The organism is Variovorax sp. WDL1 (assembly GCF_001541225.1).
Lineage (GTDB): Bacteria > Pseudomonadota > Gammaproteobacteria > Burkholderiales > Burkholderiaceae_C > Variovorax.
The window spans coordinates 28,316-84,482 of record NZ_LMTS01000173.1 but is presented as its reverse complement, the minus strand read 5'-3'; the positions used below and the strand labels follow the sequence as shown (position 1 = coordinate 84,482).

The window sequence follows — 56,167 nt, the reverse complement described above, 5'->3', positions numbered from 1 at the left end:
GCCAGCGTGGCGAGGAATTCGGTCTTGCGCTGGTCGGCATCGCGCAGCCCTTCGAGCAGGCTGCGCAGCTCGTACTGCCGGCGGCGCGCACGCAGCGCGGTCCGCACGGCGCTCACCAGCGAGGCCACGCGCATCGGCCGCTCGATCACCGTGACGTTGGCGAACTCGTCCATCGCGTTGGCAATGGCACGTGAATCCGCCCCCTGGCGTGCCAGCACCAGCACCGGCACGTCGGACCAGGGCGGCTGTGCGCCCAGCGCGCCCGTGAGCTCGACCAGGGCCGGCCCGGCGAGCACCTCCTCGGCCAGCATGATGGTGCCGGCGCCGAGCTCCAGCTCCCGCACCAGCGAACCCATGTCCTCGCACACGTGGGAGACGAAATGCGCGCGGTCCAGCACCGCGCTTGCCATTGCGGCGTCCTTCGAGGTAGCCGTCCGCAGCAGGATGCGCTCGTCGAGATCGGAAGGAACAACGCTCACGATGGCGTCCGGACTCCATCGATGGGGATCGGGATGCCCGTGAGGATGCCCCTGAAGTTGCGCAGCGGCTGCCCGACATGGATGCCCTGTGCATCCAGCGAGAACGAGCGGATGCTGCGCTCGTGCGCGCCGCCGCGCTTCTTGAGCACCGAGATCGCCTGCCTCACCTCGCCCTCGTCCTCGAAATAGCGCAGCAGCACCACCGAATCAGCCAGGTAGCTTGCGTCCACCGGTGTCTGCATCTGCATGCCGATCAGGCCATGCTGCGCGCCGATCAGCATGGTGGCCACGCCGTGCTGCCCGAGGTAGGTCAGCAACTCGTGCAGCTGGACGATCAGGAAACGCTCGTCGGGCATGGCGTTGAGATAGCCGTTCAGGCTGTCGATCACCACCACCGTCGCCTTGTGCTGCTCGACGGCATCTCGGATCTCATGGACGAACTCGCCCGGCGACAGTTCCGCGGGGTCGACCTGCCGCACGCGGATGTGTCCTGACTCGAGGAAGGGCCCGAGGTCCATGCCCAGGCCCTCGCAGCGCGAGCGCAGGGTGTTGATGCTCTCGTCGAAGATGAAGAGCGCCGCGCATTCCCCGCGCTTGGCCGCAGTGACCGCGAACTGGACCGCCACGCTCGACTTGCCCGTGCCCGGCGCACCCACGAAGAGGGTGCTGGTCCCCCTCTCGACGCCGCCGCCGAGCAGGTCGTCCAGCGCGGGGATCCCGCTGGCCATGCGCGTCTGCTGCACCGGCAGCGAGTGCTCCGAGGCCACCAGCCGCGGAAACACCTGCAGCCCGCCGCGGGCGATCTTGTAGTCGTGGTAGCCGCCGCGGTACTCCTTGCCCCGGTACTTGGTGACCACCAGCCGCCGGCGCGATGCGCCGTAGTCGGGGTTGAACTGCTCCAGCCGGATCACCGCATGCGCGATGCTTTGCACCTGCAGGTCCTGGTCGGTGGCCGTCAGGTCGTCGAGCAGCAGCACCGCGCATTGCCGGCCGGTGAAGAACTGCTTGAGCGCCAGGATCTGCCGGCGGTAACGCAGCGACCCACCCGCCAGCAGGCGCAGCTCGGAGAGCGAGTCGAACACCACCCGGCTGGGCTTGATCTTCTCGACGTCCGCCAGGATCCTGAGCGTGGTCTCGCCGAGCTCCACCTCCGAGGGGTGGAACATCGTGTACTGGTCGTCAGGCTCCAGTGCGTCCTGCGCCGGCAGCATCTCCCGGACCTCGATGCCCGCCAGGTCCCAGCCGTGCGAGCTTGCCACGCCCTGCAGTTCCTGTGCCGTTTCAGAGAGGGTGACGTACAGCACCGCCTCGCCGTTGGCCACGCCCTCGCGCAGGAACTGGATCGCCACCGTCGTCTTGCCCGCGCCCGGCGCACCCTCCAGCAGGTACAGCCGGTGGGCGGTGAGCCCGCCGCCCAGCACGTCGTCGAGGCCGGGGGCGCCCATCTTCAGCAGTCCGGGATCGTGCTCTTGGTGATTGCCGCCCGGGGACGGTTGGGTGCGCGCGCTCATTTCCAACTCCGAGAGGGTGTTGCAAGAATGGATCGAAGAGGCGTCGAATTTAAGGCCTGGCGTTCGGCCGCCTTGTAGGGGCTCATCCCAAACCTTCTGTCCGCCTGCGCCCTGCGCTGGCTCGCTTTCTCGTCTTTCCGGAGGATGACGGCCGGGCTCCCTGCGCGCCCAATCGGCTCACGCGGCCGAGGGTTCGGCCGTCAGGGAGTACTCACATGAAATCACCTCTTTCCGGGCCTGCGTTCGCCCTGGGCTGCGTACTGATCGCCGCCTGCAACGCACAACCGGGCATCCTCTACACGACCAAGGGCGCCGAGTTCGACGTGATGAGCCTCACGGACGCCCAGGGCGACTGCGAGGGCCTCGCCCGCGTCGCCTACCTCACCTGGTGGGGCACCGAGACCCTGAAGGGCTGCTGGGTACGGGAGCGCGGCGAGATCGTCGGGCGATTCCCCGGGGTGGAGGACAAGCGGCTGCCGGTGGGCGAATTCCAGCGCACGGAGCTGGCGGAGTACCGAGGAGCCACGCTGAACTGAGGCAGCGCCCCAGGGGCCGCGCCCCCCCATTGCATGCGGTGGCGCTTGGGCTGACACTCGCCCGCATCGGATTGCGTCACGATGCGCAAATGCCTGCAGAAAACCGCCATGCCGAGCAACACCCCTCCCGGAAAGAGTCCGCGGGGGTCCGCGTAGCCCGACCGATGCTTCTTCACCGGGCGTTTGCAGCGCGCCTGGGCGCGCGCCGCTTCGATGTCCTGCGCACGCTGGTCGTGCCGCTCGTAGCTGGCTTGGGCGTCGTGCTGTCGCTGTTGCTGTTCTCGCTGCTGGCCAGCGAAGTCCTCGAGGGCGACACGCACAGCCTCGACATGCAGCTCCTCGAGGCCGCCGAGCGCTTCAGGACGGCGCACCCGCGTTTCGGCGTGGTCATGCGCGACCTGAGCGGCCTGGGCAGCGCCGTGGTGTTGAGCTTCCTGGTTGTCGCCACCGTGATCTACCTGGCGCTGCTGTCGGCGCGCACCTCCGCCGTCCTGGTGGCCGCTTCCACCGCGGCCGGTGCGGTGCTGATCCACCTGCTGCTCAAGCCCGCCTTCGGGCGCCTGCGGCCCGACCTTGCCTTCGCCGACCACGCGGCCTGGGGCATGAGCTTTCCGAGCGGGCATGCGAGCATGTCGGCGATCGTGTTCCTCACGCTCGGCGCGCTGCTGGCGAACACGCGCAGCCGCTGGGTGGAGCGCGTGTTCATCCTGGCGATGGCGGCGGTGGCGACCTTTCTGGTGGGCGTGAGCCGCGTGGCGCTGGGGGTGCATTGGGGGACCGATGTGCTGGCCGGATGGGCGCTGGGGGCAGCATGGGCCGCCGGGTGGCTGCTGGTGGCGCATCGGGTGCTCCGGGCGGAGAGGACCGATAGGGCGGCTAGCGGCGGTAGGCGGCGGTAGACGGCGAAACCTCGGGCAGGGGTGCTGCATCGACAATGGGCCAAGGAGGAAAAGCAATGCAAAGAGTCGCAATCATCGGTTCCGGGCCGGGCGGGTTGGTCGCCGCGCGCTACCTTCGATCGGAAGGCTTCGCGCCCGTGCTGTTCGAGCAGGCGAAGGTGGCGGGTGGCCAATGGAGCGGCGACGCCAGTTGCAGCGGCGTATGGCCGTCCATGCGCACGAACACCAGCCGCGTGCTCACCCAGTTCAGCGACCTGCCGCACGCGCCGGGGCTGCCCATCTACCCGTCCAACCGCGAGATCGGCGACTACCTTCAGCGCTATGCGGCCAGGTTCGACCTGCCGGCGCGCACTCGTCTGGGCACGCCCGTGCGCGAGATCCGGGCCGCACCGGGCGGATGGGCGGTGCGGCACGGCGCCGAGGAGGAAGTCTTCGAGAAAGTCGTGGTCGCCAGCGGCCGGTTCCAGCACGCGTGCGTCCCCCAGGTAGCGGGGCTGGAGTCGTTCTCGGGCGACGCCGGCGTGGCGCATACCAGCGCATACAAGGACCCGGAGCGCTACCGGGGAAAGCGCGTTCTCGTGGCCGGCTGTGCGATCAGCGCCCTCGAGATCGCCAGCGACCTCTGCATGCTCGGTGCGTCCCGCGTCGTCGTGTGCAACCGGCGCCAGCGCTATGTGCTTCCGAAACTGATGGCCGGAGTCCCGTCGGACCATCGCGTGTTCTCGCGCTACCAGGCGCTGGCAGAGGAGTCGCTGCCGTCCGCGGAGTTCGGTGCGATGCTGAAGCAACTGGTGCTGGACGCGGTGGGCAGCCCGGACCAGTACGGCGCACCGAGACCCGCAGAGAGCATCTTCGACGCTGGCCTGACGCTCAGCCAGCACTACCTTCCCCTGATCGCCGAGGGCCGTATCGAAGTGCGCCCATGGTTCGATCGTGTCGACGGCACGCAAGTCACGTTCGGCGACGGGCGAACGGAGGCGTTCGACGGCATCCTCTTCGGCACCGGCTTCGAACTGAACCTGCCCTTCCTGAGCGAGCCGATCCGCCGCACGCTCAACCTGGCTGCGCAGCGCATCGATCTCTACAAGCACACCTTCCACCCGGAGCTGCCGGGGCTTGCGTTCGTGGGGATGTGGGATCAGTCCGGGCCGCTGTTCCCGCCGCTCGAATTGCAGGCGCGGTGGCTGGCTTACGTATGGAGCGGTGCCGTCGCATCTCCGACGCCCGAAGAGATGCAACCGGACCTCGCCGCATGCCGGGCCCATGGCGACAAGCCGCGGAAGACGAAGATGAACCTGATGGCGTTGCTGTTCGCGCGCGCCGCCGGCGTGGAGCCCGACCTGGAACGCTGGCCTGGGCTGCAGCGCGCCCTGCTGTTCGGCCCGCTCGCGCCGATTTCGTTTCGGCTGCAAGGCCGGGATGCGCTGCCGGACGCGGCGAGCCGGTTCGCCAGCGAGGCGATGGCGTTCGGGGGCATGCAGTCCCCTGAGTTCTGCGCTGCGGAGTTGCGGAAGCTGGAACGACTGGGGCCGGTGACCCTTCCACGGAACGAAAGCTCGATGACGGCATCGAGCCCATGACGCTCGATCAGCCGGACGGTTCGCAGGCGGTAATGATGATGATCACCGCGGGGTTCTCCCAGCGAAGACCATTTGGCTACAGGACAGGCCAACTTCAAGGCAAGCTCACCGAGATCGAAGACGATGCCTTTCCGTCCCCGCTAACCAGCGAGGGTCATTGCTTGGGCCTTGTCATGCAAGGACGCGCCGCCTTTTGCGTAGGCGGCTTTGCGCGGGAAATTGGCATCCGCCAAGTTCGCGTGGACGTACTCTGGTATGCCAGAGACCATAGTACGTGTTTGAGTTTGCAGCTGACAAGCTCAACCGCAGGAAAGACATGGGCAACGGACTTGCGCCGCACGCATGGTTGTGACTCAGAGAAGTAGTGCTGCTCTCTTTGCGGCACGCGCGTCAGTTGGGCTACGGACTGCCCAAGCCATCCACTTGACGCGCACGCCTCCTGCCTCTTATCTGGAAGGAGAGTCCGGGCCCAACGGATGCCACTCGGCTTGCTCGCCGACAGGCGAAGCAGTCTGGCGCCAGCGATAGCCGCAATGCGTGCACCGGCAAATGCGGGCGTGGCGGTCAACATCTGGCGACGGGGTTGCCGGGAAGTGTCCGAGTGCTGGTGTGCCGCAACAACTCCAGACCAGCGACATGTCCTGTTCCAATGCCATGCCAAGCCAGCGAAGCACGCGCGGGATCGTCCGGCGTCGAGCAATGCTGACCACCATGCCCCTTCGCAGCGCCGCCGTCATGCCCGGTCCAGGCCCACCTGGCAGCCGGCCATCAGCTCGATGGCGCGAACCAGCGCCGAATGGTCCCAGCGAGCCCCGCCCTGTGCGACGCAGCTTCCAAACATCTGCTGTGCCGTGGCCGTGTTCGGCAAGGCCATTCCAAGGAGGCGCGCGCTCTCCAGCGCGAGGTTCAGGTCCTTCTGATGAAGTGAGATGCGGAAGCCAGGTTCGAAATGCCGGCCGGTCATGCGTTCACCATGCACCTCCAGCACCTTGGAGGTTGCGAAGCCGCCCATCAACGCCCGACGCACGCGTTCCGGGTCCGCGCCGGCGCGGGCCGCAAAGACCAAGGCCTCCGCAACGGCCTGGATGTTCAACGCGACGATGATCTGGTTCGCGACCTTGGCAGTCTGCCCGTCGCCGTGATCGCCCACGTGCGAGATGTTCTTGCCCATCAGCGCGAACAACGGATGCGCTGCTTCGAAGACCTCTGCGGGACCGCCCACCATGATGGACAGTGTTCCTTGCTGGGCGCCGACCTCGCCGCCCGAGACCGGAGCGTCGAGGTAGTGGCAGCCCAGCTTGCCGATGCGGCGCGCAATCGTCTTGGTAACGATGGGCGAGATGGAGCTCATGTCGATCACGGTCTTGCCAGCCGAAAGGCCGGCCGCCGCGCCTTGCTCCCCGAACAGCACGGCTTCGACGTCAGGGGTGTCGGGCACCATCACGATGATCGTGTCAGCGCGCTGGGCGACTTCGCGTGCGTGGGCACAGACAAACGCAGAAGCTGCAATGTCCGCAGGCACGTCCCCATGCGTGAAGACCGAAAGAGACAGGCCTCCCTTGAGCAGGTTGCGGACCATCGGCCGCCCCATGACACCGAGCCCGATGAAGCCGATGGATGGCATTTTGACTGGCATGCGATCTCCGATCAGTCGAGTTGAATGCTGGCGCTTTTCACCACGGCGGCCCACTTGTCGATGTCCGCACGGATGTAGCTGGCAAATTCCGTTGGGCTGTTCGCGGTGGTCCTGGCGCCCTGTCGATCGAACAAGGCCCGGGTTTCCGGCTCATTCAGCGCGGCCCTGATGGCGGAGTTGAGTCGCTCGACGACCGCCGGTGGCGTTCCCGCGGGCGCAAGCACGCCGAACCATCCGATCACCTCGAAGTCGGCCAGCCCCGCCTCGGCTGCTGTCGGGACCTTCGGCAGGATGGGTAGACGATCCTTGCCGGTTTGTGCCAGCGCCTTGAGTTTGCCTCCCTGGATGGGCCCGATAACCGCAGGTACGCTGTCAATTTGCACATTCAGTCGTTGTGCCATCAGGTCGACGAGCGCGGGGCCGCTTCCCTTGTAGGGAATGTGCCTCATCTCCACCGCGGCGCGGGTTGCGAACAGTTGCCCCGCCAAGTGAGTTGGCGTTCCCACGCCGCCGCTTCCGTACGCAAGGGGCTGCTTTGCGGCCTTGGCCTGCCGGATCAGATCCGCGACGGAATCGACGGGGGAAGCGGCCGATACGACGATGACGTGAGGCGCTTCAACGACGAGGCTCACAGGGGCGAAGCTCTTGACCGGGTCGAAGGGGAGCGACTTGTAGAGCGTTGGATTGATGGCGAGATTGGCCGAGGAGCCGAGCAGCAATGTGTAGCCGTCCGGCGCTGCGCGGGCTGCGGCATCCGCACCGATGTTTCCTCCGGCCCCTCCCCGATTTTCGATCACGATGGGCTGGCCCAGTTGCTCGCCCAACGGCTTCGACAGGATGCGTGCGACTGCGTCGGCGGCCCCGCCCGGGGCAAACGGGACCAGCAGCCGGATCGGCTTGCTGGGGTACGCGTCCTGTGCGGAGGCGTGGGCAACGAGGCAGCTGAGGCCTAGAAGCAGGGTGATCCAGTACCGTCTTGTCATGGTCGTCTCCATTTATGTTGCCTGGGTGAGGCGAGGTCGCCGAAGGGTCAGTCCGGCGCCGCGAAGTCGTAGAGCCGCGCGGGATTGGCGGCAAGAATGGCTTGGCGTGCATTCGCATCAGGGACCCAACTGTTGAACAGGTCGAGCAGGTCGCCGTCGTCGGGCATATGCGCTTGCAGGTGGGGATGAGGCCAGTTGGTGCCCCAGACCAGACGATCGGTGCGTGTCGCCAGCAGCGCATCGAAGACAGGGCGCGCACAGGGGTACTCGATCGGATTGGGGTATATCCGGTCGGCTCCCGAAAGCTTGACCCATGCCTGTCCAGAGGCAACCAGCGCCAGCATCTGCTGAAAACCGGGCGAATCGACGTCCTCGGCAGACTTGGGACAACCCATGTGGTCGAACACCAACGGCACCGGTGGCCAGTCGCAAAGTTGCGCCATCACGTTGGGCAGGTCGGAGGCGACGTCGATCCAAAGTTCTACGTGCCAGCCGATCTCCAGCAAGGCTGGCAACAACGGCCGCACACTCTCCAGGGTCGTCCCACCCGCATAGCGAAGCCGGCCCTGGTGAAGGTAGTGATTCACGCGCACGCCACGCGCTCCCGCGCGATTCAACGCATGCAGTTGCTCGACGGATGTCTGCGGCGCAAGTGCGACCACGGCTCGCAAGCGGTCGGGCGCGCGCGCCACGGCCTCCAGCAGAACGCGATTGTCGGTGCCGTAGGGACTGGGCTGGACCAGCACGCCACGCTCGAGGCCGAGCGTCCCTGCGCAGGCCAACCAGTCGTCCAGAGCAGCGATGGCGGGGGTGAAGCCACGATCCGGTGCCAGGTTGTCGCGGCCTTCTGCCGGGAAGACATGGAAATGGCAGTCACACGCACCTCGCGGCGAGGCAACCCTCGGCGTCTTGACAGTGCGGGATGCGGGCAGAAAGCTTTCCATTGCGATTCTCCGGATCCGGCCTATCGGGCCATGTGTTCGAACTTGTCGAAGTACCAGTAGCCGAAGCGCGAAAGGCCGCGCCGCGACAGCTCCACGTACAGCAGTTCATGCGGATAGATGTTGCCGACGTTGACTTCCGGACCGAAGGTCTTGAAAGTCCAATCGTGGTAGTCGGGCCAGCCAAAGGGGCCCGGTTCGATCAGCACCTTCTCCAGGCCGACACGCCGGACGAGGTCCACCACCGGGGAGGGATCCTTGCCCGCCCCTTTGTAGTGGTCGAGTTCGGAGCGTTCGAGGACCACGTGGGCGACTCCCATGCCCAGGTCCCGCATCATCGTGTCGTAGGCCTCGGCGAGGTCGAGGGGAGCCTCGGGATTCTTCTTGCCGAGTTCGGTATCCACGAACAATCCGAGGTCGAGCGCCATCTTGATGTGGTCGTCGCGTTCCTGGTCCGTCGATGCGCGGTAGCTCATCGCGTCCTCGGCTATTTCGACGCCGTCGAATCCCGAGTCGCGGACCCACTTCATGAACTGCGGCACCTTGCCCTGCACCAGCGCTACCTGGTAAGGCACGCCGCCGGGGAAGGTCTTGATGCCCTTGGCGCGGTACATGCCGAGCTTTTCCTGCAGCCAGCCGCTCGGAAGGGCGCCACCGAAGGCGAGCCCGATGTGAATGAGCTTGGCATAGTCGATGCACTCCGATGCGGTTTCCAGCAGCGCGGCCTGCTCCGCCAGGGGCATGAACATGTCGTAAAGGCCGGTTTCGCCGCCGCGACGCGGCTTGGGGCGAGAGGGTAGTTCGAGGAAGCTCATCTGGTTTTCCATGGCGTCGTCCTTTGGCGGTTGTAGGATGTGGCAAATTCGCACTCACAGTGAATTCAAATTGAATGCAATATGAATGCACCAACGAAATCTAGCAGCTTGCCCCCTACCGCGCAAGACAGGGCTTACTCCTCGATCAAGGAGGCGGTGATCAATCTCGACTACAGGGCCGGCGAGTCTTTGAGGGCGCAGGAGATCGCTGCACGCCTGGGCCTGAGCCGCACGCCGGTGCGCGAGGCCCTCGGGCGCTTGCAGCAAGAAGGCTTAGTGCGGCACGACTCCGGCTGGGGCTACGTCGTCCGAGCCATGACCCAGAAAGAGATCAACGATCTTTTCAATCTGCGCGAGATCCTGGAGGTTTCAGCAGCGGTCGAGGCCATGACCTTCCTGGACGAGGCCGGAATCGAGAAACTGGCGGGCTTTCTCAAGTCGGCACGGCGCGAGCTGCAGCGCGGCCAGTTGGCGAAGACTCGGGCGTTCAACAGCGACTTTCGCTTGGCGCTCGCCAGCGCCAGTCGAAACACGCTGCTGTCGCAGATCCTGTTGACGATCAACGACCGGGTACGCTGGCTTGGGTCCATGCAGATCCAGTCGCGGCCAGGGCGGGTGCAGGAAAGCCTGGAAGAAAACGAGGAGATTCTCGAGGCGCTTAAGAGCCGCGATGCCGCCTTGGTGAAGAACGCCGTCCTGAACCACGTGAGGCGTGCGCGGGAAAGCGTCATGACTAACGTTGCACCCTTCCTGTAGAGAGAAAGTGCTGGTCCGGACCGGTGCGAGCCATGCCGTCGAACACGCCCCGTCGACTGGCTGGCAGGCCTCAGCCCCGCAGCGCCGCCTCTATCGCAGCCACATCGATCTTGCGCATCGTCATCATCGCGTCGAAGGCGCGCTTGGACGCTGCGCGATCGGGGTTGACCAGCGCCTCGGTGAGGACGCGCGGGGTGATCTGCCATGACAGCCCCCACCGGTCCTTGCACCAGCCGCATTCGCTCTCCTGGCCGCCATTGCCGACGATTGCGTTCCACAAGCGGTCGGTCTCGGCCTGATCGTCGGTCGCGATCTGGAAGGAGAATGCCTCGCTGTGCTTGAAGTGCGGGCCGCCGTTCAGCCCGATGCAGGGGATGCCGGCAACGGTGAACTCGACCACCAGGATCTCGCCCTGCTTGCCGTCGGGATAGTTGCCCGGTGCGCGGATGATGGCGCCTACTGCGCTGTCCGGGAAGGTTTCGGCGTAGAAGGTTGCGGCGTCGAGGGCCGTGCCGTCGTACCACAGACAGACCGTGTTCTTGCTGGTCATTCGCGTCTCCTGAAGAGTTGAGCGCACATTCTCGCGGCACGCGCGGGCCGCGCAAGGCGACGGCCCGCGCGTTGCGCTGGTGGTAAGTTTGCCCCGGTAATCCGCATCAACCGCCACGCCCCGTCGCAAGGAAAGTGATGATCCGTGCCTCGACCCGTGACTGCCGGGTGAACCCCGTGCTCCCGCTGCAGCAGACCACACTGCTGTCCCCTGCCTCGGGCACGGCCTGCGTCGCGCCCGACTTGCTGGCGCGCCTCCAGCCGGCCACGCTGGCAGCCGTCCTGGCGCTCGGGCGCCGGCGCGACTATCGCGTTGGCGACCTTCTATTCCGGCAAGGCGGCACGCACGACGGCATCTACCTCATCGAAGCCGGGGTGGTGAAGTCCTACTACGTCTCTGAGGATGGCCGCGAACTCACCCTGGGCTACTGGACCCAGGGCCACTACGTCGGCGCCCCACAGATATTCGGCGGGGGCCAGCACGCCTGGACCTCGGTTGCGGTGGCGCAGACCCAGTGCCTGGAGTTGCCCGGCCCCGAACTGCGCGAGCTTAGCAGCCGGTATGCCGATCTGGCGCTGGGACTGATCGACGCCCTGGTTCACAAGATGCAGTGCTATTGCGCACTCCTGCAGTTGCTGGCCACGCACTCGATGCGAGTCCGGCTGGCAAGGCTGCTCGCGATGCTCGCGGAACGCGAGAACGGGACCGTGCGTGGACTGAGCCACGGCGAGCTTGCCGGCATGATCGGTTCGACCCGCCAATGGGTGTCGCTGACCCTGGCCCGTTTCCAGGACGAGGGCCTCATTGCGCGCTCGCCGGACGGCGGCTATCGCGTGCTGGATCCAATTGCGTTGAGTGCCGTGCAATGAGCGGCAGCAGGCAATTAGTTGCTGGTGAGGAAGAGCCAGGCTGAGCACACTCCATCTCGAACCGGCCTCGATGGCCGGGTGACACCAGGAGATTGCCATGTTCCCCACCCGGTTTCGGGCCGCTTCCGCATGGGCCGCAGCGTTCTTCGCTGGACTCGCCTGCCTCGCCTCGCCTCTGTCCCAGGCACAGGATTTCCCGTCTCGCCCGATCACACTGATCGTGCCCTACCCACCTGGCAGCGCCACCGACTTCGTCGCGCGGCTATTCCAGCCCAGGCTGGCCGACGCCCTCAAGCAACCGGTGGTCGTTGAAAACCGTGGCGGCGCTTCCACCAACATCGGCACCGAATACGTATCGCGAGCCGCTCCGGACGGCTACACGGTGCTTGTCCAAGTGCCCAACATCGTCACCAACGAGTTCGTCTTCAACGGCATGCGCTGGAAGCGGGATGATTTCTCGCCCGTGGGCACATTGGTGCGCTGGTCCAATGTCATCGTTGCCGGGCCGAGCGCGCCTTTCAAGGATCTCAAGCAGTTGCTCGCCAGCACCGACTCGGCCTCGCTGAACTACGGGTCACCGGGTCCCGGTTCACTATCCAACCTGGCCGTCGAAATGCTCAAGGGCCGCACCGGGCTCGCCATGCAGCACGTGACCTACACGGGCACGGCACCGATGATCAACAGCCTGCTTGGCGGCAATATCCAGTACGGGGCAACGAATCCCGCGAACTTCATGTCGTTCGTCCGCGATCCCAAGCACAAGGTGACGCCGCTGGTCGTACTGGGAACGCAGCGGGATTCGACCATCCCGGACGTACCGACGCTCGCGGATTTCGGGATCAGCGGCATTGAATCCTACGGCTGGGCCGGGCTGTTGGTCCCGGCCAAGACGCCGTCGGCCGTGGTTGCACGCCTCAACGCCGAGTTCATGAAGGTCTTGCGCTCACCCGACATCGCCGAGAAGCTCAAGGCCAACTACCTGGAGCCGTTTCCCAGCACACCGGACGAATTCGGGCGCTTCCTGGCGGCGGAGCACCGCAAATGGGGCGAGGCCATCAAGGCCGCAGGCATCAAGCCGGAGTAACGGCGACGCCCTCCCCACGCACGACTTCCGGCCGCAGCGCCGTCCGATCGGAAACACCATGAAGACATACATCGAAAACGGAACAGTCATCGCCTGGCAAGACGGCGCCCACCGGGTCATGGAGCGCGGTGTTGTCGTAGTCATCGAAGGTGATTCGATCGTCGCGGTCGGCGTTGACGTTCCCCCGCCCGGGGATGGAGACACCCGAATCGACGCCAGCGGTCGCATCGTGATGCCCGGCTTCGTGAACACGCATCTGCACGTGACGGATACGCTCTACACGAAGGGCTATCTCGAGGAGGCCAGCAACCTGAGTAGCCAGGCGAGGGAAACGAACTACGGGGCCCTCTACAAGACGCTACCGGCGGTGCGGCACGCGATCGATCCCGAAGCCCAGGTGATTGCCGCCGAATGCGCATTTGCCGAGCTTGCACGAACCGGCTCCACGACCGTCGTGGAACTCGGCTACGACTATGAGGTGGGTGGTGACGGCGACATCTCGATCACCGAACGGGTCGCGCAGGTGGCCATGGCCACGGGGCTACGCTGCTATTCGGGTCCTCGGTACAGGGCGATGCACTATGGACACGCGCCGGGAGGCAAGGTGTGGTACGAGAAGTACTCCGATGAAGGGCGCCGCCGCTTCCGCGATTGCGTCGATTACTGCATTGGCTGGGACAGCAGGTACGAGGGACGGCTGCGTACCATGCTGGCTCCCGGGCAGATCGACACCTGCGACCCGGAGATGCTGCGGGAGACCCGCCGGGTCGCGAACGCGCACAAGCTGCCTGTTCAGGTCCACGCCGGACAGTCTCCCAACGAGTATGAGCGGATCCAATCGGAATACGGCATGAGCACGGTCGAGTACATGCTCGACACGGGGCTGCTGGGGCCGGACTGCCTGATCGGCCATGGCCAGATCATGACCCGCGATGGCGACATGGCGTCGCTGAAGCCCTCCGAGGTGGCTGCGCTGCGCGACTCGCGGACCACCGTGGTGCATTTGCCATGGGTGAAGGCCCGGCGCGGCGGCGTCATCAATTCCATCCGCAAGTATCGGCAACTGGGGATTCGGCAATCGCTTGGCACCGATACCTATCCCTTCGACATGTTCAACGACATGCGCATGGCAGCCACCGTGTGCCGCATCGTCGAGCACTCGGTGGACGGCGCCTCTTCGGCCGATGTCTTTACCATGGCCACGGCTGGCGGGGCCGACGCGCTGGGGCGTCCAGACCTCGGTCGGCTCGCGGCGGGCTGCAAGGCAGATCTCGTCCTGGTGCGTGCGGACACCTTCAAGGCGGCGCCCAGCTACGACCCTTTCAAGTTTCTAGTGCTTTGCGCCACCGGCGACGATGTGGACCGCGTCATCGTCGCCGGCCGCACGATTGTCGAGAACGGTCGTGTGCTCGCGGTCGACATGCCGGCAGCCGTGGCGCGGCTCAACGAAGCAGCCCGACGGGTGCGCTCGAACATCGTGGACTAGCGTCAATGCCCGAGTGGTCGGTCCTGGCCACCGTGGCCATACTGGCGGCAGCAGGCTTCGCGCACGGGCTGTTCGGTCTTGGCTTTGCCATGATGGCCACGCCGCTGCTGGCGCTGTTCCTGGACTACCGTGCGGCCGTGCTGATGGTGGCGCTTCCCTCGCTCCTGATGGCCTCGTCCTGGTTGGTGGTCAACCGTCGCCAACTGCGCATCAGCAGGATTCCGGCAAGCCTGCTGCCAGCCATCGGCATCGGCGCCTCGCTGGGTGCGTCCCTGCAAACGGGCCTGCCTGAGCGCGTCTTGCTGCTTCTGCTTGCGGCGCTCCTGGCGACGAGCGTGCTCACCTCCTGGGCCCTTGCGCGGTGGCAGCCCCCCGAGATCGCCTCTCCGGAGAGCGCAGGGGCTGTGTTCGGTGGATTGGCTGGAATGACCGAATCCGCGCTGAACGTCGGTGCGCCGTTTGCATTGCTCTATGGCGCGCTGGCGCGGCTCAATCGCCTGGAACAACTGGTGGTGCTGAATCTCTGCTTTGCCCTGTCGAAGACCATACAGGTTGGCCTGATCTGCATGACGAACGTCCCGCGCGTCAGCCTGGCTGCCCTGGCGCTGGGCACCGCCGTCAGCGGCGCGGCCTACTACGTTGGCAACGGATGGGCCAACCATTTCTCCGAAACGCGCTTCCGCGACCTCCTGCGGTGCTTCCTCATGATCATGATTGCCGCATTGATCCTGCGGGCGCTGGCGACATAGCGTCTTCAGGCGCCGATGGCCTGGGCATCCCGCTCGCCCCAGGTGCCGGCGCACCTGCTGGGCCGAAGATTCTTCCCGCCAGACTGGGGTTCGTCTCGCCTGCTCGTGTATGCCTTAAGTCGTATTTGAACCGCCCCATGGCAGGCGTAATCTGCGTTCGACCCCAGCGGTGCAGAGACATCCCCCGTTCGGCGTCCTACTCGAATGACCCGCGGGCCGGCGCCCGCCTTTTTCGATGCGATGCGGTCGGTCCGCAGGACCGCCGGCCTCAGCCAACGCATTCCGGTCCTGTCATCACAGGAGCAGTCATGAACTTCCTCAAGGTGCTCGAGGCTGCAGTGATCGTGGGCTTGGCATTCGGCACTGCCGCATGTCAACAGAGCAGGCAACCGCTCGAGTCGGCGCAGGCCGCGACCCGGGCCGATGGCGAGAGCGTCGAATCCGCTCAGAGCCGGGCAACGGATGCGGGGGTGGTGGAAACGCGTCTCGACGCCTATATCGGCGAGATCTTCGCGAAGGAGCTGAAGGCACTCGCTTCCAAGCCGCCGGACGACGACGCCCCGAGCTTTTGAGGCGTAGACAATCGCGCCGCGACGCCCTCACGAGCCGATGACCTGCGGATCCCCGCTCGCCCCCAAGTGCTGTCGAACCTGCTGCGCCAGCGAGCCGAAGATCCTTCCCGCCAGGCCGGGTTCGTCGCGGCCGAAGACGATGCGGTCGCAGCCGTAGTCGCGTGCGGCCATGGCGATGGTTTCTGCAGTGCGCCCCACCAGCACGGTGCTGGCGTAGGGCACCCCGGCCAGGTCGAGCAGGCGCTGCGCGTACTGCAGGTCCTCGGCGCCTGCCTCCAGCTGCAGCTCGAGCAGTTCGCGTGCACTGAAGAGCATCGCCACGTGGCCCGAGACCTTGGGCTGCACCCGCAGCAGGCGAACGGTCACCCGGTCGCTTCGGCGCATGCGCACGACCTGCTCGATGGCCGAGCGCGTCCGCGCCGGCTCCTCTGGTTCGATGGGGACCAGGATGCGCGTCATGCGGGCACCTTCAGACCGCGGGCCGCTTTGACGCCTTGGCGGGTCGCGGTTCCTCGCCGCGCGTTGCGCGCCGGCTGTTCAGCCACTTGCCGATCGCCACCACGAACATGGCGCCGAGCGCGGGGACCACCGTGTGCAGCGCATGCTGGTTGGCAGCCCAGCCAACGATGGAAGGATCCGACATCGCCATTTCCCCGGCGACCCAACCGAGCAGCGCGGCGCCGAGGACGATGATGACCGGGAAGCGGTCCATCAGCTTCAGGATCAGGGTGCTGCCGAAGATGATCAGGGGAATGCTGATCACGAGGCCGAAGACCAGCAGGGGGACATTGCCCTTGGCCGCAGCGGCGACGCCGACGACGTTGTCCAGGCTCATGACGAGGTCGGCCAGCACGATGGTCTTGATGGCCGCGCCCAGGCCGGCGTGGCCTTCGAGGCTCGTCTCCTCTTCCTCCTCGCGGAGCAAGCCGATGCCGATCCAGACCAGCAGCGCTGCGCCGACCAGCTTGAGGTACGGCAGGGTCAGCAGATAGACGGCAAAGAAGGTCAGGACGACGCGCAGCACGATGGCGCCGACGCTCCCGAACAGGATGGCCTTCTTTTGCTGCGCAGGCGGCAGCGAGCGGGAGGCCATCGCGATGACGACCGCGTTGTCGCCGCTCAGGACGATGTTGATCAGGATGATCTGCGACAGGGCGATCCAGAATTCGGGACTCGACAAAAACGACACGGTGTCTCCTTGGTGGACGGGGTCCGGAACCACAGCGGTTCCGCCTCGCCCGAGCGTAGAGACCTGTCCTGTCACCTTTCTGCCGGCGCGCTGACAGTTGGTTGTCCGCGAGCTGTCAGCAAGCTTACAAGGCGCTTGCGTGCCGATCGGAATCGCGCAGCGGGAAGAAGACGCTGAAGGTGTTGCCCACGCCATCGGCGTCTTCCTCCAGCGTGATGCGCGCGCCGTGCATCGTGGCGATCTCGCTGACGATGGCGAGGCCGAGACCGCTGCCATCTTCCTGCGTCCCGAGGAGCCGATGGAAGCGTTCGAAGATGCGGGCACGCTCCTGGACGGGAATTCGCGGGCCATCGTCGCTGATGGCCAGGCGGCACTGGTCGTTTCCGGCCTGGCCGGCCTGCACGGTCACCCGGCCGCCCGGCTGGCTGTAGCGGATCGCGTTGTCGATCAGGTTGTTGACCAGCTCGCGCAGGCGGTCGCGGTCGGCATCGATCATCAGCGGGTGGTCGGCACCTTCGAAGCCCAGGTCGATGTTCCGCCTGATGGCCTGCGGCACCCAGTCCATGCTCACCTCCAGGGCATGGGCATTGAGGTCGAGCGGCTGCAGTTGCATGGAGTCGAGCGCGCCGGGTTCGTTGCGGGCCAGCGAAAGCAGCTGGCGCACCAGCCTCGACAGCCGGTCGGCGCTGATGTAGAGCTGCGCGAGCGAGTGGCGCACGCGCTGCGGATCGCTCTCCCGCAAGGCCAGCTCGATCTGCGCCTTCAGGCCGCTGACCGGCGTCTTCAACTGGTGCGCGGCGTCCGCGACGAAGCGATTCTGGAAGTCGAAGGTGCGCCCGAGGCGTGCCATCAACTCGTTGACGTCGTCCACCAGCGGGCGCACCTCTCCCGGAACGTCGTGCGTGTCGATCGGGCTCAGGTCCAGGTGCGAGCGGTCCGATACGGCACGGCGCAGGCGCTGCAGCGGCTCGAGCCCGCGCGAAACCCCGAACCAGACCACCGCTGTCGCCATGACGATCAACAGCAGCTGCGGCAGCACCACGTTGGCGACCATTTCCCAGGTGAAGCGCGCGCGCTTGTTGAGCGTTTCGGCCACCTGCACCAGGACCCGAGGTGGCCCGGCGTCCGCACCGATGGGCATCCAGGCCACCATCATCCGCACCGGCTCGCCGCGCACCTCGTCGCCGTAGAAGTCCGGCCCGGCGGTTTTCTCGATTCGCCGCGGCGGCAACTGCGCATCGCCGCCCAGATCGGCACCGTCTTCGCCGAGGACGCGGTAGAAAAGCTGGTCTTCCTGATCGAGCAAGAGGATGTTGGCCGCGGCCTCCGAGAGTTCGAGCCGGGGCCGCGTTCCGTCGAGCTTCACATGCAGCGCGATCTCGCGTCCGATCTCGTGCAGCGCGCGGTCGTAGGCGAGGTTGGAGAAGCGCAGCGAGTTCCAGTAGGCAACGGCGGTATCGAGCACCAGCAGCACGGCGAGGGGCCCGAGCAGCCAGGCCAGCAGCTTGCGCTGCAGCCGGGGCTCAGGCCTCCACATCGCTGCTGTCGATCAGGTAGCCCATGCCGCGCACGGTCCGGATCTCGCAACCGAGCGGCTCCAGCTTCTTTCGAAGCCTGTAGACGTTGACCTCGATCGCGTTGTCGCCCACCTCCTCGCCCCAGCCGTAGAGGTGGTTGACCATGTGCTCCTTGCTCACGACACGCCCAGCGCGCATGAGCAGCAGTTCGAGCAAGGCGAGCTCGCGCGGCGACAGCTCCAATGGCCGCTTGTCGTGGAAGACGCGGCGGCCCACGGTGTCGAAGCGCAGCAAACCGTGTTCGAGGTCGGGGGTGGACTGGGTACTGCGGCGCAGCAGCGCCCGCACGCGCGCCTCGAGCTCCGGCAGGTCGAAGGGCTTGGCCAGGTAGTCGTCGGCGCCCAGGTCGAGGCCGCGCACACGGTCCGCGAGCGTGTCGAAGGCGGTGAGCATCAGCACGGGCATGGTGGACTTGCGGCCCCGGAGGCGCTTCAGCACATCCAGCCCGCTCAGCCCCGGCAGGCCGATGTCCAGGATGGCCAGGTCGTAGGTGCCCGGGGCGAGGGCATGGTCGGCCTCCTCCCCGGTGGAGACGACGTCGACGGCATGGGCAGACTGCACCAGCGCCCGCGAGAGCGCATCCGCCAGCACCCGGTCATCCTCGACGAGCAATATCCGCATTTAATTCCTGACTGCGTGTCCCTGCCGGCGATGCTAACCGCAAGCCTCTTGCGCCCACCGGCCTCTGCGGAAGGGGGCGCCGGGCGCATGCCACGGGCGGCGCACTTCGCGCACACTCCGGGTTGCCACCCCTGCCCCTGCACCCATGTCCGCCCCCCGCCCCGACCTTGCCAGAACCACCTTCAGCGTCCTCACGCTGGCCTTGCTCATCGGCTCCTCGCTCTGGATCCTGAGACCCTTCCTGGGCGCCACCATCTGGGCCGCCATGGTCGTCGTCGCCACCTGGCCCGCGTTTCTCTGGATCCAGGCGCGCCTGTGGAAGCGCCGCAGCCTCGCGGTGCTGGTGATGGTGGTGATCCTGCTGCTGCTGTTCGTGCTGCCGCTCACGCTGGCGATCTCGACCATCGTCTCCAACGCGGAGGAAGTGGTCGCGTGGGTCCGGCTGCTGATCAGCCAGGGCCCTCCCGCCCTGCCCGGCTGGGTGGAGCGCCTGCCGCTGATCGGGACGCGGCTGACGCAGGCCTGGAACGAACTGGTGGCCGCCGGCGTGACGGGCCTGGAGGACAAGGTCACGCCCTACATCCGGCAGGTCACCTCGTGGCTGCTCGCACAGGCGGGCGTGGTGGGGGCGCTGACGCTGCAGTTCCTGCTCACGGTGGTGATCGCCGGGATGATGTATGCGGGCGGCGAGTCGGCGGCGGATGTGGTGCGGCGCTTCGGCTTCAAGCTCGGCGGCCAGCGCGGGGAAGATGCGGTGGTGCTGGCGGGCAAGGCGATCCGCGGCGTGGCGCTGGGCGTCGGGGTCACGGCCTTCGTGCAGGCGGTGATGGGTGGCGTCGGCCTGGCGATCGCGGGGGTGCCCTTCGCGGCGCTGCTCACGGCGGTGATGTTCATGCTGTGCATCGTGCAGGTCGGCCCGACGCTGGTGCTGGCGCCGGCGGTGATCTGGGTCTTCTGGAGCGGGTCGACGGGCTGGGGCATCTTCCTGCTGGTGTGGACGGTGATCGTCGGCACGATGGACAACTTCCTGCGCCCGATCCTGATCCGCCGAGGCGCGGACCTCCCGCTGGTGCTGATCTTCGCTGGCGTTATCGGCGGGCTGCTGGGCTTCGGGCTGGTCGGCATTTTCGTGGGGCCGGTGATGCTGGCGGTGTCGTACACGCTGATCGACGCCTGGCTGCGCGACGGCGAACCGCTGGCGGACGATGCCGCGCAGCATTAGGTGAGCGGGGGCGTCGAGGGCTTGGCACCTCGGCCGCGCACGGGGTAGAAAGTAGCATTCGAGCGGCACTTCATCCCATGAGCGAACGACTCTTCCTCCGCCTCCACGATGACCCGGTGCAAGGGCCGGAGGCGGATGCGCCCGCGGGCACGCTGCGGGCCCTTCCGGTAAGCGGGGCGCTGGAGGGGCATGTCTCGCACATCCTGCTGTGCAGAGAGCGTGTGGCGGCGGGACACGAAGTGCTCGAACGCGTGCTGCCCGATGGGGCAGTTCGGTTGATCTTCGATTTCGGCGACGTCTGCAGTCCTTCCGCGGTCGTGGTCGGCGCCTCGACCGCGCCGGCACTGGTGCGCCTGCGCGGGCAGATCGACGGCGTGTCGATCACGTTGCGTCCCGGCGCAGCGGCCGGCCTGCTGGGGCTGCCGGCCGGCGAGCTGGCGGGGACGGCCGTGCACCTGGACACGCTGTGGGGCGGCGAAGGGACCCGGCTGCTGGAGCGCATGGCTCACGCGCCGGACACCGCCGCACGCATGGCAATACTGCATGCCGCTTTGCAGCGCCGGGTGCGCGAGGCCGACGGCGCAGCCGCGTCGCAGCGAGCGGCCACCCATGCAGCGCGGCTCATCGCCGCCTCGGGCGGACAACTTCCGCTGCACGAAGTGGCGCAGGCGGTCGGCGTCGGGGAACGGCGTCTGCAGCAGCTGTTCCACGTCCAAGTGGGCCTGTCGCCGCGCGCCTGGGGCAGGCTGGCGCGGCTGCACGGCTGCCTGCGCGGACTGGGCCGGGATGGCGGTCGACCATGGCTACTACGACCAGTCGCACTTGGCCAACGAATTCCGAGCTCTCTGCGGGCTGACGCCGACCGAGTTCCTGGGACGCACCGTTTCGGGTTCTTCCAAGACAGCGGATTGAAGACTCCCTATCGTTTCCTGGCTCGCAAGGAAGCGAAGAAAGGAACAGCGGATGCAGCAGCAGCAACAGCAACAGCAACAGCAACAGCAACAGCAACAGTCAAGTCTGCAGGATTGCGTGGCCGTGGTCACCGGCGCCAGCCGCGGCGCTGGGCGCGGGATCGCGCAGGAGCTGGGCGCAGCCGGCGCCACCGTGTACGTGACGGGGCGCAGCACACGCGAGCAGCCGGCCGGCACCTATGGCCAGCTGCTGGGCCTGTCGGGCCTCGACGCCCTCCCCGGCAGCATCGACGAAACGGCAGAGGAAGTCACGCGAATGGGCGGTCGCGGCATCGCGGTGCGCTGCGACCACGCGCGCGAGGAGGAAGTCGCGGCGCTGTTCGCGCGCGTCGAGCGCGAGGCCGGCCGCATCGACCTGCTGGTGAACAACGCCTGGGGCGGGCACGAGACCTTCAACGGCGTGTTCGAGGCGCCGTTCTGGGAGCATCCGCTTTCCAACTGGGACTCGATGCTCGACCGCGGCGTGCGAAACCACCTGCTGGCCAGCCGCTTCGCGGCGCCGATGATGGTTCGCCGCAAGCGCGGGCTGATCGTGACGACCACCTTCTGGGATCGCGATCGCTACCTGCGGGGCAATCTGTTCTACGACCTGGCCAAGTCCTCGATGACGCGCCTGGCCTTCGCAATGGCGCAGGAATTGCGGCCGCACGGCGTGGCTTCCCTGGCGGTGTCGCCCGGATGGATGCGCACGGAGTTCGTCCTGACCGGGCACAAGACCGACGAGGCACATTGGCAGGAGCGGCCTGCACTCGCACGCACGGAATCGACGCGCTATCTGGGGCGGGCGGTGGTGGCGCTGGCGCGGGATGCCGGCGTGCTGGACAAGAGCGGCGGCGTGTACCGTGTCGCGGATCTCGCGCGCGAGTATGGGTTCACGGATGTCGATGGGCGGCGGGTGCCGGCGTTTGAACTCGACGAAGGCTGAGCCACCCTCACCCAGGCCCTCTGCCGCCTGCCTGGGAAGAAGCCATGCGGCTCAGCTCGCGCTGCGGCGGTAGAAGGCGAGCGAGCCCGCCAGCGCCAGCAGGGCACCGCCGCAGCAGCGGTCCAGCCACAGCACGGCGCGCCGGCGAAAGAGCTTGACGGCACGCGCGCCGATCACCGCGTAGGCCAGCATCACCGAGAAGTCCAGGCCCGCGAACACCAGGCTGATGGCGGCATATTGCGGCCATTGCGGTGCACTGGGGTCGATGAACTGCGGCATCAGCGCCGAGCAGAAGAGATAGCCCTTGGGATTGGTCACCGCCACCAGAAAGGACTTGGCGAAGATGGCGCGCGGGCTGCCCCCGCTGCTTGCCGGGTCCTGCTGCGAAAGATCCAGGCTGCCCTGCGAACGCAGCAGGCGGATGCCCAGCCAGGCCAGGTAGGCCGCGCCCACCCACTTGAGCACCGAGAACCAGAACTCCGAAGCCGCCAGCAATGCACCGAGGCCGAGCGCCACGGCGCCCACGAGCACGAAGTCGGAGGCGACGGCGCCGAGCATGCCGGGCAGCGCGCGGCGCACCCCGAAGCGCGAACCATTGGCCAGCGCCAGCAGCACGGTGGGCCCGGGTGTGGCGATGGCGATGAGCGCCACGAGGGCGAAGACGAGCAAGGTCGGGGTGTGCATGCTGGCGAGTCCTCCGGTCGGGCGAGCATGATAGACCTCGGCCCGCCGGCGTCGCGAGCCGGCCGCTCAGGTTCGTCCGCCTTGCGCCGCGCTGGGCAATCCCGTACCCTGAACTGCCCACCGGGCGGAGCACGCAAGGAGAATGTCCATGCCAAGCCGATCGAACGGCCTCGCGGCCGAAATGGAAGCGGTGCGAACCCTGGCACTCGTCGGGGCGCCTGCCTCCGGCAAGACCACGCTGGCCGAGGCCCTGTTGCTCAAGTCCGGCGCCATCGGCGCGCCGGGTAGCGTGGAGCGCGGCAGCACCGTGAGCGACTTCGACCCGCTCGAACGGCGCATGCAGCACTCGCTCAATTCCTCGGTGATGCATCTCGCGCATGCAGGCACGCGCATCCACTTGCTCGACACGCCCGGCGGCGCCGACTTCCTGGGCCAGAGCCTGCCGGCGCTGGAGGCGGTGGAGACGGCGGCGGTGGTGATCAACGCGGCGATCGGCATCGAGCCGATGGCGGTCCGCATGATGGAGCATGCCGCCGGGCGCAAGCTGGCGCGCATGGTGATCGTCAACAAGATCGATTCGCAGGGGCTGGACATGCCGGGCCTGCTGGCGCAGATCCAGGCCGCGTTCGGCCGCGAGTGCCTGCCGGTGAACCTGCCCGACGACGGCGGCACCCGGGTGCTCGACTGCTTCTACAACCGCGAGGGCGGCTGCACGATGGGCGACGTGGAAACGGCGCACCGCGCGCTGGTCGAGCAGGTGGTGGAGGTGGATGCGGCTTTCGTCGATCGCTACCTCGAGCAGGGCGACGTCGACCCCCGTGAACTGCATGCGCCGCTGGAGCAGGCGCTGCGCGAAGGGCACCTGATCCCGGTGTGCTTCGTCTCGGCGCGCAACGGCGCCGGGCTGGGCGAGCTGCTGGACGTGATCGTCAAGCTGCTGCCCGACCCCACCGAGGCCAATCCGCCGGCCTTCCTGGTCGGCGAGGGCGAGGAGGCGCGGCCGATGGAGGCGAAGCCCGACCCGTCGCTGCACGTGCTGGCGCATGTGTTCAAGGTCACGGTCGATCCGTACGTGGGCAAGATGGGCATCTTCCGCGTGCACCAGGGCACCGTCACGCGCGACAGCCAGCTCTTCGTCGGCAACGGCCGCAAGCCTTTCAAGGTGAACCACCTGTTCATGCTGCAGGGCAAGGAGTACACCGAGGTGGCGCGCGCGCTCCCGGGCGACATCGTGGCGGTGGCGAAGGTGGAGGACACCCACTTCGACGCGGTGCTGCACGATGCGGCCGAGGATGACCATGTGCACCTGGCGCCGCTGGACTTCCCCATTCCCGTGCACGGCCTGGCGATCGAGCCCCAGCGGCACGGCGACGAGCAGCGGCTGTGGGAGATCCTGGGCAAGCTGGTGGACGAGGACCCCTGCCTGCGCGTGGAGCACGTGGCGGTCACCAACGAGACGATCGTCTACGGGCTGGGCGAACTGCACCTGCGCGTGCTGCTGGAGCGGCTGCGCGAGGTGTACCGCTTCGAGGTCAATACGCGGCCGCCGCGCATCGCCTACCGCGAGACGGTGACGGCGCCGGCCGAGGGCCACCACCGCCACAAGAAGCAGACCGGCGGGGCCGGCCAGTTCGGCGAGGTGTTCCTGCGCGTGGAGCCGCTGGCGCGCGGCGCGGGCTTCGAGTTCAAGGACGAGGTCAAGGGCGGAGCCATTCCCTACCAGTTCATCCCGGCCGTCGAGAAGGGCGTGCGCGAGGTGCTGGAGCACGGCGCGATCGCCGGCTACCCGGTGGTGGACGTGCGCGTGACGGTGTACGACGGCAAGAGCCACACCGTGGACAGCAAGGACATCGCCTTCGCGACGGCGGGCCGCAAGGCTTTCATTGCGGCGATCCAGGAGGCGCGGCCGATCGTGCTGGAGCCCGTGGTGAAGATCGATATCGCGGCGCCGGACGGCGCGATCGGCGACATCACCGGCGACCTGTCGTCGCGGCGCGGGCTGGTCAGCGGCACCGCCAACGCAGCGGCGGGGACGGTGCTGGTGCGCGGCCAGGTGCCGATGTCGGAGCTTTCGGGGTACCAGTCGCGGCTCAATGCCATGACCAGCGGCCAGGGGCGCTACACCATCGAGCTGTCGCACTACGAGCCGGTGCCGCCCTCGACGCAGCAGCAGCTGATGTCGCAGCACAAGGTGCGCGACACCGACTGAGGCGGCGCTCGCCGGCCGGCCTGCGCCCAGAAACTTGCGCCGGCGGACGGCGGCGCGATTCCCCCTTCCATCGTCGAACCCGGCCTACACCCGCGATGCGGCGCCGCGTCTATGAAGAAGGCGCTGAACGAGGAGTCCTCTCATGGAACTGAAAACCTGGCTCGCTTCGCTGAAGGAAGCGGACGCACGCCGGCCCGACCTGCCGGGCGAACACCTGATCGTGCTGGCCACCGGCGTGCTGCTGCTGATGGCGACCGGGCGCAGCCGCTCGCTGATCGGCCGCACGCTGATCGGTGCCGCAGCGGGCGCCTTCATCGGCCGCGCGGCCAGCGGCACAGGCGGTGTGGCGCGCCTGGCGGGCATGCTGGAGCAGTTCCGCGGCGGCGGAGGGCCGCGGCGAGGAGAACCCCGATGACCTCGAAGCACGAGCGGCAGCTTCGCCCGCTGTGGCGGCATGGCGCCGTGCTGCTGGCGTGTGCCGCGATGGCGGCGTTGGCGGGTTGCAGCGATCGGGATGCGGCCCAGAGCCGCGAGAACGTCGATGCCGCCGTCGAGAAGACGCAGGACGCAACGCTCTCCGCCGCGCGCAAGGCCGCGGACCTGGCGGAGAAGGCGCGCGACAACACGGTGAACTACTTCAAGTCGCCGGACGTGAAGGAGGACGTCGATGCGGCCAAGCAGGCGCTGAAGAACGCCGGCAGTGCGCTGAGCTCGTCGACCAACGACACGGCCATCACCGCATCGGTCTCGGCCGCGATTGCGCGCGATCCGGAGCTCGGTCCGCGGCAGATCGATGTCGCCTCGAACGCGGGCACCGTGCGGCTGAGCGGCTCGGCGCCGAGCGCCGAGGCGAAGTCGCGCGCCGAGCAGATCGCGCGCACCGTGAACGGCGTCGACAAGGTCGACAACCGGATCACCGTGACGGCGGTGAACTGAGCGGGAAGCCTTCCAACCGGCCCCTCACGCGCCGGCCGTCACCTGGGCCGGCTTGCCGGTCTGCAGCGCCACTTCCTCGCCCTTGATGCGCGCCCGCACAGCCCGCACGGCGTTCTGCACGCGTTCGCCGTAGTCGGCATCGGCCTGGCGGAAATGCCCGATCGCGCGCTCGATGATGTCCTGGCGCGTCACCTGCCCCAGGCTGCCGGCGATGTTGGCCACCAGGCGACCCTTGGCAGCCTCGTCCATCAGGCGGTAGAGGTCGCCGGCCTGCACGAAGTCGGTGTCCTCGGGATGCCGGGTCCACGCATGGCTGCCGGTCCAGCCCTGCACTTCGAGCGGCGCGTAGACCGGCTCGTCGCTCTGCTTGGGTGCATCGCCGAAGCTGTTGGGCTCGTAGTTGGGACTGCGGCCGGCGTTGTCGTAGCGCATCGCGCCGTCGCGGCCGTAGTTGGCGGCACGCGTGGCGTGCGGGCAGTTCACCGGCAACTGCGTGTGGTTGATGCCCAGGCGGTAGCGCTGGGTGTCGCCGTAGCTGAACAGCCGGCCCTGCAGCATCTTGTCGGGCGAGGGACCGATGCCCGGCACGAAGTTGGCCGGATTGAAGGCTGCCTGCTCGATCTCGGCGAAGTAGTTGTCGGGATTGCGGTTCAGCGTGAGGGTGCCGATGTCGATCTTCGGATAGTCCTTGTGCGACCAGACCTTGGTCAGGTCGAAGGGATTGAAGCGATAGCGATGCGCCTCGGCCATGGGCATGATCTGGACCTGCACGCGCCAGCCCGGGAGCTCGCCGCGCTCGATGGAATGCAGCAGGTCCAGGTGGTGGTAGCTGGGCTGCTCGCCGGCCAGGCGCATGCCCTCCTCCGCCGTCAGGCACTCGATGCCCTGGTTCGTCTTGAAGTGGTACTTGACCCAGAAGCCCTCGCCCTTGGCATTGACCCACTGGAAGGTGTGCGAGCCGAAACCGTCCATGTGGCGGAAGCTCCGGGGCAGGCCGCGGTCGCCGAACAGCCAGGTGAACTGGTGCGTCATCTCCGGCGAATGGGAGAAGAAGTCCCAGACGTTGTCGGGTTCCTGCACGTGGCTGTAGGGGTCGCGCTTCTGCGTGTGGATGAAGTCGGGGAACTTCAACGGATCGCGAATGAAGAAGATGGGCGTGTTGTTGCCGACCAGGTCGTAGTTGCCCTCTTCGGTGTAGAACTTGAGCGCGAAGCCGCGCGGGTCGCGCTGGGTGTCGGCGCCGCCGGATTCGGGTGCCACCGAGGAGAAGCGGGCCAGCACCTCGGTCTTCTTGCCGGGCTGGGAGAGAAAGCGGGCCTTGGTCCATTTCGTGACATCGGCCGTGACCTCGAAGACGCCGTAGGCGCCGGAGCCGCGGGCGTGCACCACGCGCTCGGGAATGCGCTCGCGGTCGAAGCGGGCGAGCTTCTCGATCAGGTGGTGGTCCTGCATCAGCACCGGCCCGGTGGGCCCGGCGGTCTGCGAGTGCTGGTTGTTCTCGACGGGGGCACCGCTCTCGGTGGTGAGCTTGCGGGGATCGGTCATGGGGCTTTCCTCGTTCGTGGTCAGGAGCTTGCATTCTGGCCACGAACCCGCGAACCGGGCATGACATCCCCCTATCTTGCCGATAGGCAGCTATCTCGTTGGGGGTAGCGCCCGCTTCAGAGCATCAGCGCGACCGCAGCGTCGAGATGCTCCGAGGGCTGGCGCCGGAAGCCCGAGCGCGCGAAGCGCTGCAGGCGCCCCACCACGAAGGCGGTGAGCGCGGAGGCACGCACCTGCGCATCGACGCTGGGCGTGGCCGAGCCCTCGGCGGCCGCGGCGCCGCGCAGGGCCTGGCGCAGCGTGGCCTCGATCTTGTCGAAGAACTGGTTCATGCGGTTCTGCAGGCGTTCGTTCTCGTAGACCAGCGCATCACCCACCATCACGCGCGTCATGCCCGGGTTCTTCTCGGCGAACTGGACCAGCATCGCGACGATGCGCGCGGCCTGCTCCTGGCCCGGGGCGGAGCGCTCGGTGATCTGGTTGATCAGCGTGAACACGCTCTGCTCGATGAAGTCGATCAGGCCCTCGAACATCTGCGCCTTGCTCGCGAAGTGCCGGTACAGCGCGGCTTCGCTCACCTCGAGCCGGGCGGCGAGCGCCGCGGTCGTCACCCGCTCGGCGCCCGGCTGCTCCAGCATGGCGGCGAGGGCCTGGAGGATCTGCACGCGCCGTTCGCCCGGCTTGGGACGTTTGCGTACCGGTGCAGCCACCGGCTCTGGACTCACGGAACTCAGCGGGGCACCGGGGGCGCTTGTCTCTTCGTTCTGCATGGGCGCGTGCAAATGTAAAAAATTGATTCTCGCACAGCGAGGTGAGCGCGTGCCAACCGGGCATCCACTGTACGTCGCGCAGAATCAACGGATTTCAACGACACCGGCGAAAGAGAACGATGAGCCCAACGATTCTGGTGACCGGCGGGGCCGGCTTCATCGGCAGCCACACCTGCGTGGCGCTGGCGGCGGCAGGCTATGCGCCGCTGATCCTGGACAACCTCGGCAACAGCGACGTGCGCGTGCTCGACCGGCTGGCCCGGATCATCGGCACCGCGCCGCGCTTCGTCGAGGGCGACGTGCGCGACCGCGCGCTGCTCGACCGGCTGTTGCGCGAGGAGACGATCGGCGGCGTGATCCATTTCGCCGGCCTCAAGGCGGTGGGCGACTCGGTGGCCGACCCGATCACCTACTACCAGAACAATGTGCACGGCAGCTTCGTGCTGGTCGAGGCGATGCAGGCCGCGGGCGTGCGCACGCTGATCTTCTCCTCCTCGGCAACGGTGTACGGCGACCCGGACAGCTCGCCTATCCCGGAGAGCGCGGCGCTGCGGCCCGCCAACCCCTACGGCCGATCGAAGCTGATGGTGGAAGACGCGCTGCGCGACCTGCATCGCGCGCACCCGGCGTGGCGCATCGCGCTGCTGCGCTACTTCAACCCGGTGGGTGCGCACGAAAGCGGCCTGATCGGCGAGCACCCCCAGGGCAAGCCGAACAACCTGATGCCCTTCGTGAGCCAGGTGGCGGTGGGGCTGCGCGACAAGCTCTCGGTGCACGGCGGCGACTACCCGACGCCGGACGGCACCGGCGTGCGCGACTACGTGCATGTGATGGACCTGGCCGAGGGGCACGTGGCGGCGCTGCGCCATGCCGAGAAGCAGCCGGGCCTGGTGACGCTGAACCTGGGCACGGGCCAGGGCGCCTCGGTGCTCGAGGTGGTAAAGGCTTTCGAGCGGGCCAGCGGCAAGACCATCGCCTACGAAATCGGGCCGAGGCGGCCGGGCGATGTGCCGGCCTACTGGGGCGATCCTGCGCTCGCCGAGTCGCTGCTGGGCTGGCGTGCGCGACGGGGGCTGGACCAGATGTGCGCGGACAGCTGGCGCTGGCAGCAGGGGAATCCGACGGGTTATGCCTGAACGTCGAGCTGGGGCAGGTAGTTCTTGATCAGCGAGTCGACGACGTCCGCCTGCAAGCGGTCTTTTCTTCGCTTGAGCGGATCGCGGTCCTTGCGCGCCGCGAGCCAGCGCTTGACGCGAACGAAGGCACGCGGGTCGACGGTGTTCATGCGCGCCTGGCTTGCTCCAGTGCGCTGAACACTGCCTCCGCGTCAATGTACTGGCGCAGTTGGCCAGCAGTGAGTTCGGTGAAATGCGGGTCGGTTTTCATCGGTAATTCCAGTTTTGCGAATTACCCTGAAAACCCTTTCATGACAATCACTTATGCGCACATCCACAACGCGCAACCCACCGCACGGAACCAAGTTCGCCGGCCTGCCACAGAGGGACTGGAATTTCACCCAGACCCAAGGAGACACAACCATGCACACGTTGAGCAAATCCGCTCGGCCTCGGGCGCCGGCATTCCGCATCGACGCGTTCAACCCACAGGCCCCGGGGCAACAGACCCGGCAGTACGTGAGCTGGTCCGTGCTCAGGCTCCTCCAGCGCAGCCCCTGGGCAGCGACACTTGTGCGCAACTACCAGCTCCAGCGCCCGGGAGAGTGCGTGAGCAATTCGGAGGCTATGCAGGAGAACATCCTGCACGATCTGCACAGCCGAGGCCACGTCGAGATTTCGGGCAGCAGCGATACCGGCCGGACTTTGCTCCAGCGACTGCAACAGACGTTCGGCGTGACCAAGGCTCCAGAACTGGATCGGGAGTACCGACACAACCCGACCGTCGACGACATCGTCGACCTGGTGGAACAGCATGGCCCCTGTGTGCTGAGCCTCGCACGAATGCTCCCATCCGACCAGGGAGGAACGCAGTATGCCGGGCACCATGCCGTCGTGGTGATTGGTACCTTCAAGGTGGAAGGGAGGAACTGGGCCATGGTCCTGGATGGAAATGACTTGCAGAGCCACCCCGTCATGGAGCGGGTGCGTGCCTACGCGGACAAGTACCACGACGGACACCTTGAAGCGATCACCGAGGGCGCCCTCTCGGCCATCCAGAAGGAAATGGATCAGGCCGGCGAGTCTTGGGATTCCAGGCAGATGGTTTACTCGCTGATCGACCTGGACAAGTCGGTTCGGGAGGCAGACAAGGCTTACCGTGCCTACAGGATGGATCTCGCCATGAACGGCAGCTACTCGGACCTGGCGCCAATCACCTTTCCGAATTCGATCTGCGTCACCACCAATGCATCGGTGCAGGCCGATTCGATGCCCGAGGCGATGAAGCACGAGCTGGCACGTATCGTGGGTTCGCAGCCGGACTCGTTCTCGCGACTGAAGGTGAGAGCGGCGCCCGAGGAACTTTAAGCGCCTTCTCCTCGCGCCGGATCTCCTTACCTGGCCCGGATCATGGTCCCGTAGGCCTGGTCCGTGAGGATCTCCAGCAGCATCGCATGCGGCACCCGCCCGTCGATGATGTGGACCGCGTTGACGCCGCTCTTGGCCGCGTCCAGCGCGCCTTCGATCTTCGGCAGCATGCCGCCGGAAATGGTGCCGTCGGCGAACAGGTCGTCGATCTCACGGGCACTGAGGTTGGTCAGCAGCTTCCCGTCCTTGTCGAGCACGCCGGGCGTGTTGGTCAGCAGCATGAGCTTCTCGGCCTTCAGCACGGTGGCCAGCTTGCCGGCCACCACGTCGGCGTTGATGTTGTAGCTCTCGTTCTCCTCGCCGAAGCCGATGGGGCTTACCACGGGGATGAAGGCGTCGTCCTGCAGCGCCTTCACCACGCCGGGGTCGATGGCGACGATGTCGCCCACCTGGCCGACGTCGTGCTCGATGTTCGGGTCGTTGCGGTCCGCCATCTTGAGCTTCTGGGCGCGGATCAGGCCACCGTCGCGCCCGGTCAGGCCCACCGCCTTGCCGCCGGCCTGGTTGATGAGGCCCACGATGTCCTGCTGCACCTCGCCGGCCAGCACCCATTCGACGACCTCCATGGTCTCGGCGTCGGTCACGCGCATGCCCTGGATGAAGTGGCCCTTCTTGCCCAGGCGGTTGAGCGCAGCCTCGATCTGCGGGCCGCCGCCGTGGACCACCACGGGGTTCATGCCGACCAGCTTGAGCAGCACCACGTCTTCCGCGAAGTCGGCCTGCAGGGCCGGATCGGTCATGGCGTTGCCGCCGTACTTGATGACGATGGTCTTGCCGTGGAACTTGCGGATGTAGGGCAGTGCCTGGGCAAGGATCTCGGCCTTGTCGCGCGGGGGGATGTTGAGGACAGGATCGGTCATGGTGCTCACGCTGAAGGGACGACGGGATTTTGCAGGCAAATTCGGAAACACCGCGGAACCGGCTGCGCCGGGCCGCTGGTGTTGCCCCCGGCAGGGGGTGGGCGGCTACACGAAGTGAGCCAACCTGGGGGGAGCCCAGGTCTTCAGGGGCGCAGCCAGCGTGGGACCTTGAAGCGCACGATCATGAAATATGCCGCCACGTAGGTCGCGACGAAAAGCGCGCAGAAGGCCATCAGCACCGGCGTGTTGTTCCAGAACAGCACGGCCGGCACCACCGTGAGGGCAGCGAAGATCCACAGGTAGGGCGAGGTGCGGTTGTTGCGCGCCAGCAGCTGGCGCGCCTCGTCGTCGGCGAAGGCGACCCGCACGATGCGGCGGAAGATCAGCTGGTGGAAGTGCAGCGCATCGGGGTCGCCGGGCGACTGGCCGCGAACGAAGCGGCGGTAGACCGAGAACACCGTTTCCCAGACCGGGTAGATCAGCAGCAGCATCGGGAACCAGGGCGAGACCACGCGGTGCCGCTGCACCAGCGTGACCGCGGCCAGGGCGATCACCATGCCCCAGACATAGGCGCCGCCGTCGCCGGCGAAGATCTTGCCGCGCGGGTAGTTCCAGATCAGGAAGCCCGCCGTGGCGCCGACGAGGCAGATCACCATGGCGGCGAGCTGCCTGTCGCCCACCTGCAGCGCCACGTGCGAGATGGCCAGGCAGACCAGGATCGCGACCGTGCCGGCCAGGCCGTTGTAGCCGTCGATGATGTTGAAGGCATGCGGCAGCCCGCCGATGGCAACCACCGCGAACAACATTGCGGCATAGGGCCAGGCCTGGAGCCAGCCGTCGACGACGGGAATGCCGACGCGAGCGACGCCGAGCTTGAGCAGCCAGCACAGGAGCAGCGCCGAGCCGATGGTGATGCCGAGCCGGTAGCGCACAGAAACGCGCTGGGTCAGGTCCTCGGCGATGCCGGCGAGCACGGCCGGGGCGATGCACAGCAGCGCGACGCCGGAGGCCTTGACCGGCCAGTTGACGTTGAAGGGATCGGACGGCAGCCCCGCCACCAGCCAGGCGATGCCGGTGCCCAGGAACATGCCGGCGCCGCCGAGCCGCGGCACGTGGCCCTTGTGGAAGCGCTGCGGCATGTCGGTGCCGTAGCGCCGCGCATGGCGGCGCGCGCGCCGCATGAACAGCTGCACTGCAATGGCGGAGATGAGGAAGCTGACGACGATCAGGGTAAGCATGGGTGGAAGGCGGGAAGGCCCGGGAGGCTGCTCCTAGAATCCCCGGGCGAAATTAGACCATGTCCACATCCCCGTCCCCGCCCCCCGCCGTCACGGTCTCGATCGTGAGCCATGGTCAGCTCGAACTCATCCGCCCGCTGCTGGACCAGCTCGACCGCTTCAGCCGTGCGACGACGGCCAAGGTGCTGCTCACGCTGAACATCCCCGAGGCCGATGCGCTGGCGGGCGGGCACTGGGGCTTCCAGATCGAGCGGATCGAGAACCAGCGCCCCATGGGCTTCGGCGCCAATCACAACCAGGCCTTCGCGCGCTGCGAGACGCCGTGGTTCCTGGTGCTCAACCCCGACATCCGCTTCGACGCCGACGTGCTGGCGCCGCTGCTCGAATACGCCCCGGCGGATGCCGGCCTGCTGGCGCCGCGCATCCTCGAGCCCGGCAAGACCACGGCGGAGCAGCACCGCGCGATCATCACGCCACTGGAGATCCTCACGCGCCGGCGCCCGGGCTACGCGATACCGACCGAACCCGCCTGGATCCCGGGGCTGTTCATGCTGTTCCGCAGCGAGGCGTACCGCCAGATCGGCGGCTTCGACGAGCGCTTCTTCATGTACGGCGAAGACTTCGACATCTGCGCGCGCCTGCGGCTGGCGGGCTGGAAGCTCTCGATCGCGGAGCACCTGCAGACCCGGCACGATGCGCAGCGCGCGAGCCACAGCAGCAAGCGGCACCTCTACTGGCACCTCACGAGCCTGCTGAAGGTGTGGAGCTCGGCCGCGTTCTGGCGCTATCGACGGCTGGATGCGGCATCGCGCGCCGCAGCGCGTTAGCCGCGCTCCAGCAGATCCTGCGCGATGGCCTGCCTGCCTCGGCCGAAGCGCTCGTAGCGGCCGCTCGCGGTCTCCCGCAGCACCGGCAGCAGGCGCGCCACGCGCGAGGCCGGCAGCTCGGCCCGGAAGCGCTGGTGCGCCACCTTCCCGCGCTGCGCGTCGACGATGGCCTCAGGCACCTGGCCCTGCAGTGCCAGCAGGCGATCGAGCAGCGCCTGCGCGCGGCGCCAGCGCTGCATGTGCTTGCTGCCGCGCGCCTGCATCGCCTTGGCGAGCTTGTCGGCCAGGGTGGGCCGCCTGGCGCCGATCTGGTTGCCGGCGTGCTGGCGGTAGTCGATCAGGGCTTCGGGCAGCACGTCCAGGCGGCCGGTTGCCGCAGCCAGCGCGGCCAGCCATTCGTCGTGCACCCACTCGTCGGAAAAGGGCAGTGCCGCTTCAAGCAGGCGGCGCCGGAACAGGGTGGTCGCGCCGGTCACGAGGTTGCGCCGCAGGAACACTTCGAAGGCGCGGCCCTGGGCAATGGCCTCGAGCTCCTCCGGCTGCACCTCCAGCGCATGGAACAGCGTGTCGCCCAGCGGCCTCAGCTCGCCATCCACGAGCCGGGCATCGGTGTGGAGCAGCAGCAACTCCGGCCGTGCCTCGAAGCAGGCCGTCATGCGCGCGAGGCGGCCCGGATGCCAGACGTCGTCCTGGTCGCTGAGGGCAATGAGCTCGTGACGGCAGGCGCGTATCGCCTGCTCGAAGTTGCGCGTGACGCCCAAAGCCGGCTTGTTCTCGAACACGGTCAGCGCCACAGTCGAAGCGGCGCCGCAGCCGGCCATGGCCTGGCGCACGATGGCCACGCTGTCGTCGCTGGAGCCGTCGTCCGACAGCACGATCTCGCGCGGCGGTGGCTCCTGGGTGCAGATGCTCTGCACCTGCGCCGGCAGATAACGCGCGCCGTTGCGCGTGCACAGCGCGACCGAGACGCCCAGCGCCATCAGAGGGGCGCGAGGCGCGGGGGCCAGGCGTAGCTGAAGTCCTCGCGCGCCAGCATGAGGTTGGGGCTGTAGGCGGGGTCGTTCTGGAGGACGTGGTCCCAGCGCCGATGCATGTAGGCCACCTCGCGCTCGAAGCGAGCACGCTTCTCGGGCGACAGGTCCTTTCCACGTGTCGCAGACTCGTGGTGCATCAGCTCGGCGTACGGTGTCCATACGTTCCGGTAGCCAGCCTCGCTCAGGCGCAGGCAGAAGTCCACGTCGTTGAAGGCCACTTGCAGATTGACCTCGTCGAAGCCGCCCACCTGCTCGTAGATCGACTTTCGCATCACGAGGCAGGCTGCAGTGACGGCAGAGAAGGACTGGATCAGGCCGGCGCGGCCGCCGTAGCCTTCACGGCCGGCCGGCATGCCGCGATGCGCATGGGCTGCGATGCCGCCCACGCCGAGGATCACGCCTGCATGCTGAAGCGTCATGTTCGGATACCACAGGCGCGCACCCACGGCGCCCACGCCGGGCTGCAAGGCGATGGACACCATCTCGGACAGCCAATCCGGCGTGATCACCTCGATGTCGTTGTTGACCAGTGCGACGAGCTCGCCCTTCGCTTGCGCCACGGCCGCGTTGTTGAGTGCGGCGTAGTTGAAAGGCCGGTCATCGCGCAGCACGCGGATGTTCGCACGCGTGCCGAGTTCCTTGAAATACGCCAGCGCAGACGGGTCGTCCGAGCCGTTGTCGACCAGGATGATCTCGTGGTTCGCATAGCTCGTCTTGCCCTCGATCGACTCGATGCACTGCCTCACCAGCTGCAACGCGTTGCGCGTCGGGATGATCAGCGAGACCAGGGGCAGCACCTGCGGCAACGCATAGCGCACGCGAAAGCCGAAACCGAGGTACTCCGCTGCCCCTTGCACACCCGTGCGCGCCAGGTGATCGTTCAGCGCACGTTCGCCCGCCACGGCCGCGTAGGGCTTGGCACCCATCGACTTCGCCGTGCTCTCGCCATGCACGCGCCAGTGGTAGAGCACGCGCGGGATGTGCCTGATTTGCCTTTGATCGACACGCTCCATGCAGCGCAGCACCAGGTCCCAGTCCTGCGAGCCCTCGAGGCCGACACGGAAGCCGCCAACCTCGCGCACCAGGTCGGTGGCCAGCACGCCCAGGTGGCTGAACATGTTCTGCGACCGGAACAGATCGACGTTCCAGTCCGGCTTGAAGTACGGGCCGAAGCGGTGGCCTCCCTCATCGACCTTGTCTTCGTCAGAGTAGATCAGGCGAACGTCCGGATTGGCAACGATGCATTCGGCGACGCAGTAAAGCGCGTGGGCCGGCAGCAGGTCGTCGTGATCCATCAGCGCGAGCCACGACCCGGTTGCGAGTTCGATCGCACTGTTCGAAGAGGCCGAGATATGGCCGTTCTGCGGCCGGAACACGACCTTGACGCGCGCGTCGCTGCAGCTGTAGGCCTCCAGGATCTCGCGCACGTCCTTCGAGGTCGAGGCGTCGTCGGCGATGCACAGTTCCCAGTTCGGGTAGATCTGCGCACGAACCGACTCGATGGCTTCGCGCAGCCATGCCGGGTTGGGGTTGTAGGTCGGCATGACCACCGATATCAGCGGCCCGCCCACCATCGCCTCCACGCGCCGGGCGAGCTTCTCCCGCAGCTCGGGCGTCAGCGTGTCGTGCTTGCGCACCCAGTTGTCGTAGTTGTTGTAGCCGCCCATGCGCCGGCCCAGCTCCCACTGCACGCCGGCCCATCCCGACTTGCCGAAGATGCGCCAGGCGCGCTGGATGCGACCGAACAGGCCCGGGCCCCTGAGCAGTCCCAATGGAAAGAGAACGAGGCGGTACAACAGGGCTTTCATGCGCGGCAAATTCTCATGTTCCGGATTCCAGGGTCGCTCATCGCGGCGACACGAGCGCGGGGTCGAGGAAGGTCGCCGCCTTGCGCACGAACCCGGCGCGCAGGTGGGCACCGTCCTTGTAGACGGGGTCGCCGCCCTCGCCGCTCAGCATGCACTGGCTGTCGGAGATGCAGACCGTGGGGGCCGGATCGAGCACGACGGCGCCCGCACGCTGCGCCAGCTGGCGCAGCCGCTCCTGCAGGCGCTTCTGCGTCGGCGGGAAGGGCGCCGAGACGGGTGAGGTCGAGGCGGTCATGGTGCCGAGACGGCTGCCGTGGATCAGCAGCCGGGGCTCGAAGTTGGTGCTCAGCGGCGGATTGAGGATCAGGTAGACCTTCTTGTTCGCGGCCCGCAGCAGCCTGATCAGCGTCTCCAGCGACACCAGCGAGCGCGCCACGCCGTCGCCGCCGCGCAGCAGGTGGCGGCCCTGCAGGTCGAGGAAGTAGTAGTGGTCCGGCGGCGGGGGCGCGCTGGAACCCGGGGTCGTCTCCTCGATGTCGAAATAGCAGGTCCAGCAGGCGCCGAGCACCACCGTGTCGATGTCGTCGCTGAAGGCGAACTTCAGCAGCTCGTCGCGGCGCGGGCCGCAGGCCAGGTCGCGGTCCTCGAAGAGATGCGGCACCGGCGGACAGGCGCCGCGCGTGCCGAAGTACAGGGTCTTCAGCGCGTCGGGCGCGACGCGGTCGAGTTCGACGGCGCGCGGGCCGAACTGCTCGACATGGCTGTCGCCGAGCAGCAGCACGCGCTCCTTGCCCTCGCCGATGGTGTAGACGGTCTCGCCCTTGACCTTGGTTTCCTTCAGGCCGTCGGGGTAGGCCCAGTCGGCGCCGGCCGCGACGATGGCCTGGACGCCCGGATCGTCGTTGCGCGGCGGCAGCAGGCGCCCGACCAGCACCATGCCGATGATGGCCACCGCCACCATGCCCGTGGCCAGGCCCTTGACCACGCCTTCACTGCGGCGCCGGCGCAGCCGGAGCTCGACGAAGCGATAGGTGAGCCAGGCCAGCAGCACCGAGGCGACCACGGCCGCGATGCGCGTGGTGCGATCGGGCTCGGCGCCCTCGACGATCCGCGCGTAGGCCAGGAGCGGCCAATGCCACAGGTACAGCGGATAGCTGATCAGGCCCACCCACACCATCGGGCGCGACCCCAGCAGTCGGCGGTTGAGCCAGGCACCCGGCCCCGCGGAGATGCAGAGGCAGGCCCCGACGACGGGCAGCAGCGCCCACCAGCCCGGGAAGGACTTGCCCCGGGTGATCAGCACCAGTCCCAGCCCGATCAGCAGCAGGCCGGACACGCTGCGCAGCTCGCGCCTGTACCAGTTGCGGTGCGGCTCGCGTCGCAGCGCGTTCCAGGCCAGCAAGGCGCCGGCCGCCAGCTCCCACATGCGCGGCAGCGGCGAATAGAAGGTCGCGGTCGGGTGGCGCTGCACCGCGTAGACGTTGAGAAGAAAGGACAGTCCGGTCGCCACCCACATCCAGGTGCCGAGGTGGCGCCCCTGCCCGCCACGGAAGCGCCAGGCCAGGCCGAGGAGCACGGGCCAGAAGATGTAGAACTGCTCTTCCACCGCCAGCGACCACAGGTGCAGCAGCGGCTTGGTCTCTGCGCTGGTGTCGAAGTAGCCGGCCTCGTTCCACAGCGCCAGGTTGACCACGAAACCGGCGCTGGCCAGCAGATGCTTGCCCAACTGGCGGAATTCGTCGGCGAGCAACGCATACCAGCCGAACGCGAAGGTCGCGGCCATCACCACCAGCAGCGCCGGGAAGATGCGCCGGATGCGCCTGGCATAGAACTCGCGATAGCTGAAGCCCTCGCCGGCCAGGCTGCCGAAGATGATCGTGGAGATCAGGTAACCGGAAATGACAAAGAAGATGTCGACGCCGATGAAGCCGCCCTTGACCCAGTGCGGAAAGGCATGGAAGCCCACCACCGAGAGCACGGCGATGGCGCGCAGGCCGTCGATGTCCGGTCGGTACTTCGGGTGGGCAAGGTGGGACTGTTCTTCCTGTCGGGGCATGCGAGCGCGGTCTTGGGCTGGGTCGGATCGGTCGCCGACGTGGCGTCGCGGCGCAGCGCGTGATTATCTTCGCAACGTGGCGCGCCCCTTGCGCGCATCCCGGTTCCACAGGGTGCGCCCCGGCTCCGGCCGGTAAAATCGCCCGCTCTCAAAGAGAAGGACAAAAATGCGATTGCTTTCTGTGGTGCTCTCGGGAGGGTCCGGCTCCAGGCTCTGGCCAGTTTCCAGGCAGGCGCTTCCGAAGCCCTTCATGAGGCTGGGCGGCTCCACCCTGCTGCAGCAGGCCATCGAGCGCGGACAGGCTTGCGGCACCGGCGACCTGATGGTCGTCACCAACAAGGATCACCAGTTCCTGACCAAGGACGTGCTGCGCCAGATGAGCGATCCGCCGTCGGCCACCTACCTGCTCGAGCCCAAGGGCCGCAACACGGCACCGGCGATCGCGCTGGCGGCCCTGCAGTGCGAGCGCCAGTTCAGCGGCGACACGGTGATGCTGGTGCTCTCGGCCGACCACCTGGTGCCCGACGTGGAAGCCTTCGTCGCCAGCGCGAGCGAGGCCTTCCGGCTGGCCCAGCAGGGCGCGCTGGTGCTGTTCGGCATTGCGCCGACCGTGCCGGAGACCGGATTCGGCTACGTGGAGGTGGAGCGGGTGTCGCGCGAGAGCCAGCCCGTCAAGCGCTTCGTCGAGAAGCCGGACCTGGCCACTGCGCAGGAATACCTGGCAACCGGCCGCTACTACTGGAACAGCGGCATGTTCTGCTTCACCGCGGCCGGCATCATCTCGGCGCTGGAGGCGCATGCACCCGAAGTGCTCGACGCGGCCCGCCACGCGATGGGAAGCGCGCAGGCGAAGGGCGACGCGATCAATTTCGACCTGCACGCCTTCGGCCTGCAGCCGGACATCAGCATCGACTACGCGGTGATGGAGCGCGCAGACAACGTGCGCGTGGTGCCCGCCAAGTTTGCCTGGAACGACGTGGGCTCATGGCCCGAGGTCGCCAGGGCCCAGCCCGCCGATGCCAGCGGCAACACCTTTCCGGACGACCACGTCGTGGCGGTGGACACCACCGGCACCCACATCCAGGTCGAGAGCCATGGGCCCAAGATCGTCGCAGCGCTGGGCGTGCACGACCTGGTGATCATCGACACCCCCGATGCGCTGCTGGTGGCCCACAAGGACAGCGCCCAGCAGGTCAGGAAGGTGGTGGACATCCTCAAGGCGCGCAGCCACGAGACGGTGCAGTTGCCCGCCGTGGTCCACCGCCCCTGGGGCACCTACGCATCGCTCAAGGAAGAAGACGGCTACAAGGTCAAGCGCATCACGGTGAAGCCGGGCGAGGCCCTGTCGCTGCAGTACCACCACCAGCGCGCGGAGCACTGGGTCGTGGTGCAGGGCACCGCCATCGTCCAGATCGGCGACGTGGAGCACAAGACCCTGCCCGGCGAATACCGCTATATCCCGCTCAAGGAAAAACATCGTTTGACGAACATCGGACAGGACGAACTGGTTCTCATCGAAGTCCAGTGCGGTAGCTACCTTGGCGAGGACGACATCGTGCGCCTGGTGGACACCTACGGACGCGTATGAGCGAAGCACACTCCAATCTTCATCGCAGCGCGTGGTCCGACTGGTGGGAAGGCTCCCGCCGCACCGACATCTGGTGGACGCTGGCCTGGTTCGACATCGTGCTGCGCTACCGCCGCTCGATGCTCGGGCCGCTGTGGCTGACCCTCAGCATGGGGGCCATGATCGGCGGCATGGGGCCGCTGTACAGCTCGCTGTTCGGCACCGAGCTGTCGAGGTTCTTCCCCCACCTCGCGCTGGGCATCATCTTCTGGAGCTTCTTCTCCAGCATGGTGACCGACGCCTGCAATGCCTTCATCGGCTCCAGCAACTACCTGAAGCAGGGGTACTTCCCGATCAGCCTGTTCGTCTGGCGCAGCATGGCGCGCAACCTGATCCAGTTCGCGCACCAGATCGTGCTCTACGTGCCGGTGGCGCTGTGGGCCGGCATTTCGCTGTCCTGGTCGGCACTGCTTTTCATACCGGCCTTCCTGCTGCTGCTGATCAATGCCCAGGCCCTCGGACTGGCGCTGGGCCTGATCTGCACGCGCTTTCGCGACGTGACCCAGATCGTCACCAGCGTGATGCAGATGCTGATGTTCCTGACGCCGGTCTTCTGGCTCCCGGAGAGCCTCCCCGGCCGCGCGCAGTACATCCTGTACAACCCATTGGCGCAGATGCTCGAGCTGCTGCGCGTCCCCCTGATGGGCGGCGTTGCCGATTCCCACAACTGGTGGGGCATCCTGGGGTGGACAGTGGTGAGCGTGGTCGTGTCGGGCCTGCTGTTCGCAAAGTACCGCCGCCGCGTCGTCTACTGGCTCTGAACAAACAATGGCTTCCATCTCCCTCAAGAACGTCTCGGTCAACTTCCCCATCTACGGCGCGGGCGCCGCATCGTTGAAGAAGACGCTGGCCGCCTCCGTCACCGGCGGCCGCTTCGGCAAGGAAACCGGCGTCAATGTGGTACAGGCGCTGAGCAACATCAACCTGGAGCTCAAGAGCGGCGATCGCCTCGGCCTGGTGGGCCACAACGGCGCGGGCAAGTCGACCTTGCTGCGCACGCTGGCCGGCGTCTACGAGCCTTCCGCGGGGGAATTCGTCCGCCAGGGCACCGTCTCCAGCCTGATCGATCCGGCGCTCGGCATCGAGCACGATGCCACAGGCATCGAGAACATCATGCTGCGCGGACTGGTGATGGGAATGAGCAAGAAGCAGATCGATGCGCTCACGCCCGAGATCTGCGAGTTCAGCGGGCTGGGCGAATACGTCAACATGCCGGTGCGCACCTATTCCACCGGCATGCTGATGCGCCTGGCCTTCTCTATCTCGACCAGCGTCCAGGCCGACATCCTGCTGATGGACGAGTGGCTCTCGGTGGGCGACGCCGAGTTCACCGAGAAGGCCGAGCAGCGGATGAAGGACGTGGTGGCCAAGTCCGGCATCCTGGTGCTGGCATCGCACTCCCCCGACCTGATCGCGAAGGAGTGCAACCGGGTGATCCACCTGGAGCACGGGCGGATCGTCGACCGGTCTTCGAGCGACCCCGTCAGCCTGCCGCTCGCCGCCGCAACGACTTGATCTCCTCGAGGCGGGCGGCGATCCGGCGGCCGGCGGCGTCCAGCGACAGGTTGGCTTCGGCGCTCGCCTTGCCACGCGCCCCCATCTCCCGCGCCCAGGCCTGGTTGTCGTAGACGCGGCGCATGAGCTGCGCAGCGTGCTCGATCGACGGTTCGGCCCACTCCAAGTCCGCGTCGTAGGGCGGAATCGGCTTGCCCAGCTTCACCAGCTTGTAGGGGACGAGCAGGCTGTTGCTGTCGTCCATGAAGTCCACGTTGCCGGAGAAGTTGGTGGCGATCACCGGCTTGCCCATGAGCATGGCCTCGGCCATCGTCAGGCCCAGGCCTTCGCTGCGGTGGAGGGAGACGTAGGCGTCGCAGGCGTCCATGAGGGAGAGGACTTCGTCGGGACTCAGGACCTTGTCGATGATCGTGATGTTGGCGTCGGCGGCGGCGTCGCGCAGTTCCTGCATCTGCGCCGGATGGCGCTCGCCGTAGGAGCTCTTGAGCACCAGGCGCACGGGTTCGTCCGGCCGGAAAGCCTGCTTGAAGGCGCAGATCAGCCCCTTCGGATTCTTGCGCTCCATGACGCTCATCATGTGATACGTGAAGAGGAAGGTGAAGGGGCTCTCCTCCAATCCGAAGTAGCTCTTGCTGCGCCTCGCGTAAGGCGCCAGCTTGACGCCGGGGAACAGGGTGCGAACCGGAACGGAAAGCCGCTCCCGCAGTCCGCGGGCGACGAACTCGGTCGCGGCCCACACTTCGTCGACCTTCTCGGCATGCCCGACCCATGAATCGGGGATGGAGTCGAACTCCCAGTACCAGTAGCCGATGCGATAGGTTCGGGGGCTGCGCTCGAACAGGTGGGCGCGCCGATACGCCTCGTCGAAGAAGGGTTCGGGCTGGGTGTGGATGATGGTGACGTCGTGGACCTCCATGCCGTGAAAGTCGACGTGATGTGGGTCGTCCTTGGCGTCGGTCCACACGTCGCGCAGCGAGACCGATACACCGACGCGCCCCATGGACTGGACCATGGATTCGGCCGAAACCCGCAGGCCCGAGGCATAGCAGAAGTGCCCGATCATGTTGACGCCGGGCTGCGCGAGTTCGCGGGCGACCGACGACACATCGAGTCTCCGGCACCAGGCGCGAGCCGCGTCGGACACGTCGGCCGCCGGCGACGACAGCCAGGCCAGAAGCGCGCGCGCACGCTCTTCGTCGGCCAGGGCCTCGGGATGTGCGACGCGCCACGCACTTCGCGCCCAGTAGGCGTTTCGGATCTGGATGGCCGGCTTTTCCCAGTCCGGCCAGGTCGAAGCATCGACCCACGAGCCCGAGGCACCGTATTCCGCAGCGAACCAGGCGCAGAAGGCCTCCCGGCCAAAGACCGTCAGGCCGTCGGGGTGCAGTTCCTGCCATGCAGGCGTGAAAGCATAGGCCAGCATCAGCTCGCGCACCGGGTTCTGGGCCGCTTGGAGAAGGAGCCACCAGAGCGCTTCCGGCCGCAAGCCGGCTTCGCTCTCGCCGTGGTGCACGAGCCATCTAAAAAGGCGTGGCATGCCGGCCGGCGTCAAGCCATGCGGCAACACGGAGGCCAGCATGGGATTCGCGAGAAAGGTCTGGCGTGCGGAATCGGCCAGCCCTGCCTCCAACGCATCGAGCACCAGCTTTGAGGCCGCATCGCTCAGCCCCAGCTGTACAGCACCTTCGCTGCGCAGCCACTGCGCGAATCCGGCCTGGCGCCCGCGCTCCAGGGCCAGCGGGAAGCGCGCACGGAGATCGGCGCGTTGACGCCACAGGTCGATCAGGAGGCGAGCGGCCGACCAGCGGTCCGTCACGTCCTGGGGTGCGACAGGATCCCACGGAACACTGCGCGACGGCAGGCCGGCGGCCTGCCGCGCCGCGGCATCGTCGAAGAGATTGAGCGGCGGAACCGGCGGCACCGGCATTCCACGCTCGCGCAGCGCAAGCCGCTCCCGCTCGGACTCGACCAGGATCGCGAACGCGGTCGCGCGCGCCTGCGCCGCCGCGCGCCGGCGCAGGAATTCCAGCCGCTCGGGCATGCGCCAAGGCGTGACAAGCCACCAGGCGCCCTTGGCGACGCGCCTCGCGTAGCGCCGCAAGGAGCGTTCAGGCATGGCGCTGGAGAAAATCGCTGTAGGCATTCTTGAGACCGATATCGAGCGGTGTACGAGGCTTCCATCCGAGCGTGAGAAGCCGGCTGACGTCCATCAGCTTGCGCGGCGTGCCATCGGGCTTGGTGGCATCGAGCTTGAGTTCACCCTCATAGCCGACGGTCGCCTTCACGCGCTCGGCCACCTCCCGGATGGTCACGTCCTCGCCCACGCCGATATTGATCAAGGGCGTCACCTCCGCACGGGTGAGCTCGGCGAAACGCTCCTCGGGGAGCTCCAGCAGGAACAGGATCGCTTCCCCGAGGTCGGAGGAGTACATGAATTCCCTCCGGGGCGTGCCTGAGCCCCAGACGACCACCTCCGGATCGCCCTTGATCTTTGCCTCATGGAAGCGGCGGATCAGCGCGGGCAGCACATGCGAGTGCTCGGGGTGGTAGTTGTCACCCGGGCCGTACATGTTGGTCGGCATGGCCGCCAGATAGCGCGTGCCGTACTGGCGATTGAAGGCCCAGCATGACTCCACACCGGCGATCTTGGCCAGCGCATAGGGGCGGTTGGTGGCTTCCAGCGGCCCGGTCAGCAGGTATTCCTCCTTGATGGGCTGGGGGCAGTCGCGCGGGTAGATGCACGACGAGCCGAGGAAGATCATCCGATCGATCCCCGCTTCGTGGGCCGCGTCGAAGACATTGAGCTGGATGCGCAGGTTGTTGTGCAGGAAGTCGACCGGGAAATTCGAGTTCGCGAGGATGCCGCCGACCTTGGCGGCGCACATGACCACGTAGTCCGGCCGGTGCTCGAGAAAGAAGTGCCGCGTGGCAGCGCGGTCTTCAAGATCGAGTTCGGTGCGGGTGCGCGTCACCACTTCGTAGTCAGGCCTGTTCTTCAGCGCCTGTACCGTTGCCGTACCGACGAGACCACGATGGCCTGCGACGAATACTTTCTTCTTTTCCATAGAGACCTCATGAGCTTCGCAGTGAATGCGATGAAGGGTAACGCAATGCCATGGGTCAGCGACCCAGCAACTGCCGGGCCAGCCGAACCACGGGATGCCAGATGGCGCGCGTCGAGCGAAAGAGGGCGTGGCGCTGGGAGAACGCGCGCAAGCGGGCGACCCAGGACGCAGAGGCCGAGGGATGGACGGCGGGCTGCGCATCAGACGGCATGCCCTTGAACGCATGCTGATAGCGGCCGACATAGAGCGCCTCGCTGGGGGTGAGGATAAAACGCACGAGCTCGTCCTCTGCTCTCTCCCATGCGGCGCGGCCAGCGATCGTGCTTTCCCTGGCCCGCGCGCCCAATCGGGTCACGTCGGAGAAGTCGAGCGGCTGCGGATCCAGGATGTCGAAGAGCAAGCCATTGAAACCCGGCAAGATGTATTCGTTCATGGTGCCCTGATTGGGCGCCACCACACATTGGCCTCGGCCCATGGCCTCCAGGAACGACTGCCCGATCCCCTCTTCCGCGCGCGGCGCGAAATAGACGTTCGCGCGTTCCATCAGCGCGTGGAGATCCTTCTTGTGCTCGAACCACGTGGATGTCGTGATGCGGTGCCTGCCGATGTCTTCCGCGGAAGGCAACTGCGGCGCGGCCGTGCCGGGATCGGTCGCGAGGTGGATGTGGAAGCTGTCGAAGCGCACGTCCTCGATGAGCCGGCGAATGGTCTTCCAGGGCAACTGCAGTTCACGACGCAGCCAGAAGAACCCATGCAGGCCATCGCGTGCAGGGGGAGGCGAGGCCGTGACGGGCTGGTAGTAGCGAGCGAAGTGGCTCACGATGCCGAAGGCCGTTGTCATCGACTGCAACGCATTCGAGAAATTGAGCACCTTCGACCCTTGGAAGGGCTCCCAGAACGCCGACAGGTTGTAGAGCGGCCCCTGCCAGAGGCCGAACTGGTCGAGCATGGGGATGTAGATGACGTTCGGGTGCGACTGCCTGAAATACGGACTATTCGGCCGGCAGAAGGACTGGAACATGATCACCACGTCATGCGCGGCGACCTCGCTCCAGGCCACGGGCTGGCCGCCCTGCCAGGCATCGTCCCAAAAATGCTCGACCACATGGCCGTGACGCTGCAGGACCTCCGGAAGGAATTCGGTGGAGCGGGTGGTTCGGTGAAACGAGTGGTCGATATAGGCTATTCGCGCCACGTCGCTCATCCCCTGAGTCGCCGGTATCCGCGTGCCGCGGCGCCATAGAGGCCTGGATGCTTGTAAAGGAGGCTCTTGGCCAGTTCCTTGACCGATCGCTTGATGGTCGGCACCGGGGGTGGCCCGACCTGCGCCTGCGCGCCTGGCGCAGGCTCGGGCGCGGCCACCACATCTTCAGGGTGCTAGAGCGTTGCCATCGAGGCCCAGCCCAGCGCGCTCAGAAAATCGGACTTGCTCTCATGGGCCGCGAAGACCCGCCGCAGGAACAGCGTGTGGTTGCTTGGGCGACCACCTTCCTCGGCCGCGAATGCCCCCGCCAGCATGAAGAAGCTGTGATAGAGACCGCTTACCTCGACCTGCGAAAGAAACCCGAAGCGGTCACTCACGACACGCATGCACTCGATACTGTGCTGGCGAACGTCACCAGACGTACCGCCCATCGAGTAGTTGACCGTGGGCTCTCGCGTGTAGACGAATCTAGCGCCGGATTCGAGGCAGGTCATGATCCACTTGAAATCGGCCGCGATCTTGTAGGCACTGTCGTACGGCCCGGATCGCTCATACGCCGCCCGTGTGGCGTAGATTCCATTGTGGCAATCGTTCGCACAGGTGAAATAGCTGCCGGGGTGAACAAAGGCGGGATGCCACTCGTGGATGACTGCTCCATCGCGCACCAGCGCTGTCGTCAGCAGCAGGGCTGGCTCCCCGCACATTTCGCGCATGCGATAGACAGCGATTTCTGCCGCATGCGGCTCGAGCCAATCGTCGGAATTCAGGACACAGATCAACTGCCCTCGCGCCAGCGGAATGGCCTTGTTGATCGCCTCATAGAGGCCGTCGTCGGGCTCGGATACAAAGTAGTCGAGCCGGTCTGCGTATTGCTGAATGAGTTCGAGCGTGCCGTCCGTCGAGGCGCCATCCAGCACGATGTGCTCGACGTTGCCATAGGTCTGTTGCTGGACGCTCTCGATGGTCCGGGCCAGCGTCGCCACGTTGTTTCGAACCACGGTGACATAGCTGACCAGCGGCGCGTCAGGACTGCCGGACTTCAACTGCCCCAGCGTCCGCAACCCGCCTTCGATGCGGCCCGCTGCGCCCGCATTCGGAAGACGATCCATCCACACGGGCCATCCGGCACCGGCCCTGGCCGACAGCGGAGCACCATGCGTGACGAACGCGGGCCCCAAGCTGCCATTCCTGTAGCCGAGAAAACTGGCCTCGGCCAAACTGTCGAGATTGACGGCCTCCAGCCCTTCGGGGGTGGCAGGCAGCACCGGCGACCGGCGCCTCTGGTGCGCGGGCCTTGCAGCATGCCGTTCGTAAGCAGCGGCCAACGTGTCCATCACGATCTCAGCGCAGCGGTCCCAATCGAACAAGGAGGCCCTTTCAAGGCCCCTGCGAGAAAGCTCGCCCCTGCAGGCGTCGTCATCGGCGATCTTCCGGATGGCGTCTGCGACGCTCTGGACATCGTCGGCATCCAGCATCAACCCCGCGTCCCCCACCACCTCTGGAAGGGAGGAATTGTCAGCGCAGATGACAGGCGTTCCGCAGGCCATGGCCTCCAGCGGAGGTAGGCCGAATCCTTCGTACCGCGAGAGGTAGACGAAGCACAGGGCGTCGCTGTAGAGCGCCGACAGGTCTTCGTCGTCCACGAAGCCTGTCAGCACGATGCGATCGCGCCACCGGCCGGCCCCCGCGAGCGCCTCGTCGAGCTTCTCGAGCTTCCATCCCGACATGCCGGCGAGCACCAGGCGCATCTCGCTTGCGCCATGGTGCTCCAGGTACCGCACGAAGGCCTTGACGACCTGGTCCAGGTTCTTGCGGATCTCCAGCGTCGCCAGGCTCAGGACATAGGGCACCCCGGCGGGAATGCCGTACTTCGCCCGCATGGCAACTCGCTCGCCCATGTTGTTGCAAGGCTTGAAGCGTTCGCCGGCGGCCAGGGGGATCACGGTCACCTGCGCCGGGCTGAGGTCGGGGCGGCATGCAAGCAGTTCGTTGCGGGTGTGTTCGGAAATCGCGAAGATCACCGTGCGCTCATCGAGGCTGGCGATGATGTTGCGCACTTCCGTCGCGGCCTCCACGCTGAAGTACTCGGGCCGATGGATCGCGATCAGGTCATAGATGATGTGCGCCTGGAGGACGTTCTCGTCTTCCAGCCATCGGCTCGGAGCCACACCGAACGGAGACAGAAGGATGTCGGCGTCGCCGGACGGCGCGAGTTGATTGTCGTGGAGCTTGCCGGGCAGGCCTTCGGTTGCGATGTACTCGCTGGCCTTGAGCTCGTAGCCAGGCCGCACGAGCAGGCACGGGCTGAAACGCGAAGAAACCGCCAGCCTTCCGTAGAGCTCGTCGCAGACTCGCCAAACGCCAGTCTTGACGCCCTGCGCAAGTACATACATATCCAGCGCGAGGCGTGGTTTCATTTCACTCATCATTGAACAGATACAACGCAACGCGCGGGGGCGGGTATGCGACGACATTCGGCCACGGCACGCTCCCCCTGCAATCAACGCTATTGGGACACAGGGCGCAGCACGATTCGGGCCCGCGGTGCGAACCCAAACGAAAGACTTCGGAGGAAATGTATCCGCCAGTGTGATGGCGGAGGCCCCACCCCCTCCTTGCGTGCCAGTTACTGCGCACACCTCGAGGGTTGCCGTCTCGAACTGACCCATGGCTTGTTTCTCGCGATGCATCGCACTCCCCGGGGCTCGTCGCCCGCCAGGGATTTTAAGGGGCAAGGAAGACGCCCCGTTTTCCACGCATCGGCTCGTAACGTCCTCAAAAATGGCGCTGCCTGCTTTAGGGCAAAATCCCTGGGTTCAGCGCCATGCGGATGGCGCTCCTGCATCTATCGGAAGGACCTCATGAAGAAACGTGCTGTAGTCACGGGCATTACCGGCCAGGATGGCGCTTATCTCGCCGAACTCTTGCTGACCAAGGGCTATGTTGTGTACGGCACGTATCGTCGGACCAGCTCCGTCAACTTCTGGCGCATCGAGGAGCTTGGCATCCAGGACAACCCTGACCTGCACCTGATCGAATATGACCTGACCGACCTCGGCAGCTCTCTGACCCTGATGAAGGAAGCGGCTCCCGACGAGGTCTACAACCTGGCCGCGCAGAGCTTCGTCGGCGTGAGCTTCAACCAACCCGACGCCACCGCCCAGATCACCGCGATGGGCGCGCTGCACCTGCTCGAAGCGATCCGGCTCACCAACCCGAAGATCCGCTTCTATCAGGCCTCCACCTCCGAGATGTTCGGGAAGGTGCAGGCCATTCCCCAGGTGGAAGACACCCCCTTCTACCCCCGCAGTCCCTACGGCGTTGCCAAGCTCTTCGCCCACTGGATGACGATCAACTACCGCGAGAGCTACGACATCTTCGGTTGCAGCGGCATCCTCTTCAACCATGAAAGCCCGCTGCGCGGTCGCGAGTTCGTGACGCGCAAGATCACGGACGGGGTTGCCAAGATCAAGCTTGGCAAGGCTGGCGTGCTCGAGTTGGGCAACCTTGGCGCCAAGCGCGACTGGGGCTTCGCCAAGGAGTATGTCGAGGGCATGTGGATGATGCTGCAGGCCAAGGAGCCGGACAGCTTCGTGCTCGCCACCAACCGCACCGAGACGGTCCGCGAGTTCGTCGACATGGCCTTCAAGGCGGCGGGCTATGAACTGCGGTTCGAGGGGGACGAGCAAAACGAGGTGGGCATCGACGTGAAGACCGGCAAGACGCTCGTGCGCGTCAATCCGAAATACTATCGCCCGGCGGAGGTGGACCTGCTGATCGGCAATCCAGCCCGCGCCAAGGAAAAGCTCGGCTGGGAACCCAAGACCACGCTCGAGCAACTGTGCGGGATGATGGTCGAGGCGGACCTGCGCCGGAACGCGGAAGGCTACTCTTTCTAAAGCACCTTGGCGCGGACGCTGCGCTCACGCAACCTCGATTGGGCGCCCCCGCACCGATCGCCCCGTTGCTGAGGCAGCGACCGCGCTTCGCCCGAGGCGCGCGGCTCCGAATCCTTCGACGCCATCCCCGCGGGCCGCGCGCGCCAGCCGCTAGCCAGGCGCCAATACACGGCGCCGGCTATTGGTTGGCCGCTGCACATGGCGGGCATGCGCGACAATCAGGGTCTCCGCGACGATGTCTGCACATCGATCCCAGCTGAAAAGCCGGGCCCGCTCCAGCCCGGCCGTTGCCAGTTCCTGCCTGAGCACAGTAGATGCAGCGATCTGATGCATCGCATTGGCGACGCCCTGCACATCGTCGGAGTCGAACAATAGTCCCGCCTGCCCCACTACCTCGGGCAGCGAGGAGTTATCGGCGCAAATGACGGGGGTGCCGCAAGCCATCGCTTCCAAAGGCGGGAGGCCGAATCCCTCGTAACGCGACAGGTAGATGAAGCACAGCGCATCACTGTAGAGCGCCGACAGATCCGCATCTTCCACGAAGCCGGTCAGGACAATGCGATGGCGCCAGCGCTTGGCAACTGCAAATGCCCTGTGCAATTGTTCGAGCTTCCAGCCGGACATGCCCGACAGCACCAGGTGCAGGTCGCTTTCCGGGTTCTGCTCCAGGTGAGCAACCAGCGCATGGACGACCTGCTCCAGGTTCTTACGAATCTCCAGCGTTGCCAAGCTCAAGACGTAGGGTACGCCTGGAGGTATGCCGTACTTGGCGCGCATAGCCTTGATCGCCATCCGGTCGTCGCATGGGTGGAAACGCGAGCCGGCGGCCAACGGGATGACCGTCACCTGACGCGGGCTGAGGTCAGGCCGATAGGCCAGCAGATCCTTCTTGGTGAACTCCGAAATCGCGAACACAACCGTGCGCTCGTCCAGGCTGTCCATGATGCGCTGCACCTCGGCTGCGCCCTCCGACGAGAAATACTCGGGATGCTTGATGCCGATGAGGTCGTAGACGATATGGGCATGAAGCACATGATCGTCCAGCAACCACTCGGCGGGCGTCACGCCGAAAGGCGACAGCAGGATGTCGGCATCGTCCGATGGGCGATGCGCAGGTGCGGAATGTGCCGGGGCATTCAGCCGCTTTCTCAAGCCGGGAGCCTTCGCTACGTCGTGCGAGCGAAAGTAGAGGCGGCTGCCGAAGCGATCGTCGCGCACCAGCAAGGGAAACAGTTCGTCGCAGACTCGGTACACGCCGGTCTTGATGCCTTGAGCCAGGACGTAGGTGTCCAAGGCGAGGCGGGGACGTCGATGACTCACTGTCCGCCCCCCTGCTCAGGTGCCTCGGACACCTGAATGAAGAGCCAAAGCACCTCTTCCGCCGACAACCGGCCTTCGGAGCAGCCGAACTGCATGAACCAGTTGTACAGCTCTCCTTGGCCCGCCGGGCTGAGCCCGTGCGGATGAAGCTGACGCACATCCGGGCGATCAACGAAATACTGACGCGCGCGGTTGCCAAAGTCTTCTTGCAGGACGCTCACGACCAGCGAGCGCGCCGGCTCCGAAAGGCCAAAGCGTTGGCCGCTCTCCTCCCGCACCCAGGCGATGAACCCATCCGCTTCCGGCTGTGACAGCGCGCGCGGAAAACGTGCGCGGATTTCAGGTTGCGAACGAAGCAGGCATATGCACCAGCGCGCGGCAAGTGGTCGATCGGTGACATCACGCGGTAGCGCCTCGATCGGCGGCACGGGTGGCCGATCGGGCGTTCGGTCCGGGTACAGATTCAGAGCAGGGGGCTTGGCCCCGTCTCCTCCCGCCTGCGCCTCCATCCGCTGGCGCTCGCGAATGAAACGTAGCCGTGCCGGAATGCGCCAAGGCGTTGCGACCCACCAGGCCGCCTTCGCCGATCGGCGAACCTGGCGGCGCAGAGACTTCGGTGCCCTGGTCAACAGGGCCCTGCCCGGCCCCGTCATGCGCCACCAAGGGGATTGGACAATGGCGTCGCGCTGCTGCTCGGCTGCGTTGCGCTGCTGCTCGGCCAAGTTGGCGCGCTGCTCGGCTTGCCCTAACAACTGATCGCGTTGTTCGATCTCGTGCCCCAGCGCAGTCCGCTCGGCGTCCAATCGATCCTGGAGCGCCATTTCCCTTTCCCGTGCCTGAACCAAAGCAGCTTCAGCGCATTCGATTCGCCGGTGGCACTCATGCAAGCTTCTTTCGAGCGCGCCAATCTGCTGCTGCAGACTCGAAGCGCGCTCGTTGCCGTCGTGCAAGCTTCGTTCGAGCGCACCCACCTGCTGCAGCAGGTCGGAAGCTCGCACATGCATGGCGTCCAGATCCAGCGTCAGCCGGGAGTACTCCCGCTGCATGCGCTCGAAGGGCGCAGTGATGAATCCATCAAACACGTTGGGTGGGTACTTGAACGCGGCGGCGAGTTCGGCTCGCTCCTCCGCAACGTAGAAGCGATTCAGGCCGTCGGCATAGACATGCTTGTAGCCAGCACCGGTCAAGATCGGCTCCCAGACTTCGTGGTTCTCGATCTGCGAGTTCGGCAGCGTTGCCTCCACCAGAACGATCCAGGGGCGAGCGTCTTGCCAGTCGTTGCCCGCGAGCACGGATCGCTCGAAGCCTTCAACGTCGACCTTGAGGAAGTGCACTGGCTGCCCGTCCGGCACATACGTCTGCCACACCTCTGCCAATGTCAGCATTCTTACTTCATGCGTTCGGAGTGTGTGCCCGGCGGCGGCATGCCGGCCAGCGATTTCTGCATCCGCCGTCGACAAGCCTGATTCATCGATGAGATTCATCGTCAGCGTGCCTGATCGCTCCCCGAGCGCGACATCCAGATTGACGTCATTCGGCCGCAACTGAACGAGTTGCTCGAAGTACACCGGATGAGGCTCGATGTTGATCCCGCGCCAGCCCCGCAGACTGAACGAGTTGGTGACCGAATCCGATTCCGCAGACTGCGCGCCTACGTCGATGTAGAAGCCCCGCTCCACCTGTTGCAGAGCACGCCACAGCATGACGTCCTCGTAGTTCTGGGCATACGAGACGAACTTCTGGGTGGGGAGGGGTGACGGGATTTTGGGAGGCATGAAGGCTTGCAGCAATGGAGGCGAGTCGGGCAAGGGCGCCGGCAAGATTATCGGATCCGACACGGGACCTTAGCGCTGTGGGCAGCGTGCCTCCAGACAACACGGAGGATTCTAGAGCTTAGGCATGTGCGCCCGCTCCCCGCTCGTGCCCCGATGTGCGCTGCGATGCCGCGTCCCTTTCGGACCGTAATGCAGCGAATCCAGGGCCGACCGCCTCTGCCGGAGGCGCTCAACGGTCTGGTAAGCTTCCGCAGGCTCAACCAGCAGCGCGAGAGCGGGCTGCCGCACTGCTTTCGCGACCCTCGCGTCCCGTCATCCACGATGCGGCATGCTCGAGCAGGTAGCGGGGAGTGACTGCCTGCAACATCGCGCATGGCCGGAGCTGGGCCTCCATTCGGTTGCGACTCGCCGCAACCAGACTACCCGAAGTTTTGGACAAGGTGCTACGTGATTGAACAAATACGCAGGTCGGCGCTGGGCCGGCACATGCCTGGGTGGCTGCGGCGGCTGCTGGGCCGCTGTTACCGCGCGGTCTTCGTGGTGCCGAACGGGGCCGCTCCATCCGAACCGGCGCCCCTCCCCGCTCGTCATGAGGAAGTGGGAGAGGTCATGGGAGAGGTCATGGGAGAGGTCAGTGCTGCGGTAACACCCGCTCCCGCTCGAATCGAGAACCCGGGCGAGATCGAAGCGGTGGTCAAGCGCATCTACCAATTGAGCCTGGAACGCACGCCCAGCCCCGAAGAACGACAGCTGTGGATCAACGAGGTGCTCGGCAATCGGATGAGCGTTGCCGGCCTTGTCGAGGCCATCGCCGGGTCGCCGGAGGCCGATGGCGTGCGCCAGCGCGGCAATATCCTGCCCGAGCTGGCCAATGGCCGTTTCATCCAGTTCGCCTACGAGGACCTGCTGGAGCGCAGCCCCATGCTGTCCGAGGTCGTCCAATGGGACCACTGGCTTAGCCGGCAGAACTTTGCACGCAGCCAGTTGGTAATGCAGCTCTTCGCCCAACGCGCGGCCCAGGCGCTGAAGGATGCTGCGCAAATGCCAGTGCACGATCCCAATCACGCGCCCTGGCTGGGCACGGACCGGTTCATCAATATCAAGGAATGGCAAGCGAAGGCTGACGAGATCGGGACCGACTACAAACCCGTCGAGCCCAAGCGTTACGCGAGCCTGAGCGTTCCCAGCAAGCCGGAAGTTCTCGTTTCCGCCATCGCGAGCCTCTATCGTGGCGGAGATTACATCGAGCAGTTTCTCGAGAACATCACGTCGCAAACGATCTTCGCGACCCACTGCGAACTCATCATCATCGATGCGGACTCGCCGGAGAACGAGGCCTCCGTGATCGCCCGCTACATGGAGCGATTCCCCAATATCGTCTACCACCGAGCCCCGACGCGAATCGGGATCTATGAAGCCTGGAATCTCGGCGTGGAGTTGTCCAAGGGCCGATACCTCACGAACACCAACCTGGATGATCTGAGAAGGTCCGATTCATTCGAGCGGCAGATGGAGATCCTGGAGAAGTTTCCCTTCGTGGATGTCGTGTACCAGGACTTCTACTACTCGTTCTCCGGCAAGGAGTCATTCGCAAAGACCGCGGCGGTCGGATTCAAGAGCGAGGTACCCGTCATCACGCCCTACAACCTCATACAGTCGAATTCCCCACACAACGCGCCGATGTGGCGACGCACTCTGCACGACGAGGTCGGGCTGTTCGATGCCAACTTCCGGTCTGCTGGCGATTACGACTTCTGGTTGCGCTGCGTGCAGGCCGGGAAAACCTTCTTCAAGGTGAACGATCCTCACGTCGTCTATTTCGTCAATCCTGAAGGCCTGTCGACGCAGCCCAACACGCGCGGTATCGATGAGGCGAATCGCATTACCAAACGGCACGGCCACAAGCTCCTCTCGTCCCGGCTGTTGTCATCGGAGGAAGACTTTATGCACGAACTGACGCAGCTGACGGGCGTGCCCGTGGAACTCAGCGAGGCCGAGAGGGCCTCGCCGGCTTGGCGCTACACCGCAGCGCAACGGGCGCTACGGCTTCATTCCGCCGCTGCGCGCGGCCGCGCGCCCGCTTGAAGGGGACTCACGATGGCTCTAGTAATTGACGGTGTCTTCTTCCAGCTCGCGCAGTCAGGAATCGCACGCATCTGGCGGGCAACACTTCCGCAGCTTGCGAAGAAGCTCGAAATGCCGATCGTCTTCCTCGACCGGGGCGGCGTCGAGAACGACGAATTCGATGGCGTGGAAGTCGTTCCTTTTCCGGCCTACAAATCCAAGTACAACCCCGGTGACTCGCAACTGCTGGAGCAGATCTGCCGTCACTATGGTGCCAAGGTTTTCACGTCGACCTACTACAGCACTCCGATGGAAACACCATCGCTGCTGCTCGTCTACGACATGATCCCGGAGCGGCTCGGGTTCGACTTGTCGGCCAGGGATTGGCGCGAGAAGGAACTCGCCATCCTTCACGCGCGTCGCCACATCTGCATCTCGAAAAATACGCGCAAGGATCTGCTGGAGTTCTACCCTGAACTCGACCCTGACGCGACATCCGTAGCCTACTGCGGGATTGACTCCAAGGTATTCAAACCGCGCGAGGAACGGGCCATCGCCGAGTTCCGCCGCCGGATCGGACTGGAACGCCCCTACTACATGTTCGTGGGGTCTCGCGTACAGGCCAACAACTACAAGAACGCCAGCCTTTTCTTCGACGCCGTGAACACGATGGGCGAGGTCGACTTTGACGTCCTGTGCGTAGGCGGCGAAAAGACCACTCCCACTTCAACCGTCGACAGCACGGGACACAAGATCGTCCAGATCGACCTCGACGACGAAGACCTTGCATTGGCCTACGGCGGGGCAGCGGCGCTGGTCTATCCTTCTCTCTACGAAGGCTTCGGCTTGCCTGTGGCCGAAGCCATGAGCTCTGGCTGCCCAGTGATCTCGACCGCCCGCGGTTCGCTTGCGGAAGTGGCCGAAGGTGCCGCCCTGACGATCGAAGGCACGTCGATTCCCGAGATGGTCGAGGCACTCCGCACTGTGCGAGATCCATCGATTCGCGTGCGGCTTGTCGAACAAGGCGCGCGCCGAGCCGCGACGTTTCGCTGGGAGCCCTTCGCGGACGAAATGGCCAAGGCAATCCGCACGATTGCCGCAGAGAGCAGCGCAGGTGCCTATACCGCCTTTTATCGCAAGTGGGCTGCGCTTCGAGCGCTACAGGGTGAGGTCGATGTGCTGACCTGACAGGCCGACGGATGACGAGGCCCTGGCGCAGCGCCAAGCCTTGGTCAAC

Annotated in this window: 50 protein-coding genes and 1 pseudogene (1 of these 51 only partly in view); 25 read left to right on the top strand and 26 right to left on the bottom strand. The window is 66.2% G+C overall.

What is annotated here, in order from left to right:
• Both APY03_RS24635 and APY03_RS24630 read right to left on the bottom strand, forming a co-directional pair.
• Positions 1-479, bottom strand: partial view of a hybrid sensor histidine kinase/response regulator gene (locus APY03_RS24635; RefSeq protein WP_068681013.1) — the start only. Its footprint begins 1,057 nt before the window's first position; only the first 479 of its 1,536 coding nucleotides appear in the window; it begins with the start codon at positions 477-479; its stop codon lies off the left edge, out of view.
• Complete coding sequence (locus APY03_RS24630) at positions 476-1,990, bottom strand: ATPase domain-containing protein (RefSeq protein WP_443082844.1); 1,515 nt, start codon at positions 1,988-1,990, stop codon at positions 476-478. Before APY03_RS24630 ends, APY03_RS24635 begins: the two co-directional genes overlap by 4 nt.
• 215 nt (positions 1,991-2,205) lie before the next feature.
• Between APY03_RS24630 and APY03_RS24625 the strand changes: the two genes are divergently transcribed.
• From APY03_RS24625 to APY03_RS24610, 4 genes are all read left to right on the top strand, one after another.
• Positions 2,206-2,526 (top strand): hypothetical protein, encoded by a 321-nt coding sequence (locus APY03_RS24625; RefSeq protein WP_068681010.1) that lies wholly within the window; start codon positions 2,206-2,208, stop codon positions 2,524-2,526.
• A gap of 164 nt (positions 2,527-2,690) precedes the next feature.
• Positions 2,691-3,425, top strand: a complete 735-nt coding sequence (locus APY03_RS24620) for a phosphatase PAP2 family protein (protein WP_068681008.1) — start codon at positions 2,691-2,693, stop codon at positions 3,423-3,425.
• 35 nt (positions 3,426-3,460) lie between these two features.
• Positions 3,461-5,005, top strand: coding sequence for an NAD(P)-binding domain-containing protein (locus tag APY03_RS24615; protein WP_068681006.1), 1,545 nt, complete (start codon positions 3,461-3,463; stop codon positions 5,003-5,005).
• Positions 5,002-5,370 carry a hypothetical protein gene (locus APY03_RS24610; protein WP_068681003.1) on the top strand — a complete coding sequence of 123 codons (369 nt, stop codon included), beginning with the start codon at positions 5,002-5,004 and terminating at the stop codon, positions 5,368-5,370. The genes APY03_RS24615 and APY03_RS24610 overlap by 4 nt, the downstream gene beginning before the upstream one ends.
• Positions 5,371-5,738: 368 nt before the next feature.
• Here APY03_RS24610 and APY03_RS24605 read toward each other — a convergent pair whose 3' ends face one another.
• Genes APY03_RS24605 through APY03_RS24590 form a run of 4 tightly spaced genes read right to left on the bottom strand, consistent with a single transcriptional unit; the run spans position 5,739 to position 9,392 of the window.
• Positions 5,739-6,629, bottom strand: a complete 891-nt coding sequence (locus tag APY03_RS24605) for a 2-hydroxy-3-oxopropionate reductase (RefSeq protein ID WP_068681001.1) — start codon at positions 6,627-6,629, stop codon at positions 5,739-5,741.
• 23 nt (positions 6,630-6,652) lie between these two features.
• Complete coding sequence (locus APY03_RS24600; protein ID WP_083944548.1) at positions 6,653-7,636, bottom strand: Bug family tripartite tricarboxylate transporter substrate binding protein; 984 nt, start codon at positions 7,634-7,636, stop codon at positions 6,653-6,655.
• Positions 7,637-7,671: 35 nt separating this feature from the next.
• Positions 7,672-8,568 carry an amidohydrolase family protein gene (locus tag APY03_RS24595; protein ID WP_068680999.1) on the bottom strand — a complete coding sequence of 299 codons (897 nt, stop codon included), beginning with the start codon at positions 8,566-8,568 and terminating at the stop codon, positions 7,672-7,674.
• Between the two features lie 20 nt (positions 8,569-8,588).
• The gene (locus APY03_RS24590) at positions 8,589-9,392 is read right to left on the bottom strand and encodes a phosphosulfolactate synthase (RefSeq protein WP_068680997.1); all 804 of its coding nucleotides are present in this window, start codon (positions 9,390-9,392) and stop codon (positions 8,589-8,591) included.
• A 69-nt stretch (positions 9,393-9,461) separates the two neighbouring features.
• On the opposite strand from APY03_RS24590, the gene APY03_RS24585 reads away from it, so the two are divergent.
• Positions 9,462-10,136: a GntR family transcriptional regulator gene (locus APY03_RS24585; protein WP_083944547.1), complete on the top strand. Its 675-nt coding sequence runs from the start codon at positions 9,462-9,464 to the stop codon at positions 10,134-10,136.
• A 70-nt stretch (positions 10,137-10,206) separates the two neighbouring features.
• On the opposite strand, the gene APY03_RS24580 is transcribed toward APY03_RS24585, so the two are convergent.
• Positions 10,207-10,686: a VOC family protein gene (locus tag APY03_RS24580; RefSeq protein WP_068680993.1), complete on the bottom strand. Its 480-nt coding sequence runs from the start codon at positions 10,684-10,686 to the stop codon at positions 10,207-10,209.
• 137 nt (positions 10,687-10,823) lie between these two features.
• On the opposite strand from APY03_RS24580, the gene APY03_RS24575 reads away from it, so the two are divergent.
• The 5 genes from APY03_RS24575 to APY03_RS24555 all read left to right on the top strand — a co-directional run bounded on the left by APY03_RS24575 (position 10,824) and on the right by APY03_RS24555 (position 15,446).
• The gene (locus APY03_RS24575; protein WP_068680992.1) at positions 10,824-11,555 is read left to right on the top strand and encodes a Crp/Fnr family transcriptional regulator; all 732 of its coding nucleotides are present in this window, start codon (positions 10,824-10,826) and stop codon (positions 11,553-11,555) included.
• A gap of 97 nt (positions 11,556-11,652) precedes the next feature.
• On the top strand, positions 11,653-12,639 hold the full coding sequence (locus tag APY03_RS24570) for a Bug family tripartite tricarboxylate transporter substrate binding protein (protein ID WP_068680990.1): 987 nt from the start codon (positions 11,653-11,655) through the stop codon (positions 12,637-12,639).
• 58 nt (positions 12,640-12,697) lie between these two features.
• Positions 12,698-14,125 (top strand): amidohydrolase family protein, encoded by a 1,428-nt coding sequence (locus APY03_RS24565; protein WP_068680988.1) that lies wholly within the window; start codon positions 12,698-12,700, stop codon positions 14,123-14,125.
• A 5-nt stretch (positions 14,126-14,130) separates the two neighbouring features.
• A complete protein-coding gene (locus APY03_RS24560; protein ID WP_068680986.1) occupies positions 14,131-14,874 on the top strand; it encodes a sulfite exporter TauE/SafE family protein in 744 nt (247 codons plus the stop codon).
• A gap of 308 nt (positions 14,875-15,182) precedes the next feature.
• Positions 15,183-15,446 (top strand): hypothetical protein, encoded by a 264-nt coding sequence (locus APY03_RS24555; protein ID WP_068680984.1) that lies wholly within the window; start codon positions 15,183-15,185, stop codon positions 15,444-15,446.
• A gap of 27 nt (positions 15,447-15,473) precedes the next feature.
• Here APY03_RS24555 and APY03_RS24550 read toward each other — a convergent pair whose 3' ends face one another.
• The 4 genes from APY03_RS24550 to APY03_RS24535 all read right to left on the bottom strand — a co-directional run bounded on the left by APY03_RS24550 (position 15,474) and on the right by APY03_RS24535 (position 18,833).
• Entirely contained in the window at positions 15,474-15,905 is a 432-nt protein-coding gene (locus APY03_RS24550) for a universal stress protein (RefSeq protein ID WP_068680982.1), read from the bottom strand.
• A gap of 10 nt (positions 15,906-15,915) precedes the next feature.
• Entirely contained in the window at positions 15,916-16,635 is a 720-nt protein-coding gene (locus APY03_RS24545; RefSeq protein WP_068680980.1) for a TerC family protein, read from the bottom strand.
• A gap of 124 nt (positions 16,636-16,759) precedes the next feature.
• Positions 16,760-18,172: a sensor histidine kinase gene (locus tag APY03_RS24540; RefSeq protein WP_068680978.1), complete on the bottom strand. Its 1,413-nt coding sequence runs from the start codon at positions 18,170-18,172 to the stop codon at positions 16,760-16,762.
• Positions 18,159-18,833, bottom strand: coding sequence for a response regulator (locus APY03_RS24535; RefSeq protein WP_068680976.1), 675 nt, complete (start codon positions 18,831-18,833; stop codon positions 18,159-18,161). Before APY03_RS24535 ends, APY03_RS24540 begins: the two co-directional genes overlap by 14 nt.
• A gap of 145 nt (positions 18,834-18,978) precedes the next feature.
• Between APY03_RS24535 and ydiK the strand changes: the two genes are divergently transcribed.
• From ydiK to APY03_RS24520, 3 genes and pseudogenes are all read left to right on the top strand, one after another.
• Positions 18,979-20,055, top strand: a complete 1,077-nt coding sequence (gene ydiK, locus APY03_RS24530; RefSeq protein ID WP_068680974.1) for an AI-2E family transporter YdiK — start codon at positions 18,979-18,981, stop codon at positions 20,053-20,055.
• Positions 20,056-20,132: 77 nt separating this feature from the next.
• Positions 20,133-20,447: pseudogene (locus APY03_RS45505) on the top strand (DUF6597 domain-containing transcriptional factor); the annotation flags it as partial.
• A gap of 571 nt (positions 20,448-21,018) precedes the next feature.
• Complete coding sequence (locus tag APY03_RS24520) at positions 21,019-21,951, top strand: SDR family oxidoreductase (RefSeq protein ID WP_068680972.1); 933 nt, start codon at positions 21,019-21,021, stop codon at positions 21,949-21,951.
• A 51-nt stretch (positions 21,952-22,002) separates the two neighbouring features.
• Here APY03_RS24520 and APY03_RS24515 read toward each other — a convergent pair whose 3' ends face one another.
• Positions 22,003-22,635, bottom strand: a complete 633-nt coding sequence (locus APY03_RS24515; RefSeq protein WP_068680970.1) for a LysE family translocator — start codon at positions 22,633-22,635, stop codon at positions 22,003-22,005.
• A gap of 148 nt (positions 22,636-22,783) precedes the next feature.
• Here APY03_RS24515 and fusA point away from each other — a divergent pair, with 148 nt between their 5' ends.
• The 3 genes from fusA to APY03_RS24500 all read left to right on the top strand — a co-directional run bounded on the left by fusA (position 22,784) and on the right by APY03_RS24500 (position 25,780).
• Positions 22,784-24,844 carry an elongation factor G gene (gene fusA, locus APY03_RS24510; RefSeq protein WP_068680968.1) on the top strand — a complete coding sequence of 687 codons (2,061 nt, stop codon included), beginning with the start codon at positions 22,784-22,786 and terminating at the stop codon, positions 24,842-24,844.
• A 142-nt stretch (positions 24,845-24,986) separates the two neighbouring features.
• A complete protein-coding gene (locus tag APY03_RS24505; protein ID WP_068680966.1) occupies positions 24,987-25,259 on the top strand; it encodes a hypothetical protein in 273 nt (90 codons plus the stop codon).
• Positions 25,256-25,780: a BON domain-containing protein gene (locus tag APY03_RS24500; RefSeq protein ID WP_068680964.1), complete on the top strand. Its 525-nt coding sequence runs from the start codon at positions 25,256-25,258 to the stop codon at positions 25,778-25,780. Before APY03_RS24505 ends, APY03_RS24500 begins: the two co-directional genes overlap by 4 nt.
• A gap of 24 nt (positions 25,781-25,804) precedes the next feature.
• Here APY03_RS24500 and APY03_RS24495 read toward each other — a convergent pair whose 3' ends face one another.
• A complete protein-coding gene (locus APY03_RS24495; protein WP_068680962.1) occupies positions 25,805-27,325 on the bottom strand; it encodes a catalase in 1,521 nt (506 codons plus the stop codon).
• A gap of 116 nt (positions 27,326-27,441) precedes the next feature.
• Positions 27,442-28,095: a nucleoid occlusion factor SlmA gene (gene slmA, locus APY03_RS24490; RefSeq protein WP_068680960.1), complete on the bottom strand. Its 654-nt coding sequence runs from the start codon at positions 28,093-28,095 to the stop codon at positions 27,442-27,444.
• Positions 28,096-28,214: 119 nt separating this feature from the next.
• On the opposite strand from slmA, the gene galE reads away from it, so the two are divergent.
• Positions 28,215-29,231 carry a UDP-glucose 4-epimerase GalE gene (gene galE, locus APY03_RS24485; protein WP_068680958.1) on the top strand — a complete coding sequence of 339 codons (1,017 nt, stop codon included), beginning with the start codon at positions 28,215-28,217 and terminating at the stop codon, positions 29,229-29,231.
• On the opposite strand, the gene APY03_RS40525 is transcribed toward galE, so the two are convergent.
• A complete protein-coding gene (locus APY03_RS40525) occupies positions 29,222-29,380 on the bottom strand; it encodes a GSU2403 family nucleotidyltransferase fold protein (protein WP_083944546.1) in 159 nt (52 codons plus the stop codon). The genes galE and APY03_RS40525 overlap by 10 nt on opposite strands.
• A gap of 439 nt (positions 29,381-29,819) precedes the next feature.
• On the opposite strand from APY03_RS40525, the gene APY03_RS24480 reads away from it, so the two are divergent.
• On the top strand, positions 29,820-30,578 hold the full coding sequence (locus APY03_RS24480; RefSeq protein WP_157103452.1) for a hypothetical protein: 759 nt from the start codon (positions 29,820-29,822) through the stop codon (positions 30,576-30,578).
• A gap of 26 nt (positions 30,579-30,604) precedes the next feature.
• On the opposite strand, the gene argB is transcribed toward APY03_RS24480, so the two are convergent.
• A complete protein-coding gene (argB, locus tag APY03_RS24475; protein ID WP_068680954.1) occupies positions 30,605-31,498 on the bottom strand; it encodes an acetylglutamate kinase in 894 nt (297 codons plus the stop codon).
• Positions 31,499-31,641: 143 nt separating this feature from the next.
• Positions 31,642-32,736, bottom strand: a complete 1,095-nt coding sequence (locus APY03_RS24470) for a glycosyltransferase family 4 protein (protein WP_068680952.1) — start codon at positions 32,734-32,736, stop codon at positions 31,642-31,644.
• Between the two features lie 59 nt (positions 32,737-32,795).
• Here APY03_RS24470 and APY03_RS24465 point away from each other — a divergent pair, with 59 nt between their 5' ends.
• On the top strand, positions 32,796-33,563 hold the full coding sequence (locus tag APY03_RS24465) for a glycosyltransferase family 2 protein (protein ID WP_068680951.1): 768 nt from the start codon (positions 32,796-32,798) through the stop codon (positions 33,561-33,563).
• Here the strand turns inward: APY03_RS24465 and APY03_RS24460 are convergent.
• Genes APY03_RS24460 through APY03_RS24450 form a run of 3 tightly spaced genes read right to left on the bottom strand, consistent with a single transcriptional unit; the run spans position 33,560 to position 38,461 of the window.
• Positions 33,560-34,543, bottom strand: coding sequence for a glycosyltransferase (locus APY03_RS24460; RefSeq protein WP_068680949.1), 984 nt, complete (start codon positions 34,541-34,543; stop codon positions 33,560-33,562). The genes APY03_RS24465 and APY03_RS24460 overlap by 4 nt on opposite strands.
• A complete protein-coding gene (locus APY03_RS24455; RefSeq protein WP_068680947.1) occupies positions 34,543-36,405 on the bottom strand; it encodes a glycosyltransferase family 2 protein in 1,863 nt (620 codons plus the stop codon). Before APY03_RS24455 ends, APY03_RS24460 begins: the two co-directional genes overlap by 1 nt.
• 37 nt (positions 36,406-36,442) lie before the next feature.
• Positions 36,443-38,461: an acyltransferase family protein gene (locus APY03_RS24450; RefSeq protein WP_068680945.1), complete on the bottom strand. Its 2,019-nt coding sequence runs from the start codon at positions 38,459-38,461 to the stop codon at positions 36,443-36,445.
• Positions 38,462-38,627: 166 nt separating this feature from the next.
• Between APY03_RS24450 and APY03_RS24445 the strand changes: the two genes are divergently transcribed.
• Genes APY03_RS24445 through APY03_RS24435 form a run of 3 tightly spaced genes read left to right on the top strand, consistent with a single transcriptional unit; the run spans position 38,628 to position 41,603 of the window.
• Positions 38,628-40,049, top strand: coding sequence for a mannose-1-phosphate guanylyltransferase/mannose-6-phosphate isomerase (locus APY03_RS24445; protein WP_068680943.1), 1,422 nt, complete (start codon positions 38,628-38,630; stop codon positions 40,047-40,049).
• On the top strand, positions 40,046-40,849 hold the full coding sequence (locus APY03_RS24440) for an ABC transporter permease (RefSeq protein ID WP_068680940.1): 804 nt from the start codon (positions 40,046-40,048) through the stop codon (positions 40,847-40,849). Before APY03_RS24445 ends, APY03_RS24440 begins: the two co-directional genes overlap by 4 nt.
• A gap of 7 nt (positions 40,850-40,856) precedes the next feature.
• Positions 40,857-41,603, top strand: a complete 747-nt coding sequence (locus APY03_RS24435) for an ABC transporter ATP-binding protein (RefSeq protein WP_068680938.1) — start codon at positions 40,857-40,859, stop codon at positions 41,601-41,603.
• Here APY03_RS24435 and APY03_RS24430 read toward each other — a convergent pair.
• The 4 genes from APY03_RS24430 to APY03_RS24415 form a co-directional block, all read right to left on the bottom strand.
• Entirely contained in the window at positions 41,572-43,719 is a 2,148-nt protein-coding gene (locus APY03_RS24430; protein ID WP_083944545.1) for a glycosyltransferase family 4 protein, read from the bottom strand. The genes APY03_RS24435 and APY03_RS24430 overlap by 32 nt on opposite strands.
• Positions 43,712-44,668 (bottom strand): GDP-L-fucose synthase family protein, encoded by a 957-nt coding sequence (locus tag APY03_RS24425; RefSeq protein ID WP_068680936.1) that lies wholly within the window; start codon positions 44,666-44,668, stop codon positions 43,712-43,714. Before APY03_RS24425 ends, APY03_RS24430 begins: the two co-directional genes overlap by 8 nt.
• A 55-nt stretch (positions 44,669-44,723) precedes the next feature.
• Positions 44,724-45,863, bottom strand: a complete 1,140-nt coding sequence (locus tag APY03_RS24420; RefSeq protein ID WP_232324388.1) for a glycosyltransferase — start codon at positions 45,861-45,863, stop codon at positions 44,724-44,726.
• Between the two features lie 182 nt (positions 45,864-46,045).
• Positions 46,046-48,289 (bottom strand): glycosyltransferase, encoded by a 2,244-nt coding sequence (locus APY03_RS24415; protein WP_162487157.1) that lies wholly within the window; start codon positions 48,287-48,289, stop codon positions 46,046-46,048.
• Between the two features lie 444 nt (positions 48,290-48,733).
• Here APY03_RS24415 and gmd point away from each other — a divergent pair, with 444 nt between their 5' ends.
• Positions 48,734-49,771: a GDP-mannose 4,6-dehydratase gene (gene gmd, locus APY03_RS24410; RefSeq protein ID WP_068680930.1), complete on the top strand. Its 1,038-nt coding sequence runs from the start codon at positions 48,734-48,736 to the stop codon at positions 49,769-49,771.
• Between the two features lie 150 nt (positions 49,772-49,921).
• Here the strand turns inward: gmd and APY03_RS24405 are convergent, their stop codons facing one another.
• The gene (locus APY03_RS24405; RefSeq protein ID WP_068680928.1) at positions 49,922-51,064 is read right to left on the bottom strand and encodes a glycosyltransferase family 4 protein; all 1,143 of its coding nucleotides are present in this window, start codon (positions 51,062-51,064) and stop codon (positions 49,922-49,924) included.
• A gap of 23 nt (positions 51,065-51,087) precedes the next feature.
• On the bottom strand, positions 51,088-52,866 hold the full coding sequence (locus tag APY03_RS24400; protein WP_068680926.1) for an FkbM family methyltransferase: 1,779 nt from the start codon (positions 52,864-52,866) through the stop codon (positions 51,088-51,090).
• A 486-nt stretch (positions 52,867-53,352) separates the two neighbouring features.
• Between APY03_RS24400 and APY03_RS24395 the strand changes: the two genes are divergently transcribed.
• Positions 53,353-54,951, top strand: a complete 1,599-nt coding sequence (locus tag APY03_RS24395; RefSeq protein WP_162487156.1) for a glycosyltransferase — start codon at positions 53,353-53,355, stop codon at positions 54,949-54,951.
• Positions 54,952-54,963: 12 nt separating this feature from the next.
• A complete protein-coding gene (locus APY03_RS24390; protein ID WP_068680922.1) occupies positions 54,964-56,118 on the top strand; it encodes a glycosyltransferase in 1,155 nt (384 codons plus the stop codon).
• Positions 56,119-56,167 lie beyond the last annotated feature (49 nt).

What these genes read in the sequence shown, in the direction of transcription:
- APY03_RS24600 (WP_083944548.1), bottom strand. Translation starts at nt 7,636, where the DNA reads ATGGAGACGACCATGACAAGACGGTACTGGATCACCCTGCTTCTAGGC.
- APY03_RS40525 (WP_083944546.1), bottom strand. Translation starts at nt 29,380, where the DNA reads ATGAACACCGTCGACCCGCGTGCCTTCGTTCGCGTCAAGCGCTGGCTC.
- APY03_RS24570 (WP_068680990.1), top strand. Translation starts at nt 11,653, where the DNA reads ATGTTCCCCACCCGGTTTCGGGCCGCTTCCGCATGGGCCGCAGCGTTC.
- APY03_RS24565 (WP_068680988.1), top strand. Translation starts at nt 12,698, where the DNA reads ATGAAGACATACATCGAAAACGGAACAGTCATCGCCTGGCAAGACGGC.
- APY03_RS24465 (WP_068680951.1), top strand. Translation starts at nt 32,796, where the DNA reads ATGTCCACATCCCCGTCCCCGCCCCCCGCCGTCACGGTCTCGATCGTG.
- fusA (WP_068680968.1), top strand. Translation starts at nt 22,784, where the DNA reads ATGCCAAGCCGATCGAACGGCCTCGCGGCCGAAATGGAAGCGGTGCGA.
- galE (WP_068680958.1), top strand. Translation starts at nt 28,215, where the DNA reads ATGAGCCCAACGATTCTGGTGACCGGCGGGGCCGGCTTCATCGGCAGC.
- APY03_RS24390 (WP_068680922.1), top strand. Translation starts at nt 54,964, where the DNA reads ATGGCTCTAGTAATTGACGGTGTCTTCTTCCAGCTCGCGCAGTCAGGA.
- APY03_RS24505 (WP_068680966.1), top strand. Translation starts at nt 24,987, where the DNA reads ATGGAACTGAAAACCTGGCTCGCTTCGCTGAAGGAAGCGGACGCACGC.
- APY03_RS24580 (WP_068680993.1), bottom strand. Translation starts at nt 10,686, where the DNA reads ATGACCAGCAAGAACACGGTCTGTCTGTGGTACGACGGCACGGCCCTC.
- APY03_RS24560 (WP_068680986.1), top strand. Translation starts at nt 14,131, where the DNA reads ATGCCCGAGTGGTCGGTCCTGGCCACCGTGGCCATACTGGCGGCAGCA.
- APY03_RS24440 (WP_068680940.1), top strand. Translation starts at nt 40,046, where the DNA reads ATGAGCGAAGCACACTCCAATCTTCATCGCAGCGCGTGGTCCGACTGG.
- APY03_RS24575 (WP_068680992.1), top strand. Translation starts at nt 10,824, where the DNA reads ATGATCCGTGCCTCGACCCGTGACTGCCGGGTGAACCCCGTGCTCCCG.
- argB (WP_068680954.1), bottom strand. Translation starts at nt 31,498, where the DNA reads ATGACCGATCCTGTCCTCAACATCCCCCCGCGCGACAAGGCCGAGATC.
- APY03_RS24455 (WP_068680947.1), bottom strand. Translation starts at nt 36,405, where the DNA reads ATGAAAGCCCTGTTGTACCGCCTCGTTCTCTTTCCATTGGGACTGCTC.
- APY03_RS24540 (WP_068680978.1), bottom strand. Translation starts at nt 18,172, where the DNA reads ATGTGGAGGCCTGAGCCCCGGCTGCAGCGCAAGCTGCTGGCCTGGCTG.
- APY03_RS24605 (WP_068681001.1), bottom strand. Translation starts at nt 6,629, where the DNA reads ATGCCATCCATCGGCTTCATCGGGCTCGGTGTCATGGGGCGGCCGATG.
- APY03_RS24625 (WP_068681010.1), top strand. Translation starts at nt 2,206, where the DNA reads ATGAAATCACCTCTTTCCGGGCCTGCGTTCGCCCTGGGCTGCGTACTG.
- APY03_RS24610 (WP_068681003.1), top strand. Translation starts at nt 5,002, where the DNA reads ATGACGCTCGATCAGCCGGACGGTTCGCAGGCGGTAATGATGATGATC.
- APY03_RS24450 (WP_068680945.1), bottom strand. Translation starts at nt 38,461, where the DNA reads ATGCCCCGACAGGAAGAACAGTCCCACCTTGCCCACCCGAAGTACCGA.
- APY03_RS24620 (WP_068681008.1), top strand. Translation starts at nt 2,691, where the DNA reads ATGCTTCTTCACCGGGCGTTTGCAGCGCGCCTGGGCGCGCGCCGCTTC.
- ydiK (WP_068680974.1), top strand. Translation starts at nt 18,979, where the DNA reads ATGTCCGCCCCCCGCCCCGACCTTGCCAGAACCACCTTCAGCGTCCTC.
- APY03_RS24515 (WP_068680970.1), bottom strand. Translation starts at nt 22,635, where the DNA reads ATGCACACCCCGACCTTGCTCGTCTTCGCCCTCGTGGCGCTCATCGCC.
- APY03_RS24590 (WP_068680997.1), bottom strand. Translation starts at nt 9,392, where the DNA reads ATGGAAAACCAGATGAGCTTCCTCGAACTACCCTCTCGCCCCAAGCCG.
- APY03_RS24500 (WP_068680964.1), top strand. Translation starts at nt 25,256, where the DNA reads ATGACCTCGAAGCACGAGCGGCAGCTTCGCCCGCTGTGGCGGCATGGC.
- APY03_RS24585 (WP_083944547.1), top strand. Translation starts at nt 9,462, where the DNA reads ATGAATGCACCAACGAAATCTAGCAGCTTGCCCCCTACCGCGCAAGAC.
- APY03_RS24460 (WP_068680949.1), bottom strand. Translation starts at nt 34,543, where the DNA reads ATGGCGCTGGGCGTCTCGGTCGCGCTGTGCACGCGCAACGGCGCGCGT.
- APY03_RS24495 (WP_068680962.1), bottom strand. Translation starts at nt 27,325, where the DNA reads ATGACCGATCCCCGCAAGCTCACCACCGAGAGCGGTGCCCCCGTCGAG.
- slmA (WP_068680960.1), bottom strand. Translation starts at nt 28,095, where the DNA reads ATGCAGAACGAAGAGACAAGCGCCCCCGGTGCCCCGCTGAGTTCCGTG.
- APY03_RS24630 (WP_443082844.1), bottom strand. Translation starts at nt 1,990, where the DNA reads ATGAGCGCGCGCACCCAACCGTCCCCGGGCGGCAATCACCAAGAGCAC.
- APY03_RS24425 (WP_068680936.1), bottom strand. Translation starts at nt 44,668, where the DNA reads ATGGAAAAGAAGAAAGTATTCGTCGCAGGCCATCGTGGTCTCGTCGGT.
- APY03_RS24520 (WP_068680972.1), top strand. Translation starts at nt 21,019, where the DNA reads ATGCAGCAGCAGCAACAGCAACAGCAACAGCAACAGCAACAGCAACAG.
- APY03_RS24395 (WP_162487156.1), top strand. Translation starts at nt 53,353, where the DNA reads ATGCCTGGGTGGCTGCGGCGGCTGCTGGGCCGCTGTTACCGCGCGGTC.
- APY03_RS24550 (WP_068680982.1), bottom strand. Translation starts at nt 15,905, where the DNA reads ATGACGCGCATCCTGGTCCCCATCGAACCAGAGGAGCCGGCGCGGACG.
- APY03_RS24470 (WP_068680952.1), bottom strand. Translation starts at nt 32,736, where the DNA reads ATGCTTACCCTGATCGTCGTCAGCTTCCTCATCTCCGCCATTGCAGTG.
- APY03_RS24615 (WP_068681006.1), top strand. Translation starts at nt 3,461, where the DNA reads ATGGGCCAAGGAGGAAAAGCAATGCAAAGAGTCGCAATCATCGGTTCC.
- APY03_RS24435 (WP_068680938.1), top strand. Translation starts at nt 40,857, where the DNA reads ATGGCTTCCATCTCCCTCAAGAACGTCTCGGTCAACTTCCCCATCTAC.
- APY03_RS24445 (WP_068680943.1), top strand. Translation starts at nt 38,628, where the DNA reads ATGCGATTGCTTTCTGTGGTGCTCTCGGGAGGGTCCGGCTCCAGGCTC.
- APY03_RS24535 (WP_068680976.1), bottom strand. Translation starts at nt 18,833, where the DNA reads ATGCGGATATTGCTCGTCGAGGATGACCGGGTGCTGGCGGATGCGCTC.
- APY03_RS24430 (WP_083944545.1), bottom strand. Translation starts at nt 43,719, where the DNA reads ATGCCTGAACGCTCCTTGCGGCGCTACGCGAGGCGCGTCGCCAAGGGC.
- gmd (WP_068680930.1), top strand. Translation starts at nt 48,734, where the DNA reads ATGAAGAAACGTGCTGTAGTCACGGGCATTACCGGCCAGGATGGCGCT.
- APY03_RS24555 (WP_068680984.1), top strand. Translation starts at nt 15,183, where the DNA reads ATGAACTTCCTCAAGGTGCTCGAGGCTGCAGTGATCGTGGGCTTGGCA.
- APY03_RS24400 (WP_068680926.1), bottom strand. Translation starts at nt 52,866, where the DNA reads ATGCCTCCCAAAATCCCGTCACCCCTCCCCACCCAGAAGTTCGTCTCG.
- APY03_RS24415 (WP_162487157.1), bottom strand. Translation starts at nt 48,289, where the DNA reads ATGAAACCACGCCTCGCGCTGGATATGTATGTACTTGCGCAGGGCGTC.
- APY03_RS24595 (WP_068680999.1), bottom strand. Translation starts at nt 8,568, where the DNA reads ATGGAAAGCTTTCTGCCCGCATCCCGCACTGTCAAGACGCCGAGGGTT.